Origin of the sequence: Ferruginivarius sediminum, assembly GCF_003344765.1 — a bacterium.
Lineage (GTDB): Bacteria > Pseudomonadota > Alphaproteobacteria > Kiloniellales > Rhodovibrionaceae > Ferruginivarius > Ferruginivarius sediminum.
The window spans coordinates 171,652-227,204 of sequence record NZ_QPMH01000005.1 but is presented as its reverse complement, the minus strand read 5'-3'; the positions used below and the strand labels follow the sequence as shown (position 1 = coordinate 227,204).

57 protein-coding genes and 1 other RNA gene (2 of these 58 only partly in view) are annotated in these 55,553 nt (G+C 65.8%); 34 read left to right on the top strand and 24 right to left on the bottom strand.

Features of this window, described 5'->3' with window-relative positions; translation table 11 throughout:
* Nucleotides 1-1,325 carry the 3' portion of a thioredoxin-like domain-containing protein gene (locus DRB17_RS07935; protein WP_114581658.1) on the top strand. Its footprint begins 160 nt before the window's first position, so the window shows 1,325 of its 1,485 coding nt (coding positions 161-1,485); its start codon lies off the left edge, out of view; it ends in the stop codon at nt 1,323-1,325.
* Between the two features lie 7 nt (nt 1,326-1,332).
* On the opposite strand, the gene DRB17_RS07930 is transcribed toward DRB17_RS07935, so the two are convergent.
* The 3 genes from DRB17_RS07930 to DRB17_RS07920 form a co-directional block, all read right to left on the bottom strand.
* Nucleotides 1,333-2,169, bottom strand: a complete 837-nt coding sequence (locus DRB17_RS07930) for an ABC transporter permease (protein ID WP_206607814.1) — start codon at nt 2,167-2,169, stop codon at nt 1,333-1,335.
* A 14-nt stretch (nt 2,170-2,183) separates the two neighbouring features.
* A complete protein-coding gene (locus DRB17_RS07925) occupies nt 2,184-3,440 on the bottom strand; it encodes an ABC transporter permease (RefSeq protein WP_114581698.1) in 1,257 nt (418 codons plus the stop codon).
* Nucleotides 3,441-3,530: 90 nt separating this feature from the next.
* Nucleotides 3,531-4,580, bottom strand: a complete 1,050-nt coding sequence (locus DRB17_RS07920) for an ABC transporter substrate-binding protein (protein ID WP_114581657.1) — start codon at nt 4,578-4,580, stop codon at nt 3,531-3,533.
* Nucleotides 4,581-4,808: 228 nt separating this feature from the next.
* Here DRB17_RS07920 and DRB17_RS07915 point away from each other — a divergent pair, with 228 nt between their 5' ends.
* The 7 genes from DRB17_RS07915 to DRB17_RS07885 all read left to right on the top strand — a co-directional run bounded on the left by DRB17_RS07915 (nt 4,809) and on the right by DRB17_RS07885 (nt 13,144).
* Complete coding sequence (locus DRB17_RS07915) at nt 4,809-6,197, top strand: aspartate aminotransferase family protein (protein ID WP_114581656.1); 1,389 nt, start codon at nt 4,809-4,811, stop codon at nt 6,195-6,197.
* Nucleotides 6,198-6,355: 158 nt separating this feature from the next.
* Nucleotides 6,356-7,567: a 5-aminolevulinate synthase gene (gene hemA, locus DRB17_RS07910; protein WP_114581655.1), complete on the top strand. Its 1,212-nt coding sequence runs from the start codon at nt 6,356-6,358 to the stop codon at nt 7,565-7,567.
* A gap of 257 nt (nt 7,568-7,824) precedes the next feature.
* Nucleotides 7,825-8,913 carry an ABC transporter ATP-binding protein gene (locus tag DRB17_RS07905; RefSeq protein ID WP_114581654.1) on the top strand — a complete coding sequence of 363 codons (1,089 nt, stop codon included), beginning with the start codon at nt 7,825-7,827 and terminating at the stop codon, nt 8,911-8,913.
* A 136-nt stretch (nt 8,914-9,049) separates the two neighbouring features.
* The gene (locus DRB17_RS07900) at nt 9,050-10,153 is read left to right on the top strand and encodes an extracellular solute-binding protein (RefSeq protein WP_114581653.1); all 1,104 of its coding nucleotides are present in this window, start codon (nt 9,050-9,052) and stop codon (nt 10,151-10,153) included.
* 112 nt (nt 10,154-10,265) lie between these two features.
* Nucleotides 10,266-11,525: an ABC transporter permease gene (locus tag DRB17_RS07895; RefSeq protein ID WP_241503775.1), complete on the top strand. Its 1,260-nt coding sequence runs from the start codon at nt 10,266-10,268 to the stop codon at nt 11,523-11,525.
* Nucleotides 11,526-11,532: 7 nt separating this feature from the next.
* Nucleotides 11,533-12,387: an ABC transporter permease gene (locus DRB17_RS07890; protein ID WP_114581652.1), complete on the top strand. Its 855-nt coding sequence runs from the start codon at nt 11,533-11,535 to the stop codon at nt 12,385-12,387.
* 214 nt (nt 12,388-12,601) lie between these two features.
* Nucleotides 12,602-13,144 carry a hypothetical protein gene (locus DRB17_RS07885; protein WP_114581651.1) on the top strand — a complete coding sequence of 181 codons (543 nt, stop codon included), beginning with the start codon at nt 12,602-12,604 and terminating at the stop codon, nt 13,142-13,144.
* 49 nt (nt 13,145-13,193) lie between these two features.
* Here DRB17_RS07885 and DRB17_RS07880 read toward each other — a convergent pair whose 3' ends face one another.
* The 6 genes from DRB17_RS07880 to pdxH all read right to left on the bottom strand — a co-directional run bounded on the left by DRB17_RS07880 (nt 13,194) and on the right by pdxH (nt 17,455).
* On the bottom strand, nt 13,194-13,592 hold the full coding sequence (locus DRB17_RS07880; protein ID WP_147274842.1) for a CBS domain-containing protein: 399 nt from the start codon (nt 13,590-13,592) through the stop codon (nt 13,194-13,196).
* 103 nt (nt 13,593-13,695) lie between these two features.
* Nucleotides 13,696-14,439 (bottom strand): SDR family NAD(P)-dependent oxidoreductase, encoded by a 744-nt coding sequence (locus DRB17_RS07875; protein ID WP_114581649.1) that lies wholly within the window; start codon nt 14,437-14,439, stop codon nt 13,696-13,698.
* Nucleotides 14,440-14,499: 60 nt separating this feature from the next.
* On the bottom strand, nt 14,500-14,799 hold the full coding sequence (locus tag DRB17_RS07870; RefSeq protein ID WP_114581648.1) for a hypothetical protein: 300 nt from the start codon (nt 14,797-14,799) through the stop codon (nt 14,500-14,502).
* Between the two features lie 50 nt (nt 14,800-14,849).
* Nucleotides 14,850-15,716 (bottom strand): universal stress protein, encoded by an 867-nt coding sequence (locus tag DRB17_RS07865; protein ID WP_114581647.1) that lies wholly within the window; start codon nt 15,714-15,716, stop codon nt 14,850-14,852.
* A 138-nt stretch (nt 15,717-15,854) separates the two neighbouring features.
* The gene (locus DRB17_RS07860; protein ID WP_241503774.1) at nt 15,855-16,790 is read right to left on the bottom strand and encodes a cation diffusion facilitator family transporter; all 936 of its coding nucleotides are present in this window, start codon (nt 16,788-16,790) and stop codon (nt 15,855-15,857) included.
* Between the two features lie 38 nt (nt 16,791-16,828).
* Entirely contained in the window at nt 16,829-17,455 is a 627-nt protein-coding gene (pdxH, locus tag DRB17_RS07855; RefSeq protein ID WP_338322692.1) for a pyridoxamine 5'-phosphate oxidase, read from the bottom strand.
* 119 nt (nt 17,456-17,574) lie between these two features.
* Here pdxH and DRB17_RS07850 point away from each other — a divergent pair, with 119 nt between their 5' ends.
* From DRB17_RS07850 to DRB17_RS07840, 3 genes are all read left to right on the top strand, one after another.
* Nucleotides 17,575-18,051, top strand: coding sequence for an RT0821/Lpp0805 family surface protein (locus DRB17_RS07850; protein WP_114581644.1), 477 nt, complete (start codon nt 17,575-17,577; stop codon nt 18,049-18,051).
* Nucleotides 18,052-18,152: 101 nt separating this feature from the next.
* Nucleotides 18,153-19,121 (top strand): DnaJ C-terminal domain-containing protein, encoded by a 969-nt coding sequence (locus DRB17_RS07845; RefSeq protein ID WP_114581643.1) that lies wholly within the window; start codon nt 18,153-18,155, stop codon nt 19,119-19,121.
* A 51-nt stretch (nt 19,122-19,172) separates the two neighbouring features.
* Nucleotides 19,173-19,523: a chaperone modulator CbpM gene (locus DRB17_RS07840; protein WP_114581642.1), complete on the top strand. Its 351-nt coding sequence runs from the start codon at nt 19,173-19,175 to the stop codon at nt 19,521-19,523.
* Nucleotides 19,524-19,530: 7 nt separating this feature from the next.
* Here DRB17_RS07840 and DRB17_RS07835 read toward each other — a convergent pair whose 3' ends face one another.
* The gene (locus DRB17_RS07835) at nt 19,531-20,820 is read right to left on the bottom strand and encodes a YihY family inner membrane protein (protein WP_147274841.1); all 1,290 of its coding nucleotides are present in this window, start codon (nt 20,818-20,820) and stop codon (nt 19,531-19,533) included.
* Nucleotides 20,821-20,973: 153 nt separating this feature from the next.
* Here DRB17_RS07835 and fabI point away from each other — a divergent pair, with 153 nt between their 5' ends.
* The 3 genes from fabI (at nt 20,974) to DRB17_RS07820 (ending at nt 23,435) form a co-directional block, all read left to right on the top strand.
* A complete protein-coding gene (fabI, locus tag DRB17_RS07830) occupies nt 20,974-21,819 on the top strand; it encodes an enoyl-ACP reductase FabI (protein WP_114581640.1) in 846 nt (281 codons plus the stop codon).
* A 42-nt stretch (nt 21,820-21,861) separates the two neighbouring features.
* Entirely contained in the window at nt 21,862-22,956 is a 1,095-nt protein-coding gene (aroC, locus tag DRB17_RS07825; RefSeq protein WP_114581639.1) for a chorismate synthase, read from the top strand.
* An 89-nt stretch (nt 22,957-23,045) separates the two neighbouring features.
* A complete protein-coding gene (locus DRB17_RS07820; protein ID WP_114581638.1) occupies nt 23,046-23,435 on the top strand; it encodes a cupin domain-containing protein in 390 nt (129 codons plus the stop codon).
* A gap of 103 nt (nt 23,436-23,538) precedes the next feature.
* Here the strand turns inward: DRB17_RS07820 and rlmD are convergent, their stop codons facing one another.
* Entirely contained in the window at nt 23,539-24,846 is a 1,308-nt protein-coding gene (rlmD, locus tag DRB17_RS07815) for a 23S rRNA (uracil(1939)-C(5))-methyltransferase RlmD (RefSeq protein ID WP_114581637.1), read from the bottom strand.
* A gap of 140 nt (nt 24,847-24,986) precedes the next feature.
* On the opposite strand from rlmD, the gene DRB17_RS07810 reads away from it, so the two are divergent.
* A complete protein-coding gene (locus tag DRB17_RS07810) occupies nt 24,987-25,574 on the top strand; it encodes a peroxidase-related enzyme (protein WP_114581636.1) in 588 nt (195 codons plus the stop codon).
* Between the two features lie 19 nt (nt 25,575-25,593).
* Nucleotides 25,594-27,408 (top strand): signal peptide peptidase SppA, encoded by a 1,815-nt coding sequence (gene sppA / locus DRB17_RS07805; protein ID WP_114581635.1) that lies wholly within the window; start codon nt 25,594-25,596, stop codon nt 27,406-27,408.
* Nucleotides 27,409-27,428: 20 nt separating this feature from the next.
* Here the strand turns inward: sppA and apbC are convergent, their stop codons facing one another.
* Nucleotides 27,429-28,598, bottom strand: coding sequence for an iron-sulfur cluster carrier protein ApbC (apbC, locus tag DRB17_RS07800; RefSeq protein WP_114581634.1), 1,170 nt, complete (start codon nt 28,596-28,598; stop codon nt 27,429-27,431).
* Between the two features lie 163 nt (nt 28,599-28,761).
* Between apbC and hflK the strand changes: the two genes are divergently transcribed.
* The 4 genes from hflK (at nt 28,762) to DRB17_RS07780 (ending at nt 32,937) form a co-directional block, all read left to right on the top strand.
* Nucleotides 28,762-29,943 carry an FtsH protease activity modulator HflK gene (hflK, locus tag DRB17_RS07795; protein WP_114581633.1) on the top strand — a complete coding sequence of 394 codons (1,182 nt, stop codon included), beginning with the start codon at nt 28,762-28,764 and terminating at the stop codon, nt 29,941-29,943.
* An 18-nt stretch (nt 29,944-29,961) separates the two neighbouring features.
* Nucleotides 29,962-30,963 carry a protease modulator HflC gene (gene hflC, locus DRB17_RS07790; RefSeq protein WP_114581632.1) on the top strand — a complete coding sequence of 334 codons (1,002 nt, stop codon included), beginning with the start codon at nt 29,962-29,964 and terminating at the stop codon, nt 30,961-30,963.
* A 93-nt stretch (nt 30,964-31,056) separates the two neighbouring features.
* The gene (locus DRB17_RS07785; RefSeq protein WP_114581631.1) at nt 31,057-31,257 is read left to right on the top strand and encodes a DUF2065 domain-containing protein; all 201 of its coding nucleotides are present in this window, start codon (nt 31,057-31,059) and stop codon (nt 31,255-31,257) included.
* A 189-nt stretch (nt 31,258-31,446) separates the two neighbouring features.
* Nucleotides 31,447-32,937: a DegQ family serine endoprotease gene (locus DRB17_RS07780; RefSeq protein ID WP_241503773.1), complete on the top strand. Its 1,491-nt coding sequence runs from the start codon at nt 31,447-31,449 to the stop codon at nt 32,935-32,937.
* A gap of 158 nt (nt 32,938-33,095) precedes the next feature.
* Here DRB17_RS07780 and DRB17_RS07775 read toward each other — a convergent pair whose 3' ends face one another.
* Both DRB17_RS07775 and DRB17_RS07770 read right to left on the bottom strand, forming a co-directional pair.
* On the bottom strand, nt 33,096-33,614 hold the full coding sequence (locus tag DRB17_RS07775; RefSeq protein WP_114581630.1) for a dihydrofolate reductase: 519 nt from the start codon (nt 33,612-33,614) through the stop codon (nt 33,096-33,098).
* Entirely contained in the window at nt 33,611-34,384 is a 774-nt protein-coding gene (locus DRB17_RS07770; protein ID WP_206607817.1) for a thymidylate synthase, read from the bottom strand. The genes DRB17_RS07775 and DRB17_RS07770 overlap by 4 nt, the downstream gene beginning before the upstream one ends.
* 170 nt (nt 34,385-34,554) lie before the next feature.
* Between DRB17_RS07770 and ssrA the strand changes: the two genes are divergently transcribed.
* The 3 genes from ssrA (at nt 34,555) to DRB17_RS07755 (ending at nt 36,072) form a co-directional block, all read left to right on the top strand.
* Nucleotides 34,555-34,945, top strand: a transfer-messenger RNA (tmRNA) gene (gene ssrA / locus DRB17_RS07765).
* Between the two features lie 69 nt (nt 34,946-35,014).
* On the top strand, nt 35,015-35,527 hold the full coding sequence (locus tag DRB17_RS07760) for an SspB family protein (protein WP_114581629.1): 513 nt from the start codon (nt 35,015-35,017) through the stop codon (nt 35,525-35,527).
* Between the two features lie 50 nt (nt 35,528-35,577).
* Nucleotides 35,578-36,072, top strand: a complete 495-nt coding sequence (locus DRB17_RS07755; protein ID WP_114581628.1) for a mismatch-specific DNA-glycosylase — start codon at nt 35,578-35,580, stop codon at nt 36,070-36,072.
* 3 nt (nt 36,073-36,075) lie between these two features.
* On the opposite strand, the gene DRB17_RS07750 is transcribed toward DRB17_RS07755, so the two are convergent.
* The gene (locus tag DRB17_RS07750) at nt 36,076-36,297 is read right to left on the bottom strand and encodes a hypothetical protein (RefSeq protein ID WP_114581627.1); all 222 of its coding nucleotides are present in this window, start codon (nt 36,295-36,297) and stop codon (nt 36,076-36,078) included.
* Nucleotides 36,298-36,393: 96 nt separating this feature from the next.
* Between DRB17_RS07750 and DRB17_RS07745 the strand changes: the two genes are divergently transcribed.
* From DRB17_RS07745 to DRB17_RS07735, 3 genes are all read left to right on the top strand, one after another.
* A complete protein-coding gene (locus DRB17_RS07745) occupies nt 36,394-37,035 on the top strand; it encodes an alpha/beta family hydrolase (RefSeq protein WP_114581626.1) in 642 nt (213 codons plus the stop codon).
* Between the two features lie 95 nt (nt 37,036-37,130).
* Nucleotides 37,131-38,552, top strand: a complete 1,422-nt coding sequence (fumC, locus tag DRB17_RS07740) for a class II fumarate hydratase (RefSeq protein WP_114581625.1) — start codon at nt 37,131-37,133, stop codon at nt 38,550-38,552.
* Nucleotides 38,553-38,566: 14 nt separating this feature from the next.
* The gene (locus DRB17_RS07735; RefSeq protein WP_114581624.1) at nt 38,567-38,830 is read left to right on the top strand and encodes a ribbon-helix-helix domain-containing protein; all 264 of its coding nucleotides are present in this window, start codon (nt 38,567-38,569) and stop codon (nt 38,828-38,830) included.
* A gap of 82 nt (nt 38,831-38,912) precedes the next feature.
* On the opposite strand, the gene DRB17_RS07730 is transcribed toward DRB17_RS07735, so the two are convergent.
* Nucleotides 38,913-42,365: an AsmA family protein gene (locus tag DRB17_RS07730; RefSeq protein ID WP_114581623.1), complete on the bottom strand. Its 3,453-nt coding sequence runs from the start codon at nt 42,363-42,365 to the stop codon at nt 38,913-38,915.
* A 166-nt stretch (nt 42,366-42,531) separates the two neighbouring features.
* Between DRB17_RS07730 and DRB17_RS20200 the strand changes: the two genes are divergently transcribed.
* Entirely contained in the window at nt 42,532-42,705 is a 174-nt protein-coding gene (locus DRB17_RS20200) for a hypothetical protein (protein WP_153242368.1), read from the top strand.
* 209 nt (nt 42,706-42,914) lie between these two features.
* On the opposite strand, the gene DRB17_RS07725 is transcribed toward DRB17_RS20200, so the two are convergent.
* Nucleotides 42,915-43,898 carry a TRAP transporter substrate-binding protein gene (locus DRB17_RS07725; RefSeq protein WP_114581622.1) on the bottom strand — a complete coding sequence of 328 codons (984 nt, stop codon included), beginning with the start codon at nt 43,896-43,898 and terminating at the stop codon, nt 42,915-42,917.
* A 196-nt stretch (nt 43,899-44,094) separates the two neighbouring features.
* Here DRB17_RS07725 and DRB17_RS07720 point away from each other — a divergent pair, with 196 nt between their 5' ends.
* Nucleotides 44,095-44,826 (top strand): sulfite exporter TauE/SafE family protein, encoded by a 732-nt coding sequence (locus DRB17_RS07720; protein ID WP_114581621.1) that lies wholly within the window; start codon nt 44,095-44,097, stop codon nt 44,824-44,826.
* A gap of 90 nt (nt 44,827-44,916) precedes the next feature.
* Nucleotides 44,917-45,402, top strand: a complete 486-nt coding sequence (locus DRB17_RS07715; protein WP_114581620.1) for a PAS domain-containing protein — start codon at nt 44,917-44,919, stop codon at nt 45,400-45,402.
* Nucleotides 45,403-45,565: 163 nt separating this feature from the next.
* Here DRB17_RS07715 and ahpD read toward each other — a convergent pair whose 3' ends face one another.
* Both ahpD and DRB17_RS07705 read right to left on the bottom strand, forming a co-directional pair.
* Entirely contained in the window at nt 45,566-46,120 is a 555-nt protein-coding gene (gene ahpD, locus DRB17_RS07710; protein ID WP_114581619.1) for an alkylhydroperoxidase, AhpD family, read from the bottom strand.
* Between the two features lie 81 nt (nt 46,121-46,201).
* Complete coding sequence (locus DRB17_RS07705; protein WP_114581618.1) at nt 46,202-46,741, bottom strand: peroxiredoxin; 540 nt, start codon at nt 46,739-46,741, stop codon at nt 46,202-46,204.
* A 302-nt stretch (nt 46,742-47,043) separates the two neighbouring features.
* On the opposite strand from DRB17_RS07705, the gene DRB17_RS07700 reads away from it, so the two are divergent.
* Together DRB17_RS07700 and arsC are read left to right on the top strand one after the other, a co-directional pair.
* Nucleotides 47,044-47,979, top strand: a complete 936-nt coding sequence (locus tag DRB17_RS07700) for a DMT family transporter (RefSeq protein WP_114581617.1) — start codon at nt 47,044-47,046, stop codon at nt 47,977-47,979.
* A 100-nt stretch (nt 47,980-48,079) separates the two neighbouring features.
* On the top strand, nt 48,080-48,424 hold the full coding sequence (gene arsC / locus DRB17_RS07695; RefSeq protein ID WP_114581616.1) for an arsenate reductase (glutaredoxin): 345 nt from the start codon (nt 48,080-48,082) through the stop codon (nt 48,422-48,424).
* Nucleotides 48,425-48,469: 45 nt separating this feature from the next.
* On the opposite strand, the gene DRB17_RS07690 is transcribed toward arsC, so the two are convergent.
* A complete protein-coding gene (locus tag DRB17_RS07690; protein ID WP_161958739.1) occupies nt 48,470-49,099 on the bottom strand; it encodes a Crp/Fnr family transcriptional regulator in 630 nt (209 codons plus the stop codon).
* A 291-nt stretch (nt 49,100-49,390) separates the two neighbouring features.
* Between DRB17_RS07690 and DRB17_RS07685 the strand changes: the two genes are divergently transcribed.
* The gene (locus tag DRB17_RS07685) at nt 49,391-49,822 is read left to right on the top strand and encodes a hypothetical protein (protein ID WP_147274839.1); all 432 of its coding nucleotides are present in this window, start codon (nt 49,391-49,393) and stop codon (nt 49,820-49,822) included.
* Between the two features lie 100 nt (nt 49,823-49,922).
* Entirely contained in the window at nt 49,923-50,690 is a 768-nt protein-coding gene (locus DRB17_RS07680; RefSeq protein ID WP_161958738.1) for an SDR family NAD(P)-dependent oxidoreductase, read from the top strand.
* A 21-nt stretch (nt 50,691-50,711) separates the two neighbouring features.
* Here DRB17_RS07680 and DRB17_RS07675 read toward each other — a convergent pair whose 3' ends face one another.
* Entirely contained in the window at nt 50,712-51,344 is a 633-nt protein-coding gene (locus DRB17_RS07675) for a class I SAM-dependent DNA methyltransferase (protein ID WP_114581612.1), read from the bottom strand.
* 127 nt (nt 51,345-51,471) lie between these two features.
* Here DRB17_RS07675 and bmt point away from each other — a divergent pair, with 127 nt between their 5' ends.
* The gene (bmt, locus tag DRB17_RS07670; protein ID WP_114581611.1) at nt 51,472-52,557 is read left to right on the top strand and encodes a betaine--homocysteine S-methyltransferase; all 1,086 of its coding nucleotides are present in this window, start codon (nt 51,472-51,474) and stop codon (nt 52,555-52,557) included.
* Nucleotides 52,558-52,574: 17 nt separating this feature from the next.
* On the opposite strand, the gene mnmA is transcribed toward bmt, so the two are convergent.
* The 3 genes from mnmA to DRB17_RS07655 all read right to left on the bottom strand — a co-directional run.
* The gene (gene mnmA / locus DRB17_RS07665; protein WP_114581610.1) at nt 52,575-53,708 is read right to left on the bottom strand and encodes a tRNA 2-thiouridine(34) synthase MnmA; all 1,134 of its coding nucleotides are present in this window, start codon (nt 53,706-53,708) and stop codon (nt 52,575-52,577) included.
* 42 nt (nt 53,709-53,750) lie between these two features.
* Nucleotides 53,751-55,136: an alpha/beta hydrolase gene (locus DRB17_RS07660; protein ID WP_114581609.1), complete on the bottom strand. Its 1,386-nt coding sequence runs from the start codon at nt 55,134-55,136 to the stop codon at nt 53,751-53,753.
* Nucleotides 55,137-55,263: 127 nt separating this feature from the next.
* A protein-coding gene (locus DRB17_RS07655; protein WP_193725730.1) for a DUF4197 domain-containing protein crosses the window boundary here: on the bottom strand, nt 55,264-55,553 show its end. 457 nt of this gene lie beyond the right edge of the window; the window shows 290 of its 747 coding nt (coding positions 458-747); the start codon falls outside the window, past its right edge; it ends in the stop codon at nt 55,264-55,266.

The window sequence follows — 55,553 nt, the reverse complement described above, 5'->3', positions numbered from 1 at the left end:
GCATGCACGTCCTGCCGGCTTTGAAGAAGGTCGAGGCGGCGTATCCCGACGAGGTGGCGGTGATCGGCGTCCACTCGCCCAAGTTCGCCGCCGAGCAGCGGCCGGAGAACCTGAAGGCGGCGATTGCCCGCTATGGCGTCGAGCATCCGGTGGTGAACGACATCAGTTTCCAGCTTTGGCGGGAATATGCCGTACGCGCCTGGCCGACGCTGGTGTTCATCGGACCCGAGGGCCACGTGCTGGGCCAGATGGCCGGGGAACCCGACAGCGAGCGGCTGCTGACCGCCGTGTCCGAGCTGGTCGAGCGCTGGGACACGCAGGGCGTGCTGCACCCGTGCCCCATGGATATCTCGCCCGAGCGTGACTTCGGCGGAGAGTTCGCCTTTCCAGGCAAGATCAAGCCGGTACCGGGCGACGACAGATTCTGGGCCCTGGCCGACGCCGGGCACCATCAGATCGTGCTGCTGGATGACGACGGCGAAGAGGTCGTCCGATTCGGCAGCGGCCAGCCCGGCTTTGCCGACGGGCCGGCCGAGACGGCGCAGTTCAATGCACCGCAAGGCCTGATCGCCGACGAGGAAACGATCTACGTCGCCGACACAGGCAACCATGCGGTGCGCCGCATCGACCTCTCCAGCGGCACCGTCGCGACACTGGCCGGCACCGGCGAGCGCGGCATGGTGGTGCACGAGGAGGAGCCGGCGCTCGCCGCCGCCCTCGCCTCGCCCTGGGATCTGGAACTGGACGGCGGCGTGCTTTATATCGCCAACGCCGGCACGCATCAGATCCTCGAACTCGACATCGATGCCCGCGAGCTCCGCCCGCTGGCGGGCAACGGCGGCGAGGAGATCATCGACGGCCCGGGCCACGATGCCCAACTTGCCCAGCCAAGCGGCCTGGCGCTCGACCGGGATTCCAACGCGCTCTACTTTGCCGACAGCGAAACCTCGTCCGTGCGGGCCGTGACCCTTTCCGACCGCGCCGTGCACACTCTCGTCGGGGAAGGCCTGTTCGAGTTCGGCGCGGAGAACGGCCCCTTCGAGTTGGCCCGCATGCAGCACCCGCTGGGCATCGCGGTCACAACGGGCGAGGTGCTGGTCGCCGACAGCTACAACCACAAGGCCCGCGTCCTCGACCTCGCCGCCCGCCGGGTCCGCGATCTGGACGACGGCTTCGAGTGCATGGACGACCTTTGCCTGCCGCCCGCCGAGCCGGCCGGCATCTGGGCCGACGGGCCGGACCGCGTGCTGCTGGTGGACACCAACAACCACCGGGTGCTCGAATATCTGCTGACCGAACGCACTTACCGCACCTGGGCGGGTTGAGGCAGGGCTATCCGTGGAGCCCCCGCAGCCGGTCGCTGCGCCGCTTCAGCAGGCCGATCGTCACCATCAGCGCCAGCGCCACCAGCACCAGCAACGTCGCCACTGCCAGGATGGCCGGTGAAATGTTCTCGCGGATGCCGTCGAACATCTGACGCGGCAGCGTGCGTTGCGCGGGGCCGGCCAGAAAGACGGTAACCACCACCTCGTCGAAAGAGATGGCGAAAGCGAAGATCGCGCCCGAGGCCACGCCCGGTGCGATCAGTGGCAACGTGATGCGGCGGAACACGCGAAGCGGCCCGGCGCCCAGGGACTGACCGGCGCGGATCAGGTTGGTATCGAAGCCCTCCAGCGTCGCCGTCACCGTGATGACGACGAAGGGAACCGCCAGCGCCGTATGTCCCAGGATCAGCCCCGGATACGAGGCGTTCAGGCCGATGCGGGCGAAGAAGAAGTAGACCCCCACCGCGGTGATCACCAACGGCACGATCATCGGACTGATCAGGAAGGCATTGACGGCCGAACGCCCCGGCAGGTTCCCCTTCGCCAGCCCGAGCGCCGCCAGCGTGCCCAGCGTCGTGGCGAGCACCGTGGCGCCGCTGCCCACGATCAGGCTGTTCTTCAACGCGAACATCCACGGCCGGGGCTCGAACACCTCGGCGTACCACTGCAGCGAGAAGCCCGGCAGCGGATAGGTGAGAAAGCTGCCCGAGGAGAACGAGATCGGCACGATGGCCAGGATCGGCGCCAGCAGGAAAATGCAGACCAGCGCCACGAACAGCCGCATCGCGTACCACCACAGACGGTAGACCGGCGGCGTGTGCGGCGGCGGACCGGGGATCCGCATGGTACCCGGGTTTCTCATGCCAATCGCGGCCGCCCCAGGCCCAGCATACGACTGAACACGGCGTAGAGCAGCAGGATCGCCGCCAGCAGGATCACACCGAGCGCCGATGCCATGCCCCAATTCAGCGTCTGGTTCGTGTAATAGGCGATGAAGTAGCTGACCATCTGATCGCGCGGGCTGCCGAGCAGCGCCGGGGTGATATAGAATCCGACGGATAGGATGAAGACCAGCAGGCACCCCGCCCCGACGCCGGACACGGTCTGCGGCAGATAGACCCGCCGGAACGCGGTGAAGGGCGTCGCCCCCAGCGAGGCCGCGGCCTGAACGTGGCTCGCCGGCACGCCACGCATCACGGCATAGATCGGCATCACCATGAACGGCAGCAGGATGTGGACCATCCCGACGTAAACGCCGAAGCGGTTGTAGATAAGCTGCACGGGATCGTCTATCGCCCCGATCCATTGCAGGGCTTGGTTCACCAGCCCCTCCTGCTGCAACAGGACGACCCAGGCCGAAGTGCGCACCAACAGCGACGTCCAGAACGGCAGCAGCACGAAGATCAGAAGCACGCCCCGCGTCGCCTTCCCACCGTTCACCATGAGATAGGCCAGCGGATAGCCCATCAGCAGCGACGCCGCCGTGATCACGAACGCCATCCACAACGTCCGCCCGAAGAGACCGCGGTAGATGGCCTGCTCCTTGGGCGCGGCCACGACGCCGCCATCGGACGTCATGCGCAGATCGAGCGCGGCCAGCAGATAGTGCAGCGTGTACGGCTGCGCCGTATCCTTGATCGCCTGCCAGTAGCGCGGCTCGGACCATGCCGGATCGATATCCAGGAACGTCCGCTTCCAGGATTCGGGCGCCTCACCGCGCGGCAGCTTGCGCGACGTGGCCATGATCATCGAGCGGAAGCCGGTGATCTCATAGTTCAGGCGCCGCGCCGGTTCGGCTAGGCGGCGGGCATAGAACGCCTCGTTCAGGTCCTGGCCCAGCGCGGCGAATGCAGGCTCGCCCGGCGTGCCATCGCCCTCCCAACCCTGGATCGCCTCCGTCGTGCGGGGCAGATGAGTGACGACCTCCGGGTTGTCGACGGCACGATGCAGCATCAGCACGATCGGCAGCGCGAATACGACCGCCAGGAACAGGAACAGCGGCCCGATCAGCCCGATCGCCCGCAGCCGCCGGCGCCGCTCGACGCGTTTCAGCGCCCGCTTCAGCGCGCGGCTTTCCTCGGCCAATCCGCCGGGTTGCACAACAGCCACAGTCATCGCGCGGCCCATGACATACACTCGCAAACGCAATGCGGGGAGCGGCGGCAAGTGCCGCTCCCCGTAAAGCTGCAGGTCACGGCACGCACCTTATTGCGCGATCCATGAGTTGAAGCGCTCGTCCAGGCTTTCCTCGCGGTCGATCCAGAACTCGGTATCGTTGCGCAGCGCGTTCTCAAGATTCTGCGGCGCCGTCGGCAGATCCGGCCGGACATCCTCCGGCACCTCCTCGATTGCGGCGACGTGCGTCGGGCCGTAGGGGATCGCCTTGGGCAGTCCCGCCTGGTTCTCCGGCTGGCTGGCATAGCGGATGAACTCGACCGCCTCGTCCATCTTCGGCGAGCCGCGCACGATGACCCAGGAATCGATAGCATAGACTTGGCCGTCCCAGGCGATCTTGAACGGCTGGCCCTCCTTCTGCGCGGCCGTGATCCGGCCGTTATAGGCCGAGGACATCACCACGTCGCCGGACGCCAGCCATTCCGGTGGCTGCGCGCCAGCCTCCCACCACTGCATGTGCGGCTTCAACTCGTCCAGCTTGTTGAACGCGCGGTCAACGCCTTCATCGGTGGCCAGGACCTCGTAAACCCGGTCAGCCGGCACGCCGTCGGCCATCAGCGCGATCTCCAGGTTGAACTTGGCCCCCTTGCGCAGGCCGCGTTTGCCCGGGAACTTCTCGACGTCCCAGAAATCCGCCCAGCCGGCCGGCGTGCCGTCGACGTTCTCGGTGTTGTACGCCAACGCCACGGCCCAGACGATGGTGCCCACGCCGCAGTCGGTGGCGGCGCCGTCGATGAAATTGCCGCGATCGCCCATCTTGTCCCAAGGGATGAACTCGAACAGGCCTTGCTGGCAGCCGCGTATCAGTTCCGGCGCCTCAACCTGCACGACATCCCAAGTGACGGTGCCGGTCTGGACCATCGAGCGGATCTTGGCAAGGCCGCCGTTATAGCTGTCCTCCAGCAGGCTGGTCCCTGTGGCCTCCTTGAAAGGTTCGAAGTAGACCTCTCGCTGGGCATCCTGGTAACTGCCGCCCCACGATACCACCGTGAGATCACGCGCCGTCGCTTGGCCGGCGAAGCCGAGCGCGGAGACAGCCAAGGCAGCCACCGCCGCGCGCCATCCGATCTGGTCGAACATCTCCCGTGTACCCCTGTCTTGTTTTCCGCCCGCGGGTCTTTCCACGAACAGCTTGACTCTATCGACGCGTTTTGCGCCGGACAACACAGCCGCGACGCGCATAAGCACGCGTGTAGCGCCACCCTGCACCGGCCTTGGCGAACACCCTTGGCCCCGAGCGCCTCGCGGCGTAGGCTCTGCACCGCAATAGTCTAAATGGACGAAAAGACGAGACCACGGAGAGATCGCATGGGCCAGCGGCCGAATTCACCGGCGGCACGGGATGTCGCCTATCACCTGCACCCCTATACCAACGCCCGCAAGCACGAGGCCGAGGGACCGCTGATCATCGAATCGGGGGACGGCGTCACCGTCACCGACGACAGCGGCAAGCGCTATATCGAGGGGCTGGCGGGGCTGTGGTGCACGTCGCTGGGCTTCGGCAACGAACGGCTCATCCGCGCTGCCGAGCAACAGATGCGCCGGCTGGCCTATTACCACTCCTTCGCGCACAAGGTACCGCCGCCGGTGATCGAGCTGTCGGAGAAGCTGATCGCCATGGCGCCCGGTAACATGGGCAAGGTGTTCTACGCCAACTCGGGCTCGGAGGCGAACGACACCGCGATCAAGCTGGTCTGGTACTACAACAACGCGCTGGGCCGGCCGGGGAAAAAGAAGATCATTTCCCGCCAGCGCGCATATCACGGCGTCACCATCGCCTCCGCGTCGCTGACCGGCCTGCCCTACAACCACGCCGACTTCGACCTGCCGATCGAGGGCATCCGCCATACCTCCTGCCCGCACTACTGGCGCGGCGCCCAGGACGGCGAGAGCGAGGAGGATTTCGCCACGCGCATGGCCGCCGACCTCGAACAACTGATCCTCGACGAAGGGCCGGAGACGGTTGCCGCATTCATCGGCGAGCCGGTGATGGGGGCCGGCGGGGTGATCACGCCGCCGCGGACCTACTGGCGGAAGGTGCAGGAGGTTCTGAAAAAGTATGACGTTCTGCTGATCGCGGACGAGGTGATCTGCGGATTCGGCCGGACCGGCGACATGTTCGGCTGCGAGACCTACGGCATCGAGCCCGACATGGTGACCGTCGCCAAGGCGCTCTCCAGTGCCTACCTGCCGATCTCGGCGGTGATGATGCGCGATGAGGTCTATCAGGCGATTGCCGACAACACGAAGAAGATCGGCACCCTGGGCCACGGCTTCACCTATTCCGGGCATCCGGTCAGCGCGGCGGTGGCGCTGGAAACGCTGAAGATCTACGACGAGATGGACATTGCCGCACGCGCCAGCGAACTGGCGCCGCGCCTGCAGAATGGGCTGCGTCGCTACGCGGACCATCCCCTCGTCGGCGAGGTGCGCGGCATCGGCATGATCGCCGCGGTCGAGCCCGTGGCGAACAAGGCGACGAGGGCGCCCTTCGACCCAGCCGGGAAGGTCGGCGCGCAACTGGACCAGCGCTGCCGGGCGCACGGCGTGATCCTGCGGAACCTGGGCGATACGCTGGCGGTGTGCCCGCCGCTCGTGATCGAGGAAGAGCAGGTGGATACCATCGTCGAGGTCATCGGCAAGGCGCTGGACGAGACCTGGGAATGGGTGCGGCAGGAAGGCCTCGCGGCGGCCTGAACGGCGGTGCCGGGAGAGGTGCGGGCGACCGGGGACGTGCACGCCTCGCGCGACGATTGGGCGCACCCTCATGCACATCCAGATGCCCGCATGCTACCTATTCGGTTGTAGCGCAGGTATGATGCGGGTGAGCGAGCAAGGCGGGGACGGACGACGCCATGAACTATGATCGGTTTTTCAAGGACGCGCTGGCGGAACTCAAGGCCGAGGGCCGCTATCGCGTCTTCGCGGACCTGGAGCGGCAGGTCGGCGCCTTTCCCCGCGCCCACCACTACGACGGTTCCGATGTCGGCGAGGTGGCGGTCTGGTGCTCGAACGACTACCTGGGGATGGGCCAGCATCCCACCGTCATCGCGGCAATGCAGGAAGTCCTGGGCAAGTGCGGCGCCGGTGCCGGCGGCACGCGGAACATCTCCGGCACCAACCACTATCACGTTCTGCTCGAGGGGGCGCTGGCCGACCTGCATGGCAAGGAAGCGGCGCTGCTGTTCACCTCCGGCTACGTGTCGAACATGGCGACGCTGTCCACCCTGGCCGCCCGGTTGCCGGATTGCGTCGTCTTCTCCGACGCGCAGAACCATGCCTCTATGATCGAGGGCATCCGTCATTCGCGCGCCGACAAGCGCATATTCCGGCACAACGATCCGGAAGACCTCGATCGCAAGCTATCCGAGGTGGATGGCGAGCGCGGCAAGATCGTGGCCTTCGAAAGCGTCTACTCGATGGATGGCGATATCGCGCCCATTGCCGAGCTTTGCGACGTCGCGGAACGCCACGGCGCGCTGACCTACCTGGATGAGGTGCATGCCGTCGGGCTCTACGGTCCCCGCGGCGCCGGAATCGCCGAACGCGACGGTCTGATGGGCCGGCTCGACGTCATCGAGGGCACGCTGGCGAAGGCCTATGGCTGTGTCGGCGGCTATATTACCGGCAAGCGCGAACTGGTCGATTTCGTCCGCTCCTATGCTTCCGGCTTCATCTTCACGACGGCGCTGCCGCCCCATGTCGCCGCCGGCGCGCTGGCCAGCGTCGAGCACCTGAAAGCCAGCGAGGCCGAGCGCGAGCGTCATCAGGAACGCGCGGCCACGGTGAAGCGGCGTCTCGCCGCCGCCGGCCTGCCAGTCATTCACTCCGAAAGCCATATCGTGCCGGTGATGGTCGGCGACGCGGCGCTGTGCAAACGTGCCTCGGACGAGCTTCTGGCGTGCCACGGCATTTATATCCAGCCAATCAACTATCCGACCGTGCCGCGCGGCAGCGAGCGGCTGCGAATCACGCCGAATCCGCACCATTCCGACGCGGATGTCGACCACCTGGTCGATGCGCTGGGCTCCGTCTGGGCGGAACTTGGAATCAAGCGCGCGGCGTGATGAATTGCCGGCGCCGATATATTCATTTCGAAATATTGCTGCGGCGCGGTAAGCCCGAATCATCAGGATTGGGGGCTAGAGGCTTATTGTACTTGAGAAAAATGACTCCCAATCGATCGCGAGATGTCGTAGCCTCCATGGCAACCGGCGACAGGGACCGGATGGCTGTGACAAGCCCCAACAGGCACCGCAGCCAACGACAAGAAACGGCTTCGTCCTGGCAGACGTGTGGACGCGTGGGACCGAGAAGGTAGGGGATGGCGCAGAACAATATTGTCGAATTCAATCACGTCCAGAAAAGCTATGATGGCGAAACTCTGGTCGTTAAGGATCTGAACCTCCATGTCGAGCGCGGCGAGTTTCTGACCCTTCTCGGGCCGTCCGGGTCGGGTAAGACGACGGTCCTGATGATGCTGGCCGGCTTCGAGGTTCCCACCCACGGCGAAATTCTCCTCAACGGCACGCCGATCAACAATGTCCCGCCGCACAAGCGGGGCATCGGCATGGTGTTCCAGAATTACGCCCTGTTCCCGCACATGACGGTGGCGGAAAATCTTCGCTTCCCGCTCGAGGTGCGTAAAATGAGCCGGGCGGACGCCGACAAAAAGGTGCAGCGGGCGCTGGACATGGTCCGCCTCGGCAACTTCGGCAACCGCCGTCCCGCGCAGTTGTCCGGCGGACAGCAGCAGCGTATCGCGGTTGCCCGGGCATTGGTTTTCGATCCCGAACTGGTCCTGATGGACGAGCCGCTGGGCGCGCTGGACAAGAACCTGCGCGAGGAGATGCAGTTCGAGATCAAGCACATCCACGAAAGCCTCGGGGTATCGGTGGTCTACGTCACCCACGACCAGTCCGAGGCCCTGACGATGTCCAACCGGATTGCGGTATTCGAGGAAGGTGTCATCCAGCAGCTTGCCGCGCCGGATCAGCTTTACGAGGAGCCGCGCAACGCCTTCGTCGCCTACTTCATCGGCGAGAACAACCGGCTCCGCGGCCGGGTGAAGAACGTCAACGGCACGAGTTGTACGGTCGAGCTGGAGAACCAGGGCGGCACGGTCGAGGCGCTCAACATCAATACCGGCGGACAGGGCAGCGACACGACGCTTTCCCTGCGTCCGGAGCGCGTCAGCGTGAACCCGGATGCCAACGCGGTACCGAACGTCTTCGACGCCCGCGTGGAAGAGCTCATTTACCTCGGCGATCACATCCGCACCCGCGTCAGCGTCTGCGGCAACGACGAATTCGTGATCAAGATTCCGAACGCCCAAGGGCACGCCACTATCAAGAAAGGCGAGAATGTCCGTATCGGCTGGGCGATGGAGGATTGCCGCGCGCTGGATGCCTGATATCGGGCGCCGGCAGTGGCATCGCCCGCACCGCAAAGCCGCGAGGAAGATCACGGGTCCCGGTGCGGGCCGTCTGAGAAGACCAAATCTTCGATGAGACCGGTTGTGACCGGTAACAAGAGCAGGGAGTGGCTAAATGAAGCACTGGCTTAAGGCAACGACGGCGGCGGTGGCTGGAACGGCTGCCCTCGGCCTCGCATCTGCGTCCGCGCAGGCGGAAACCCTGACCATTGTGTCCTGGGGCGGCGCCTACACGGCAAGCCAGCAGAAAGCGTACCACGATCCGTACATGGAGGCGAACCCGGACGTCGAAATCGTCAATGAAGACAAGTCCGCGAACGGTCTTGCCGGCGTCCGCGCCCAGGTGCAGGCGGGCAACGTGACCTGGGATATCGTGGACATGCTGGAGGGGCCGGCGCTGACGGCCTGCGCCGAGGGCATCATCGAGCCGATCAACCACGACGAGATCCTGGCCGACGCGCCGGACGGCACGCCGCCGAGCGAGGACTTCGTCGAGGGCTCGCTCAGCGAGTGCTTCATCCCGGAAATCGTCTACGCGACCCTCTTCGCGTACAACAAGGAAGCATTCCCGTCCGGCGACTATCCCAGCAAGGTTGCGGATGTCTGGGACACCGACACCTATCCGGGCAAGCGCAGCCTGCAGAAGATCCCGGCGGGCAACATGGAATGGGCGCTGATGGCCGACGGCGTGCCCGCGGGCGAGGTCTATGACGTCCTCGACACCGACGAGGGCATCGCCCGCGCGTTCAAGAAGCTGGGCGAGCTGAAGGGCAACACGGTCTGGTGGACCGAGGGCGCGCAGCCGCCGCAGCTTCTGGCCGACCAGGAAGTCTCGATCGCGACCGGCTACAACGGCCGCTTCTTCAATGCTCAGGTCGTCGAGAACCAGCCGTTCGAGCTGATGTGGGACGGCCAGTACTTCGAGCTGGACGGCTGGGTCATCCCGAAGGGCAAGCTGACCGACCGCGTCAAGGACTACCTGCACTTCGCGACCGACACGCAGCGTCTGGCCGATCAGGCGAAGTACATCTCCTACGGTCCGGCCCGGAAGTCCTCGGCACCGCTGGTTTCCACGCATGCCGAGGCCGGCATCGACATGAAGCCGCACATGCCGACCAACCCGAAGAACTTCGAGAACCCGATCAAGAAGAACGCCGCTTGGTGGGCCGACAACGGCGACGAGATGAGCGAGCGGTTCAACGCCTGGCTCGCACGCTAATCGCCGTAACCGGCATGCGGGACAGGGAATTCCCTGTCCCGCTTCCGCCGGATTTAAACGACCGACGCCCATTCGTTAATTCCCTTCACAGGACGATTTCCGCGAGGGTCCGATGGCTCAGGCCGAGTTAACCGCCAACGCGATGACCACGGCGGACGGCACGCCGCTCAAGGTGTCGTTGCGCAGGGCGATGCGCCGCAACAAGCTGATCGCCTTCGGCCTGACGGCGCCGCTGCTGCTGTTCATCCTCATCAGCTTTCTGATGCCGATCTTCGACATGGCCATGCGCAGCGTCGACAACGCCGCTGTCCCCGAGGCCATACCGCGCACGGTCCAGGCGCTGGAGGCCTGGGACGGCGAAGGTATGCCCCCGGATGCCGCGTTCGCGGCGATGGCGGCCGACCTGAAGGAAGGGCAAAAGACCCGCACCATCGGTCAGGCCGCGACGCGCCTGAACTATCAGGAAAGTGGCATGCGCTCGCTGATCATGAAATCGGCGCGGCGCATCGGGCAATACGAAGCCCCTTGGAAGGCGGCGCTTATCGACATCGATGACGACTGGGAGGACCCGGCCGTCTGGAAACTGATCAAACGCCAGAGCGGCGCTTTCACGGCCGCCTATTACCTGAATGCCCTGGACTACACCTACAATGAAGAGGGCGAGGTCGTCGAACAGCCGGAATACCGGCAGATCTACCAGATGCTTTTCGTCCGCACGCTGTGGATGTCGGCGCTCATCACCGGGCTTTGCCTGCTGCTTGGCTTCCCCGTCAGCTATCTGCTGGCCACCCTTCCGGCGCGGCACTCCAACCTGTTGATGATCCTGGTGCTGCTGCCTTTCTGGACCTCGCTCCTGGTGCGCACGACAAGCTGGATCGTCATGCTGCAGACAGAGGGCGTCCTGAACGACATTCTGGTCTGGATCGGTTTGATATCCGACGACGGCCGGATGCAGATGATCTACAACAAAATCGGCACCATCGTGGCGATGACGCAGATCCTGCTGCCGTTCATGATCCTGCCGCTCTATTCCGTGATGCGGGGCATCTCGCCCAGCTACATGCGGGCCGCACGTTCGCTGGGCGCCAACCCGCTGGTGGCGTTCTGGCGGGTCTACGTGCCGCAGACGGTGCCCGGCATGGGCGCGGGCGGCATCCTCGTGTTCATCCTGGCGATCGGCTACTACATCACGCCGGCCCTTGTCGGCGGCCAGTCCGGTCAGTTGATCTCGAACTACATCGCCTATCACATGCAGCAATCCCTGAACTGGGGCCTTGCCGCGGCGATCGGGACCATACTGTTGGGCGGCGTGCTGGTGCTGTATCTGATCTACAACCGCATCGTCGGCATCGACAACATGAAGTTGGGTTGAGGGCACAATGAAGAAATTTCCGCCCTATGCAGGATTGCTGGAGCGCAGTTGGCACTACGTTTACCTGCTTATCTGCGCCTTCGTATTCCTCTACCTGATCACGCCGATCCTGCTGATCATACCGCTCAGCTTCAACGCGGAGCCGTACTTCACCTTTACGAAAGGCATGCTGGCGCTTGATGCCGACGCCTATTCGACGCGCTGGTACACGGACTTCTTCACCTCGGATAGCTGGATCCACTCGATCAAGAACAGCTTCATCATCGCCATCGCCTCGACGTTCATCGCCACCGCGCTGGGCACGGTCGCGGCGCTGGGGCTGTCACGCTCATACATGCCGGGGCGGACGCTGATCATGTCGATACTGATCAGCCCGATGATCGTGCCGCTGATCATCTCCGGCGCGGCGATGTTCTTCTTCTACTCGAACATCAACCTGGCACAGACCTTCCCCGGCGTGATCCTGGCGCACACGGCGCTTGGCACTCCGTTCGTGGTGATCACGGTCACGGCCACGCTGGTCGGCTTCGATCAGCAGCTCGTGCGCGCCTCCCAGTCGCTGGGCGCAACACCGATGCGGACGTTCTTCAAGATCATCATGCCGCTGATTGCGCCCGGCGTAATCTCGGGCGCGCTGTTCGCGTTTATCACCTCGTTCGACGAGGTTGTGATCGTGCTGTTCCTGTCGGGCTACGAGCAGCGCACCATCCCGCTGGAGATGTGGTCGGGCATTCGCGAGCAGATCAGCCCGACTATCCTGGCGGTGGCGACGCTGCTGGTCACCATCTCTATCCTGCTGCTGACGTCGCTGGAGATGCTGCGCCGGCGGAATGAAAAGCTGCGTGGTATGTCCCCGGGCTGATCCAGCGGCTTAAAGCCCGGTGTTGTTGCGCGGGCGCGGCTTCCACAACGAATGGAAGCCGCGCCCGCTTCGTGTGAACTCCCCGCCCCCTGCCCTGCCTCGAATCCGTGAGAGGTGAACCGAAGGCCTCTTGCCGGCGTAAACTGGACAGGGCAGGCCGGCATGAATACCTTTATGAAAGGCGTCGCCTCCGCGACAGGAGCCTGGGAGAGTTATGTACCGCGACAACACGCTGATCCCGACGGAAGCGATCCGCCTGGCCGCGCTCGGCGCCCTGGCAACGCGCGACATGCATTATGGCGAACTGGCCGAGGACGTGCGCCATTTCACCCAGCGCATCGTCGGCCCCTCCCTGGACCTGGTCGGCACGCCCCTGGAGCTTTTGATTGTCGAAGGCCTGATCGAACCGGTCGACGGCAAGGGGATGGAAGACAACGCCCGCCTGCGCATTACCGAGGCCGGCCATGCGGAGATGGTTCGACTGATGACATCCTCGGTGCGCGCGCCGATCAACGATATCAACAAGCTGATCATCGCGCTTAAGATGCGCTTCCTGCACCTGCTGAACGCCGAGGACCGGCAGGAGCAGGTCGACATCCTGGTGGAAATGATCGAGCGCGAGCTTGCCCGCCTCACCGATCTGCGCGCCAGCGATTCCGGTGATCGCGGTCACTTCTTCGACTGGCTGGACCAGGACATCGCCGCCACCCGCGAGCGTCTCGCATGGTTCAAGGACCTGCAGAACCGCGTCGCGTGACGTCCTCGGCCGAGGCGGCTCCGGTCGAGCGACGGCACCCCGAATCCCTCTAGTCCCATCCCTGCTTCAGGCAGTGCTCGCGCAGGATATCAACCGCGCTGACCATGCCGGCCAGCATTCCGTGCACGGCAACGGGCAGATGCCGGATCTTCCGCCGCTTCATCTCCGCCATGGCAGTGTGAACGTCGTCGGTTGGCGCGCAGGTATAGACCTTGTGGACCGTCACCTCGTCGACGCGGCGTCCGAGAAATTCTGCGCCATATCGGGATATCCCGCGCACGAGGTCACGTTCGCTCAGAATACCGTCGATACTGCGTCCGTCGCGGGAAACCACGACCGCGCCAATCCCGCGCTTCGCCAGCGTGGCGACAGCCGCCTGCACCGTGGCTCCAGGGCGCACGGTGACCACGTCCCGGCCCTTGCGCTCAAGGATATCGCTGACCTGCATGTTCGTGTCCGTCGAATCGTGAACGATCACTGACTTGCACGATCATGCATTTACATCATTAATAACTTATCACCCGAAATCCGCCGGCGGGACCAGGAAGCCGTCAGAACAAGTGCTGCCCACCCGTAACGAAGACCTCTGTGCCGGTGACATAGCCGAAGTCCGGGCTGCAAAGTTGATAGACGGCACCCGCGACCTCCTCGGGCGTGCCCATACGGTGCATCGGAATCCGTGGAATCAACGTCTCGTATTCCGGACCGACCATCGAGGTCTCGATCTCGCCCGGCGCGACGGCGTTCACCCGCACGCCAACCTCGGCGAACTCGACCGCCAACTCGCGGGTCAGCGCCGATAGCGCCGCCTTCGAAGTGGAATAGGCGGAGCCCGCGAAGGGATGGATCGCGTGTCCCGCGATGGAGGTGATATTGACGATGCTGCCCTTGCCCTTGCGCAGCGGCACCGCGAAGCCGCGTGCCAGGGCCAGCGGCGCGAAGAAGTTGAGTTCGAACACCCGACGCCACTCGCCCATGTCGCCGTTGAGGCAGCCCAGGCGCTCCTTGAACGGCGTCTTGGGCGACACCGCGGCGTTGTTCACCAGCGCATGAACCGGCCCGCCGTCCAGCACCTCGTTCGCCCTGGATATGAAGTGCTGCAGACTGTCGCGGTCGCCGAGATCGGCGGTGATGTGATGTGTCCAGTTCGGATCGCGCTGGCATTCCACCGGCACGTCTTCGCGCGAACAGGTGACGATTCGCCACCCTTCCTGCGAGAAACGGCGCACGGCGGCGTGACCGATGCCTCGGCTGGCACCGGTCAGGACAACTGTCTTCTTCACCTGATCGCTCATGACGGTAGCGAGTTTAGCTTACGCACGGCGCGGCGAAAGGGGTGAAATACCGCGGTCGGCCTATGAGGCGTTACCCGTCGTTTCGGTGTCGCCGCGCGTCAGGTTCTCCGGATGCGTGCGGATGAAGTGCTTCAGCACCTCGCGCAGCTTCATCTCCTTCTCGTAGTTCTCGTGCCGCCGGGCCTCCATGATGTCATCGAGGATGATCCGCCGCAGCATCGGGATGCCCTCGGGCGAGTGGCACAGATAATAGCCGTACTCGGCCGCACAGATCGCCGGAATATGCTCGTGCTCGGCAATCGCCTCGATTTCTTCTTCGGTGAGTTCGGACAGCTCCAGCACGTCCTCGTAAGTCAGCATCGGGCCACCTCCAATTCGCGCCGTGTCGCCCGCGCCCCCAATGGAAAACGTCAGTGCGCCAGTAACAGCGGCATGCTGGCCGAGCGCAACACCGTGCTCGTGACCCCGCCAAGGATAAGCTGGCGCAGCCGGCTGTGCGCGTAGGCGCCCATAACCAGCATGTCCGCGCCGGCCGATGCCGCTTCCTCCAGGATCGCCTGCCCGGCTTCCCGTCCGCCGGCCTTGACGTGCCGGCCGGCCGCGCGGACGCCGTGATAGCCGAGATAACCCACGATATCGCCCGGGTCGGCCTCGGTATGGCCCTCGTCCACGGTGATGACGGTGGCCTGCTCGGCCCGCTCCAGCAGCGGCATCGCCCCGGCCAGCGCATGCACGCCGGGCACCGTCGCCCGCCAGGCCACCGCGATGTGCTTGCCAAGGGCGCCGGGCGCGCGCTGCGGCGCCACGAGGATCGGCCGGCCGCTTTCCATGATCGCCGTCTCCAGCGTCGGCGTCGCCGGCGGTTCGCCCTCGCCATGGCGGCGGCTCAACACCAGGAGATCGAACAGCATCCCACGCTGCGCGACGAGTTCGTGCTCCCGGCCCCGCTCTGTGCGGAAGGTCGCGGCAAAACCAGGTGGCACTTCCCCACCGGCCTCGATGGCGGGGACGCCGCCGTGCTGCACGAGCTGGTCGTAAAGCTGCCGCGCCCGTCCGGCGCGCTTGCTGCTTTCCTTCTCGACCGTCTCGACGATCTCCTCGATCATCGTCGCGGTCATTCCGTCCGCCGCCAGCGGAACCGCGTACTGCGGATCGAGTTCGACATGGTACACCTCGACGCACGCGCCCAGGTCGCGCCCGACCGTCAGCGCGGTCTGCAGCGTCGCCTCGCTGTCGTCGCCACCATCGATGTGACAGAGAATCCGTTTGATGGTCATCCTCGCGCCTCCCTACCCGGCAACCGGTGTGGGCAGTTTCCACTGGTGCCAAAAAGCTGCATTGACCCGTATCAAGCGATTAGACCGCTTGCGGCGCATCAGGTCAAAAGCGCAGCCGGATATGCAAGTTCGCCGCCGTCAACGGATCGGCGTGCTGTCGTCGTCCACGCCGTAGGGATCCTGATGGACGATGACCTCGGCATCGGGAAAGGCGTTACGCAGCTCGATCTCCACGGTGTCTGCGACGACGTTCGCCTGATAGAGCATCATTCGTCCGTCCATTTCCAGGTGAAGCTGAATGAAGCTCTGCGGCCCGGCCGCGCGCGTGCGCAGGTCGTGTATGCCGATCACCTGCGGGTGCTGGCGCACAATGTCGACGATGCGCTGACGTTCCGACTCCGGAAGTTCCCGGTCCATCAGCATGTCCATCGCACCGCCGGCAATTCGCGTTGCCGTGAACAGGATGTAACCGGAAATGAGGATGGCGAAGACGGGATCGACCCATGTCCACCTCAGTTCCCACCAGAGCACCAGCGCCACGATCACGGCCGCGTTGACCAGAATGTCGCCGACGTAGTGGAGCCGGTCGGATTGGATCGCAAGCGACCCCGTGCGCCGCACGACCGAGCGCTGATAGGTCACGAGCGCCAGCGTCGCCAGGATGGAGACGAGCATGACCGCGATGCCGATGCCGGTTTCCTGGACCGGACGTGGCGCGATGAAGCGCTGCCCCGCCGATATTACGAGAAACAATGCCGAACCGGCGATGAACGCGGACTGTCCCAACGCGGCCAGAGGCTCCAGCTTGCCGTGGCCGAAGCGATGCTCCCGGTCCGGCGGGACAAGGGCCTGGCGAACGGCCAGCATGTTGACGACCGACGCGGCCGCGTCCAGTAGCGAGTCGACCAGCGTCGAAAGCAGGCTGACCGAATCGGTAACCAGCCACGCCCCCGTCTTGACCACGATCAGGGTGCCCGCGGTCGCCACGGAGGCATAGGTCGCCCGCCGCATGAGCCGCGCGGCCCGGGCTCCGTTCACACGCTGCGCGCTGTCGTTTCCGCTGCTAACGCTCAAATCCGACCCTTCGGCTATCCGCAGGCTGCCACCGCATATCAGGGGTACAACCACTGCGTCACCCAGCCATCGCCCTGGCGCAGGTAAAGCAGACGGTCATGCAGCCGGAAGCGGCCGGACTGCCAGAACTCGATGCGCGTGGGAGCGATGCGGAAGCCGGACCAGTGCTCCGGCCTGGGCACGCGCCCGACGTGGAACTTGGCGCCGTACCGGGCGACGCGCTTCTCCAGTTCGTAGCGCGACTCCAGCGGCCGCGACTGCTTGCTGGCCCAGGCGCCGATCTGGCTGCCCCGTGCGCGGGAGTGGAAATAGGTGTCGGCTTCCTCCGTCGTAACCGGCTGCGTGTGCCCCTCGACCCGGACCTGGCGTTCCAGCGACTTCCAGTGCATCACGAAGGCCGCCTTGGGGTGGTTCGTGAGTTGCGTACCCTTCCGGCTTTCCAGGTTGGTATAAAATACGAACCCCTTCTCATCGAAGTCCTTGAGAAGCACCATACGCACCGATGGCATGCCGTCCTCGCCAACTGTCGCAAGCGCGATGGCATTCGGATCGTTCGGCTCGCTGGCTTCGGCTTCCTTGTACCACTCGCGCAGCAGGTCCACGGGGTTCTCAGGCGGTTTGTCGGCAAACATCGGGCCTCTCGTTGCGGCTTGCGTTCGCTGCACGCGTTCGACTTTTGATTAGGTGCAATTTTGCATCTTTTTCTTTAGGGTATCGTTCGCTCAGGGGCAAGACCGGTAACGGACGGGCTCCCAACGCACTCACATGCGAGAGGTAGGAGACCATGAAGCTGAAGTCCATTCTTGCCGCCGTGATCGTGGCGGCCTTTGCCACTGCCTGTGCGCGCGGCGACGAGCCGGGGCCGAAGCAGACCATCGGCACGCTGGGCGGCGCGGTCCTGGGCGGTCTGCTGGGTTCGGAAATCGGCAGCGGCTCGGGCCGGCTGTGGGCCACCGGCGCCGGCGCGGTGCTTGGCGCGCTGGCCGGCTCGGAGGTCGGCAAGTCGCTGGACCGCGCCGACCAGCTCTACATGAGCCAGACCACCCAGGCGGCGCTGGAGCACACCAAGACCGGTACCACCTCCACCTGGAACAATCCCGACAGTGGCCACAGCGGCACGGTGACGCCGATCGACACCTACCAGCGCTCCGACGGAATCTATTGCCGTGAGTTCCAGCAGACGGTCATCGTCGCCGGGGAGGAGCAGCAGGCCTATGGCACGGCCTGCCGGCAGCCGGACGGGACTTGGAAAGTTCAATAACCCTGATTAATTGAAAGTAGCGATCGACCGGGGCGCCGTCGCCCGCGACGGCGCCCCGTCTTGCCCGAACGAACGACAGCAACGCGAGTAATAATGGCCCGATGAAGGACCTCTACGCCGTACTGGGCGTCAGCCGACAGGCCAGTCAGGACGACATCAAGAAGGCCTATCGCAAGCTGGCTAAGACCTATCACCCGGACCTGAATCCGGGGAACAAGGACGCCGAACAGAAGTTCAAGGAGATTTCCCAGGCCTACGACATCCTGGCCGACGCCGACAAGCGGAAGCGCTACGATGCCGGCGAGATCGACGCGACCGGCCAGGAGCAGGCGCCGCGCGGCGGCTTCTACCGCAGCTACAACGCCGGCGGCCGCGGCTCGAAGTACAGCAACTTCGATTTCGGCGAGGAATTCAGCGCCGAGGATATTTTCGCCGACCTTTTCGGCGGCGGCTTCGGCGGGTTCCGCGGCGGTGGCGGCCCCGGCGGCGCCGGTGCGGGCGCACGCACCCGTTCGTACCGCACGCAGGCCCGCGGCGGCGACGTCAACTACTCGATTCGGGTCGGCTTCGTCGAGGCGGCGACGGGCGCGCGCAAGCGCATCCGGCTTGCCGACGGCAACACCGTGGACATCACCATCCCGGCGGGCTGCGAGGACGGCCAGGCCTTGCGCCTGAAGGGCAAGGGCAAGCCGGGATTGGGCGGAGGTCCCGCGGGCGATGCCTATGTCAAGATCAAGGTGGAGCCGCACCCCTTCTTCCGGCGCGAGGGTAACGACATCCACCTGGATCTGCCGATCAACCTACAGGAGGCCGTCGAGGGCGGCACCGTCACCGTGCCCACCGTCAACGGGCCGGTGTCGATGAAGATTCCGGCGGGCTCCAACACCGGCAAGACGATGCGCCTGCGCGGGCGCGGCATCGCGCCAAAGGATGGCGGGACCAAGGGCGACCAGTTCGTGCACCTGAAAGTCGTGCTGCCGGAAGAGCAGGACGAGGAGCTGAAGTCATTTGCGCGCAAGTGGGGCAGGAAGCACCCCTACAACCCGCGTGAAAAGGCGGGCATGACGTAAAGGCGGGCATGACGTAACGCAGGCATTCCCGGTGGAAGAAAGGCAGCCGCCATGGCGAAGACACTGGTCGAGGTCGTTAACGCCACCGAAGTCAGCGAAGGCGAGATCGTCACCTGGGTCGAGCAACGTTGGGTCCTGCCGGTCGAGGACGAAGGGCGCTGGTTGTTCGACGAGGCCGATGTCGCCCGCATCTCGCTGATCGACGAGTTGCGCAGCGACATGGCGGTGAACGACGAGGCCGTGCCCATCGTCCTGCGCCTGCTGGACCAGCTTTACAGCCTGCGCCAGGCGATGGCGGAAATACAGGAGGCCATTCAGGGCCTGCCGGAAGAACACCGGCGCAATCTGGAAACCCGACTGCAGGAGGTTATCGGAGCGCACGGCGACAAAACCGGCGAGTAACCGGCCCTCACTTCCCCTTGCGCAGCAAGACCTCCAGCGTTTGCCGCCGTTCGCGACTCGATTCCTCGGCCAGTTCCCGCACCGCCCCGGCGGCCACCGGCGGCCACCCCTCTCCCGGCTCCAGCGACAGGCCGAGCGTGTCGAGCAAATCGCCCAAGGTTGCGGTGTTCAGGTCGCGGCCGATCACCCAGCGACCGTTCTGGGTTCGCGCGATGAAGCCTTGCTGGCGGAGCGGCTTCAACACGGCGTCGATTTCCGCCGGTGTCGCCGGCAAGCCGCGCGTCATCTCCTGCCGCTTCATCTGCTGGCCCGTCTGCATCGCGGCGCGCAGCCGGGCGAGAACAGCCAGCGCAAGTGCCAGACGGCCGCCGGCCGGGCTGGTCGCTCGACCGCGCGCCTGCGCCGCCCGCCACTCCGGCAGCGCCGCGGTGACCTCGGCCCCCAGCAGCACCACGCTCCACGAAAGGTAGAGCCACACCAGGAAGATCGGCACGGTCGAGATTGCGCCGTAAACTGCTTCGTACGAGGGAAAATGCGTGAGATAAAGGCCGAAGGCGTATTTCAGCCCCTCGAACAGCAGCGCCGAAACGGTGCCGCCGACCAGGACGTGACCAAGGCTTATGCGGCGGTTCGGCACAACGTAGAAGATCAACGCAAATCCGGCGGCCGAGAGCGCGAGCGAGATGAGCCAGGAGATCCTCAGCCAGCTTGCCACCTCCTCGACGCCGGACAGTTTCACGGCCGCGAAGACAAAGCTGGAAAGCGAGATAGACGACCCCAGCAACAGCGGCCCCAATGTCAGCAGTGCCCAGTACACCAGCATACGGGTCGCAAGCGGGCGCCCCTCGCTGACCCGCCAGATGGTATTGAACGAGCCGCTGATGTTGTTCAGCAGCAACAGCGCCGTCACCGCAAGACCGACGATACCGGGCCCGGTCAGCTTGCTGGCGTTGGCGACGAAGCCCTTGATACGCTCGGCAATGGCGGCACTGGCGTCGGGCAGGAAGCTCTGGAATACCATGTCCAGAACCTGTCGCTCGACCCCCTCGAACGCCGGAAAGGCCGAAAGGATCGCCAGCGCGATGGCGAGCAGTGGGACCATGGCCAGCAGCGAGGCGTAGCTGAGCCCGGCGGCAAGACGCATACCACCGTCATCGAGAAAGCGCGCGCCGGCATAAGCCAGAAAGCGCAACACCCGCTCGCCCTTGGTAACGTAACGCAGCCATGCCAACAGCCGCCGCAGCGCCCGTTCGGTGCCGTATCCGCTCATCTGCCGGACAAGTTGCGCGAATGTCATGACCCGATTATAGGGGCTGTCGAAACGATCGCGAATCAATGCATTATGCCGACTCTGTCATGCATGGCATGCGTTTGATCGCGTCGATCATTCGTGTAGGATGCCGCGACTTTCGTAAGGGCGCGTGCGGCTTAAACCATTCGCGGGGAAGGAATGTCCGAAAATCTGTCGCTGATGCAGGGCAAGCGCGGCTTGGTCATGGGTGTGGCGAACGACCGGTCGATTGCCTGGGGCATCGCCAAACAGGTGCATGCCCAGGGCGGCAGCCTCGGCTTCACGTACCAGGGTGACGCGCTGCTGAAGCGCGTGCGCCCGCTGGCCGAGCAGGTCGAGGCCGAGATCCTGGAGTCCTGCGACGTCGGCGACGACGATTCCATTCAGGCAGTGTTCGACAAGGTGAAAGAGGTGTGGGGCGGCCTGGACTTCGTCGTTCACGCCATCGCCTATGCCGACCGGAACGAGTTGAAGGACAAATACGTCCATACCAGCCGCGAGGGCTTCCTGCGCAGTATGGACATCTCCTGCTACTCCTTCACCGCCGTGGCGCAGAAGGCGCTGCCGCTGATGCGCCCCGGCGGCAGTCTGCTGACACTCAGCTATTTCGGGGCCGAGCGGGTGATGCCGCACTACAACGTCATGGGCGTCGCCAAGGCGGCGCTGGAGGCCTCGGTGCGCTACCTCGCCGCCGACCTCGGCGACGACGGCGTGCGGGTGAACGCGATCTCGGCGGGGCCGATCCGCACCCTGGCGGCCAGCGGCATCGGCGATTTCCGCTATATCCTGAAGTGGAACGAGCTTAACTCGCCCCTGCGCCGCAACGTCACCATCGACCAGGTGGGCAGCTCGGCCGTATACTTGTTGAGCGACCTCGGTTCCGCCGTGACGGGCGAGGTTCACCACGTCGATTCGGGCTACCACACGGTGGGCATGATGGCGGTCGATGCGGCCCCCCAGCTTGCCGACTTGCTGGAAAGCCTGAAGCGCGAGCCTTCCCCCTGATCCGGCGCGGCGAGCGCTCCCGCCCCTACCCGGTAACGGACCATGCCCGGTAACAGCTTCGGCGACGTCTTCACGTTCACGACCTGGGGCGAGAGCCACGGCCCCGCCATCGGCTGCGTCGTCGATGGCGTGCCGCCGCGCGTGCCGCTCTATGAAAGCGACATCCAGCAATACCTGGATCGCCGCCGGCCGGGGCAGTCGCGCTACACCACGCAGCGCCGCGAGTCGGACCGCGTGCAGATCGTCTCCGGCGTGTTCGAGGGGTTGACCACTGGCACGCCCATCGCGCTCGTCATTGAGAACGAGGACCAGCGCTCCAAGGACTACTCGGAAATTTCCGGCAAGTTCCGCCCCGGGCACGCCGATTATACCTACTGGGCCAAGTACAGCATCCGCGACTATCGAGGCGGCGGACGCTCCAGCGCGCGGGAAACCGCGATGCGTGTGGCCGCCGGCGCGGTGGCGCGCAAGGTGCTGGCCCACATCCTGGGCGAAGCGCCGCGCATCCGGGGCGCCTTGGTGCAACTTGGCCCGCACGGCATCGACCGGGATGCGTGGGACTGGTCAGAGGTGGACGTCAACCCCTTCTTCTGCCCCGACGCCGAGGCGGCGGGCCGCTGGGCCGACTTCCTGGACGACGTGCGAAAGCGCGGCAGTTCAGCCGGCGCTGTCGTCGAGGTGCAGGCCGAGGGTATCCCCGCCGGACTTGGCGAGCCGGTTTATGACCGCCTGGACGCCGACCTCGCCAAGGCGCTGATGAGCATCAACGCCGTCAAGGGCGTGGAGATCGGCAATGGCTTCGCCGCCGCTGCCACCTCGGGGGAGGACAACGCCGACCAGATGCGGATGGAGGGCGACACGCCCCATTTCCTGTCCAACAACAACGGCGGCGTGCTGGGCGGCATCACGACAGGACAGCCGGTCGTCGCGCGCTTCGCGGTAAAGCCAACCTCCTCCATCCTCATCCCGCGCCGGACCGTCACGACCGAGGGCGAGGAAGCGGAGGTCGTCACCAAGGGCCGCCACGACCCCTGCGTCGGCATCCGCGCCGTGCCCGTGGGCGAGGCGATGCTGGCCATTGTCCTGGCCGACCATTTGCTGCGCCACCGCGCGCAGACGGGGGCATTCGGCGGATAGAGGCGCGCCGAGCACAACGCCCCCCCGCATTCGCCTGAAATCTGCTATGCTGTAGCCTGCTTTCGCTTTCCCTTCGGAGGCCACGCGCCATGTGGAGGGTCCTTTTCGCCGCCGCCATAGCCTGCATCGCGGCACCCGCGACCGCCGCCGAAGCGACGTTCCATCCCGGCCGCTTCGCCGCACCGCCCACGGCCCCGGACATCGGCCGCACCTGGCTGGCGGACGGCTATAGCTGCGTCACCACCAACCTCACCGCCGGCTACGACGTCACCCGCACCAACATCATCGCCGAACGAATCGCCGTCGTCCGCGGCGGCCTCGACGTTACCGTCGGTCGCAAGACGCACACGCTGACCCCCGGCGACGCGTTCCACCTGCCGATTGGGACAAAGCGCCGGCAGACGACAGCGAACAGGCCCATGAGCGTGATCGCGTTCGGCTATGGCCCATACGACACGCCGAAGAACCGCTGCAGGTGAGGGGGTTAGTACCGTGTGGGAAACGACCAAGATACTGAAACCGACAAGAGAACCACCTTCTCGCCGGGCGGCGTAACCCTCGGTTTCGCGGCTCGTCGCAGCTCTACCGCCGGAACCGCGCGGCCAGTTCCACATGGCCCGACCAGGGGAACTGGTCGATCGGCCATACCTCGGCGAGGGTGTAGCCGCCGTCGACCAGCGTGCGGGCGTCGCGGGCGAAGGTGTGGGGGTTGCACGAGACGGCGGCCACGACCGGCACCTTCGAGTCGGCAAGTGCCTCGGCAAGCTCCTTAGCGCCGACGCGCGGCGGGTCGAAGACCGCGGCGGCGAAGGCGTCGAGTTCTTCCGGCGTCGGCGGGTCATTGGCGAGGTCGCGGGTCTCCGCCGTCATGCGCCCGGCGAGATCGTTCTTTCGCGCCGCCTGCCACAACGCGGCAATAGCGGTTTCCGCCCCTTCCACCGCATGCACCGGGCCGCGCCGGGACAGCGGAAACGCGAAGGTGCCGCAGCCAGCGAAGTAATCGGCGACCGACCCCTCGACGCCCGCAAGCCAGCCGGAGACAGTCGCGACCAGCGCCGCCTCCCCGGCCGCGGTCGGCTGCACGAAGGCGCCGGGTGGCGGTTCCACCGATACCTCGCCGAAGGTCAGCAGCGGCGGACGGCGCATTGCCACGGGTTCGGCTTCCGCCACCGCCCCCTCGGGTCCGGCGGGCGCCCAGGCGATGCGGGCCAGGTCCTCGCTCTCCGCCAGCCCGGCCAGCGCCTGCCGCGCCGTCAGGCCCAGCGGCTGGCGCGTCTGGAGAAGCAGGTCGATGCCGCTTTCGCTCTCCAGCAACGCTACCTCGGCCGTCTCGCGTTCGTCCAAGATCTCGGCCATCGCCGCGCGCAGCGGGTCCAGCAGCGCGACCAACGGAGGGGTCAGGATCCGGCATTCCTCGATATTCTCGATGCGGTGGCTTTCCCGCCCGTGGAAGCCGAGGCGCACCCGCTTCCCCTCGCGCACCGCGGCCAGGGCGGCGCGCCGGCGGGTGCCCTCGCCCACCTCGACCGTCTCCGCGACCGGCGGCTCGTCGAAACCGCGCCGGTTCAGCGCCTGCACCACCTGATCGTGCTTCCAGCGGCGATAGGCTTCCGCGTCCAGATGCTGCACCGTGCAGCCGCCGCAGGGGCCGAAGTGCGGGCACGGCGCCTCCACCCGCTCCGGGGCGGCGTCCAGGACCTCCAGCACCTCGGCCTTGTAGCCGCCGGCGCGCTGTCCCGTCAGTCGCACGCGCACCGTCTCGCCCGGCAGCGCGAAGGGCACGAACACGGGCTTGCCTTCGTAGGCCGCAATGCCGTCCCCGCGCCCGCCCAGGGCGTCTATCGTCACCTCGACCTGCCGGCCGCCGCCGCGCCTTGCCTTGCGGCGCATGGCATCTCCTTTCCGCCGCCGCGATGGCGGTCCTTGATTTCCCGCGCGGTTTAGCCCGCCGGCCGTGTCACTGCAACGCCTCTGGTCACGGCGGGCACAAGCGGGTACCCCTTGAGGGCGCGAGCCACGGAGAAAGCCTCATGCCCCAGCCCGATCACGTCATGACCCTGCCCGTCCCCGACGCCGCCGAGCTCGAAGGGGACCTGCAGGCCTATTTCGACAAGTGCCAGGAGAAGCTCGGCCTGGTGCCCAACGTCCTGCGCGCCTATTCGCTGCGGCCCGACAAGCTGCGCGCCTTTATCCAGATGTACAACGACCTGATGCTCGGCGACTCGGGACTCAGCAAGCTGGAGCGGGAGATGATCGCCGTCGTCGTCTCAAGCGCCAACCGCTGCTACTACTGCCTGGTGGCGCACGGACAGGCGGTGCGGCAACTTTCCGGCGACCCGGAGCTGGGCGAAATGCTGGTGATGGACCACCGCGTCGCCGACCTGCCCGCGCGCCAGCGGGCGATCCTGGAGTTCGCCTGGAAGCTGACCCTGAGGCCGCACGATGTCGGCGAGGCCGACCGGCAGGCCCTGTTCGACGTTGGGTTCAGCGCCGAGGACTTTTTCGACGTCGTTTCCGTCGTCGGGTTCTTCAATCTGTCGAACCGCGTTGCCAAGGCCACCGACATGATGCCGAACCGCGACTACCACGCGATGAACCGCACGCCCGGCGACGGGTAAGTCGACGGAGAGCCAAGCGATGCGCCTGATCCTGTTCCTCCTGAAATGCATTGTCGGGTTCCTTGCCAGCGTCGGCCTCATCGTGCTGCTGCTGGGCGTCGCTGCCGGCGTGTTCTGGCAGCGCGTGGAAGAGTTCCGCGAACCCGCGCCGGAAATCCCGGAAACCACCGTTCTGAGCCTGGACCTCTCCTCGGGAGTCGTGGAGCGCCAGTCGGACAACCCGCTCGCCCGCGCCAGGGCCGGCGGCGCGGTGGTGCTGCACGACGCCGTCGATGCCCTGGACGCCGCCGCGGCGGATAGGCGGGTCAAGGGACTTGCAGTGCGCCTGGGTCGGGGCAGCATCGGCTTCGCGCAGGCGCAGGAGCTGCACCAGGCGGTCAGCAGGTTCCGCGAGTCGGGAAAGCCGGCTTACGCCTTCGCGGAGACGCTGAACGGCATGGGCGCCGGCGCCACGCTGCACGGCTATCTGACCAGCGCCTTCGACGAGGTCTGGATGCAGCCGTCCGGCGACTGGAGCGTGGCCGGTTTCAAGCTGGAAAGCCCGTTCCTGCGGGGTCTTTTGGATGAGCTTGGCATCCAGCCCCGCCTGGAGCAGCGGGAGGAATACAAGGGCCTGAAGAACCAGTTCACCGACCGCGAACTGCCGGAGCCGCAGCGCCGCAATCTGCAGCGACTGCTGGACTCCTGGCTGGCGCAAGTGGTGGACGGCCTGTCCGAGGGCCGTGACCTGGAAGCCGCGAAGGTTCGGCAACTGATCGACAGTGCGCCATTGTCGGCGGAGGATGCCAGGGACGCGGGACTGATCGACCGGCTGGACTACCGCGACGCTTTCGAAGCGGCACTGCGCGAGGCTGCCGGCCCGGATGCGGAGAATCTGGACTTGCGCGACTACGCCGCCCAGCGCCTTGGCAACCTCGACGAGGATGCGCCTCGGGTCGCGGTGATCCATGGCGAGGGCGCGGTGTCACTGGCCGAGAGCGAGAACAATCCGATCTTTGGCGATGTCGTGATGGGCAGCGATACCATCGCCCCGGCGATCCGCGAGGCGCTGGAAGACGACACGGTCGAGGCCATCATCTTCCGCATCGACAGCCCCGGCGGCAGCTACGTCGCCTCCGACACGATCTGGAAAGCGGTGCGGGACGCGCGGGAGGCGGAGAAGCCGATCGTGGTCTCGATGGGCAACATCGCCGCCTCGGGCGGCTACTTCGTCGCCGCGCCGGCAAACCGCATCGTGGCGCAGCCGGGGACGCTCACCGGCTCCATCGGCGTCGTCAGCGGCAAGTTCGTCTTCGAGGGCCTGTGGGACAAGCTGGAGGTCAACTTCGACGGCGTGCAGGCCGGCAAGCAGGCCGATTTCTGGAGCCCCAACAGCGATTTCAGCGACGCCCAGTGGCAGCGGCTCCAGGAATTGCTGGACGAGACCTACGCCGACTTCACCGGCAAGGTCGCCGAGGGCCGCGGCCTGAGTCCCACGCAGGTTCGGGAGGCGGCCCAGGGCAAGGTGTGGAGCGGCGCCGATGCCAGGGAAATGGGCCTTGTCGACGAACTGGGCGGCTTCCGCCATGCCGTGGCGGTGGCGAAGAGCCTCGCCGGCATCGACGAGGCAACGCGCGTCCGGCTGCAACCCTTCCCGGCACCGGAGGACCCGCTACGCAAGTTCCTGAGCCAGGCGCTGAAAGGCCGTGTGGACAGCCCGGCGGCACGCACCCTGGGCCGGATTGTCCAGACCCTGCAGCCGCTGGTGGACGCGCTCACCCTGCTGGAAGGCACGTCCGGCGAGCAGCGGCTGCGGGCTTCGCATCTGGTTGAGGAGACAGCGCGGCCTCATTGATTCCCGGGCCGCGAAGCCGCCTAGTTCATGACGATGCGCGGGGCCTCGCGGCGCTCGCTCGGGCTGGTGCCGGTAATCTTGTGCCAGACATGCTCGGCGATGCGCAGGTAGGCCTTGGCGTGGTCGCTGTCGGGGTGGGAAATCACGACCGGCTGGCCGCCGTCGGACGTCTCGCGGATGACCATGTCCAGCGGGATCTCACCCAGCAGTTCGGTGCCCAGCTTCTCGGCCTCGCGCCGACCGCCGCCGGCGGAGAAGATGTCGGAGCGCTCGCCGCAATGCGGGCAGAGGAAGTAGCTCATGTTCTCGACGATGCCAAAGACCGGCACGTCCACCTTGCGGAACATGTTCAGCCCCTTCTTGGCATCGAGCAGCGCGATGTCCTGCGGCGTGGTGATAATGACCGAGCCCGAAAGCGGCACCTGCTGGGCCAACGTCAACTGCGCGTCGCCGGTGCCCGGCGGCATGTCCACGACAAGCATGTCCAGCTCGCCCCATTCCACGTCGCGCAGCATCTGCTGGATGGCCGACTGCACCATCGGGCCGCGCCAGATCATCGGCGTGTCCTCGGCCACCAGGAAGCCCATCGACATCACCTTGACGCCGAAGTTCTCCAGCGGGCGCAGGCGCTTGCCGTCCGGCGACTCGGGCCGGCCGGTGACACCCATCATGCGCGGCTGCGAAGGCCCGTAGATATCGGCGTCCAGAATGCCGGTTTTCAGCCCCTGCCGCGCGAAGGCCAGAGCCAGGTTGGTGGCCGTCGTAGATTTGCCGACTCCGCCCTTGCCGCTGGCTACCGCGATGATGGCCTTCACGCCCGGCACGGCGATCTGCTGCCCGCCGCCGGAAGACTGCCCACGGCGCTGCTGCTGCTGGCCGCCATCGGGCCGCTGCGTCGATTGGCCATCCGACTGCTGCGCCGTCTGGCCACCGGCCGCTTCCTGATGGGCGGTCAGCACCGCAGTCACCGAGGATACCCCACTCAGCTTCAGGACTGTTTGCTCGGCCTCCTTGCGCAGCGGTTCCATCTCCTGGCCCTTGCGCGGATCGACCTCGATCGCGAATCCAACATTGCCCTCCTTGACCACAAGGCCGGAGACCATGCCGAGGCTGACGATGTCCTTCCCGCTTTCCGGCTCGCGTACACCCGCCAGGGCTTCGCGGATTTCTTCTTCGGTAACGCGACTCATGCTTGAATTCCCCACATTTGGCCCGATATCCCGCTCTACTGTTTCACTGGCGGGCACAACACGTTAAGTGTGTGTCAGCATATGGTCGTCGACCCTTGAACGATAAAGGCTGATCGCGACCGTTCATCATGTCCACACACGACTGAGTGGAGAGCTTCGGAAAATGCCTTGGCAATCGCAAGGAGGCGGCCCCTGGGGCGGCGGCTCTGGTGGCGGCGGTGGCGGCGGCCCCTGGGGCGGCCGCGGCTCCGGCGGACGTGGCGGCGGTGGTGGGGGCGGAGGCCCCTTCGGCGGCGGCCAGCGCCCGCCCGACTTCGAGGATGTTATTCGCAAGGGTCAGGAGCGCGTCAAGAACTTGTTCCCGGGCGGGGGCATGGGCGGACGCGGCATTGTGCTCGCCGTCGTCGTTGTCCTGGCGATCTGGATGTTGAGCGGCTTCTACCGGGTACAGACCGACCAGCAGGGCGTGGTGCTGCGTTTCGGCGAATGGGTGGCGACGACCCAGCCTGGCCTGAACTGGCACATCCCCTATCCCATCGAGACGGTGATGACGCCGGCGGTCGAGAAGATCAACCAGATCGACATCGGCTTCCGGCAGGTGGGCGGCGGTCAGCGCGGCGTCGACGCGGAAAGCCTGATGTTGACCGGCGACCAGAACATCATCGACATTGATTTCTCGGTGCAATGGAAGATCGCCGATGCCGGCAAGTATCTCTTCAACATCCGCGAACCGAACGGAACGGTGAAGATCGCCGCCGAAAGCGCCATGCGTGAGATCATCGGCCGTACGGACATCCAGCCGGCATTGACCGAGGCCCGCGCCGAGATCGAGACAAAGACAAAGGACTTGCTGCAGGGAATCCTGGACAACTACGGAGCCGGCATCCTGATCACCGGCGTTCGGCTGCAGAACGTGCAGCCGCCGCAGGAAGTGGTCGACGCGTTCAACGACGTGCAGCGCGCCCTGCAGGACCGGGACCGTCTGCGCAACGAGGCGCAGTCCTACCGCAACGACATCCTGCCACGTGCCCGCGGTGAGGCGCAGAAGATGATCCAGGGGGCGGAAGCCTACCGCGAGCGGCTCGTCAACGAGGCGGAAGGCGAGGCCGAGCGCTTCACCAAGGTGCTCGAGGCTTACAATTCGAATCCGGACGTCACCAAGAAACGGATGTACCTGGAGACCATGCAGAAGGTGTACTCGCGCACAAACAAGGTGCTGATGGACGGTACCGCTTCAGGCGCGATCCCGTACCTTCCGCTCGACGAACTGCGCAAGCCGCGCGGCGGCGCGGCGTCCGGCAGCAACGGCTCCACCGGCGGCAATTCCGCCGCCAGCAGCCGCTAGGCCCCGGAGGTAACGATCATGAACCGCAAACTCCCTCTTATCATCGGCGTCGCGGTGGTCGTCCTGGGCATCGTGGGGTCCAGCGCGCTGTTCACTGTGCCGCAGACCCAGCAGGCCATCGTCATGCAGTTCGGCGAACCCAAACGGGTCATCCCCGAGCCGGGGCTGAACGTGAAGCTACCCTTCGTCCAGAACGTGCTGTACTACGAAAAGCGCGTGCTGGACCTCGACCCGCCGGTCGAGCGCGTGCTGCTGGCCGACCAGAAGCCCCTGAACGTCGACAGCTTCGCCCGGTATCGCATCACCGATCCGCTGAGGTTCTATCAGCGCGTGCGATTCGAGAGCAATCTGCGTGACCGTTTGGGTTCGATCATCAACTCGAACCTGCGCAGTGTGCTGGGTAACGTGAACCTGGCCAGCATTCTCTCGGACGAGCGCGCGGACATCATGAACCGCATCCAGACCCAGGTGAATCGGGAGGCCCAGAACTTCGGCATCGACATCGTGGACGTACGTATCGGACGCACCGACCTGCCGCAGGAAGTTTCGCAGGCGGTGTACTCCCGCATGCGTTCGGAACGTGAGCGGGAGGCCGCCGAGTTCCGCGCACAGGGTCAGGAGGAGGCCCAGCGGATCCGCGCCACGGCGGACCGAGAGGCCACGGTCATCCGGGCCGAGGCCCAGCGCGAGGCCGAAATCATCAGCGGTACCGGCGAGGCCGCACGAACCACCACCCTCAACCAGGCTTTCGGCCAGGATGAGGATTTCTTCCGGTTCTACCGCTCGATGCAGGCATACGAAGGCTCGATCAACCAAGGCGACACCGACAACAGCTATATCGTGCTGTCGACCGACCGGAACGAGTTCTTCCGCATGCTGGGCCGGGGGGCGATCACGGAGGAACTGAGCGACGCCATTGAATCGTCTCCCTCCGGCGGGGGCCAGGCCGCAAGCCAGCCGGCCGATGGCACCGGATCGAATTCCGCAGGAACGGCAGCCGAAGCCGCGCCGGCCGATTAACGCCCTTATGGTTGCCGGACGCCGCCCTTCCGTGGGGCGGCGCCCGGTCGCCTCTTGCCTCGACCGTGTTATTCGGGCTATGCGGCCCGCACCATGCCCGATCTGGCCCTCAACGATTTCCTGACCGCGATCGCCCTCGTCCTCGTCTTCGAAGGCTTGTCACTGGCCGCCTTTCCCGGTGCGCTGCACCGCGCACTGGAGCAGTTGCGCGCCTTGCCGAACGAGGCCTTGCGCTGGGGCGGATTGCTGATGGCGCTGCTCGGCCTGTTCTTTCTCTACCTGTTGCGCGGTTGAGCGACGAAATCCACACGCATCGGGGGCGCTGCGCCCTAAAATCGTCACACTCGGGCCGCTTCTTCGAACCGTCCGACGTTGACGGAACGGCCGGGCATGCCACATTTGAGGTCGATCGCTTCGCGGTGCCGCGGATCGTGATCCGCCCCACCACCCGCGACGCCTCATCAGCGGAACGGAGATCCTACGTTGACCCAGACGACAATCGTTTCCACTCAGCCGACCGGCGCAGGCGAAAAGTCGATCGCGCGCCGCCTGGCGGGCCGGGTGCTGGCAGCAGCCCTGGTGGTGACGCTGATGGTACCGGCCGCGGTGCAGGCCGAGGACCGTCCCGACAGCTTTGCCGACCTCGCTGACAAGCTGCTTCCGACCGTCGTAAACGTCTCCACCACGCAGAAGGTGGAAGAAGATGAGGCCCGCCGAGAGTTCGAGGAATTCTTCCGCGACTTCTTCGAGCGCCGCGAGGGCGAGGAACCGCGCCGGCCACGCCGGGCTCCCTCGTCGCTCGGCTCCGGCTTCATCATCGACAAGACCGGCTACATAGTGACAAACAACCACGTGATCGCCGACGCGGACGAGATCAACGTTCGTCTACAAGACGATACCACCCTGAAGGCGGAGATCGTCGGCCGTGACGACAAGACCGACCTCGCTCTCCTCAAGGTGGATACCGACCGCGACCTGCCAGCCGCCGAGTGGGGCGATTCGCGCAAGACCCGGATCGGCGACTGGGTTCTGGCTATCGGCAACCCCTTCGGCCTCGGCGGCACGGTGACGGCCGGTATCGTCTCGGCCCGCTCGCGCGATATCAACGCCGGCCCTTACGACGATTTCCTGCAGACCGACGCCTCGATCAACCGGGGCAACTCGGGCGGCCCGATGTTCAACACCGACGGCCAGGTGATCGGTGTTAACACGGCCATCTTCTCGCCCTCCGGCGGGTCGATCGGCATCGGCTTCGCCATCCCCTCGTCGATTGCCAAGAACGTCATTGATCAGCTTCGCGAGTACGGCGACGTGCGCCGCGCCTGGCTTGGCGTGCGCATCCAGACGGTGACGCCGGAGCTGGCGGAAGGTCTTCGTCTCGACGAGGCAACGGGTGCGCTGGTCGCCTCGGTCTCCGACGGCAGCCCGGCGGGCGAGGCCGGCATCAAACAGGGCGACGTGATTCTCGAATTCGACGGCCGCGACGTCGAGGAGATGCGGCGCCTGCCGCGCATGGTGGCGGAAACCCGCATCGGCAAGGCGGTCGATGTCGTCATCTGGCGCAAGGGCGAGCGTAAGACCGTCCAGGTCACGCTTGGCAAGCTGGATGAAGAAGCTATCGCCAGCTTGGGTCCCGAGGGGGAAACCCAGGAAGGCTCCGGCGGCGAGATGAAGCTGGATTCCCTTGGCCTCGCACTCGCCCCGCTGAGCGAGGAGGCGCGCGAAAACTACAACCTTGATGAGCGCGCCCAGGGCGTGGTCATCACCGGCGTACGAGGCGGCGGCACGGCTGCCGAGAAGGGCCTCAACCCTGGTGATGTCATCGTCGAGGTCGACCAGGAAGAAGTCTCCGCCCCGCAGGATGTGGCCCGCAAGGTCGAGCAGGCGGAGAAGGAGGGCTATCGCGTCGTGACGCTGCTGGTGTACAGCCAGGGCGACTTCCGCTGGGTCGCCGTGCGCATCGCCAAGGGCTGACGCGCCTTCCGCGCATACCCGGCGCATCCCGGACTGACAAGCGGCGGCCCTTGGGGCCGCCGCTTTTATAACCACTGTTGCACGTAAACACGCGCTATTCCTCTCGAGCTACACCTATTTGTCGTCGCGCATGGCGCAAAGAGGGAGTCCAGGACCCGCTAAGCCGCCCCGGCCGACCGTCGCTCCAAAAGAATGAAGCTATAGGCGTGGGGGTTGCACTCATCTGCTGCATGGCTCTCGCGCCAGCGTTCCCGCCATTCGTCCGGATCGACGCTCGGCAGGAAAGTGTCCGCCGCAACCGTTGCATGAACGCGCGTGAGATAGATCCGCTCGGCCCGGGCCAGCGCCTCGCGAAAGATTTCGGCGCCGCCGATCACCATGACCTCTTCCCCGCCCGGCTCGCGGGCGGCAAACGACAGGGCCTCTTCCAGGGAGCCCGCTTTCAGGCAGCCCGTCATTGGCCGGTAATCGGGATTGCGGCTGATCACGATGTTGGTGCGCCCGGGCAGCGCGCGGCCAATGGATTCGTGCGTCCGCCGCCCCATAACGAGGGGATGACCGGCCGTCACACGCTTGAAGAACTTCAGGTCGTTCGGCAGGCGCCAGGGCAAGCCGCCGTCCAGGCCAATCCCACCCTGCTCGTCGGCGGCCACGACAAGGGTGACGCGCGGCGTCAAACCGCGATCGGCGCCTTGATCGCCGGGTGAGCGCGATAGTCCTCGATGCGGATATCGTCAAAGGTGAAGGCGAAGATGTCCCGGACCTGCGGGTTTAGGCTCAGCCGCGGCGGGGGGAACGGTGTCCTTTGAAGCTGCGTGCGGGCTTGCTCCAGGTGATTAAGGTAGAGGTGCGCGTCGCCCAGCGTATGGACGAATTCGCCGGGCGTATATCCCGTCACTTGCGCGATCATGGCCGTCAGAAGCGCATAGGACGCGATGTTGAAGGGCACGCCCAGGAAAATATCCGCGCTGCGCTGGTAAAGCTGGCAGGACAGCCGGCCATTGGCGACGTAGAACTGGAACAGCGCATGGCACGGCGGCAAGGCCATGCGGTCGAGTTCGCCGACGTTCCACGCGGAAACCACCAGGCGGCGGCTGTTCGGGTTGCGCCGTATTTCGTCCACGACCCAGCGGATCTGATCGATCTCGCGCCCGTCCGGCGACGGCCAGGACCGCCACTGTCGGCCATAGATGGGACCGAGGTCACCATTCGCGTCCGCCCATTCGTCCCAGATCGTCACGCCGTGCTCGTGCAGGTAGGTCAGGTTCGTATCGCCGGCCAGGAACCACAACAGCTCGTGGACGATAGAGCGCAGGTGGAGCTTCTTTGTCGTCAGCAGCGGAAAGCCCCGGCCGAGGTCGAAGCGCATCTGCCGGCCGAAGACACTTTGCGTGCCCTCGCCCGTGCGGTCCTCCTTCCGCACACCGCTTTCCAGCACCTCACGCATCAGGTCCAGATACGGCTGCTCCAGGGCCGGGATATCCCGCGTGCTCTCCGCCGCACCGGTCGCGGATGGCAATCGGACCTCCTTCGAATGCCGAGTCGTCGTTGCCGCAGTGTCCACGGTATGCTGGAGAGAGTCGAGCGTGCCGCCAATCCGCCACGATCGATGCGAAGCGGGTTCAAACCCGTACCGAATGTGCCTATATTAGCCGTGTCGGGTAGCACCCGACTATGGCGATAAACGGTGCATCCACTAGGCGTAGCGGACCCGGGGGCAGTACCCGGCGCCTCCACCAACACGCCGGAGATGCCCGGACGCGCGCAAGGCGCGGCGTCCGGCCACTCCGGCACCCTATGGGGGCGAACCAGGATCGACGCGCGTTGAAAGGTGTACTTTTCGCCCGGCATGGTACCGCCGTTATCGGGCCTTTTCAGAAGTGCGAACGACAATCGCGCTCCGGTTGCTGCGGCTGCGTAATAGCGCCAAGGCGATCGACTAGAATCCCCGGTCGGTAGAGCCCGGCCGGGTGGGGTCCGGGGCTACCTAGCAACAGAAAGCCCCACTTTCATTCGGGGGCGGCATGGGCTTAAATGTGCGCCCATCGAATCCAGCGCGGCAGGTGAAGGGGACGGTATGGCGGACGTCGGCGACGACCTCCAATATGATGTCATGGTCGAGAACGCGTTGCGCGGCGTAGTCCGGCAGGCGCTTGCTCAGGTATCCGAGCGGGGGCTTCCCGGTGATCACCACTTCTACATCACCTTCCGTAGCGACCACCCGGATGTCCAGATGCCCGAGCATCTGCGCGAGCGCTATCCGCGCGAGATGACCATCGTGCTGCAGTATCAGTTCTGGGATCTGGAAGTCGGGGAAGAGGGCTTTGCCGCGACGCTCAGCTTCAACAACCGGTCCGAGCGATTGCAAGTGCCCTTTGACGCGGTGATTGCTTTTGCCGACCCCTCGGTGCGATTCGGGCTGCAGTTCGACGCGGGCGAGGAGGACGCAAGCGGCGAGAGCGACGCCGACGCCCCGGCGCAGACGGTGGAGCAGCAGAACGAGGTCGGCGCACAGGACCAGCCGGCACCGAAGGAACCGGGCGACGAGAACAACGTCGTCACGCTGGACCAGTTCAGGAAGAAGCAGTAGGCGCTCGCGCCCACGGAACCGTCCGGACCGCCGGGCCGCTCATCGCCGGCATGACTATTCTCCCCGACGTCCTGACACACGATCTCGCCATCGTCTTCTGCGGCAGTGCCGCGGGGCACGTGTCCGCGGCGCGGGGTGCCTACTACGCGGGTCCCGGCAACCGATTCTGGCCGACGCTGGCGGAGGTTGGGCTGACGCCGCGGCAACTTGCACCCGAGGAGTTCCGCCTGCTTCCCGCCTTCGGCCTGGGGCTGACGGACCTCTGCCAGTCGGCAAGCGGCCCCGACGCCGCACTACCCCGCACGGGCGATGACCCGGACGCGCTCGACGCCAAGATCCGCCGATACCGCCCGCGTTGTCTGGCTTTCGTCGGAAAGCGGCCGGCGAAGGTCGCGCTGGGCCGCAAGGCCATCGTTACGGGCGCCCTGCCGGATACCCCCTACGATGGAACGCGAATATTCGTCCTGCCCTCGCCATCCGGAGCAGCGCGGCGATACTGGGACATCGAGCCGTGGCGAGTGCTGGCCCGGCAGGCTGGGCGCTGAGATTCAGCGGCTGTCGGCTTTCTTCCCGGCACTGGCCATTGCAGCCGGATCCCACTTGCTGATGCGCTTTTTCCGCGGCTTGCTTTGCAAACCCAGGCTCTGCGGCCCTTTCTCCCGGACAAGATCGGAGAATTCCTGAAAGCGGCGGGCAAGTTCGCGCTTTTCCTCGTCCGTCAGGTCCTCGTTGGATTTGCGCGACAAGTCGCGTTCGCGAATATCGTCCATGACGGGTCCTTCGCTTTGTCGTCCCATGCGAAATGACGACCGTCCATCAAGCTGACCTTGCCGGGTTAATATTTTCTTGGCAAACACGGTTGTGCGATGAGCGAGACACCCGAAATCCTGTTCGACGGCCCGGCCCACGCCGAACGCACCGTCGCAATGGCGCACGGCGCGGGCGTGGGCATGGACAGCCCCTTCATGCAGGCCTTCGCCGAGGGCCTGGCCGGCCACGGCATCCGGGTTGCCCGCTTCGAGTTCCCTTACATGGCCCAACGCCGCCAGGACGGGAAGAAGCGGCCGCCGAATCCGGAAGCGAAGCTGAAGGCCTACTGGCGGGTGGTGATCGAGGCGCTGGGCGGGCCGGACGGCCTCGTTATCGGTGGGAAATCGATGGGCGGCCGGATGGCAAGCATGATCGCCGCTGACCTGGAAGCCGAGGCGACGCCTGTCGGCGGCCTGGTTTGCCTGGGCTACCCATTTCATCCACCGGGAAAGCCGGACCGCTTGCGGGTCGCGCACCTGCAAACGCTTGTGACCCCGGCGCTGATCGTCCAGGGCACGCGCGACCCCTTCGGTACGCCGGATGAAGTCGCCGGCTACGGACTCCCGGAGAGCATCGCGGTCCACTGGGCGGAGGACGGCGACCATGACCTGAAGCCGCGCAAGTCCAGCGGGCGAAGCGCCGAAGAGAACCAGGCCGAGGCCATCGCCGCCGTCGCCCGCTTTGTCGAGGCTCTGTAGCGTCAGAACGACCGAAGGGTGTCTTCACCCTCACTATCCGGCCCGTCACGTGGTACAACGCCGGCAATTCCGTTCAGGCACACAAGAGGTCAAGGATGAGCGAACAGGCCAGCAAGGGCGCGGGCACGCGCGTGGAAAGCGATTCCATCGGCGAGATCGAGGTCCCGGCGGACGCCTACTGGGGGGCACAGACCCAACGCTCGCTACAGAACTTCCGCATCGGCGGGGAGCGCATGCCCACGCCGGTTGTCCGGGCGCTGGGCATCCAGAAGCTGGCGGCGGCGCGCGCCAACATGAAGCTGGGCGTGCTGGAGTCCGACATCGGCGATGCGATCTGCAAGGCCGCGCAGGAGGTGGTCGACGGCGCGCTGGACGATCATTTCCCGTTGGTGGTCTGGCAGACCGGCTCCGGCACGCAGTCGAACATGAACGCGAACGAGGTCATCGCCGGACGCGCCAACGAAATGCTGTCCGGCAAGCGTGGCGGCAAGTCGCCGGTGCACCCGAACGATCACTGCAACATGGGCCAGTCCTCGAACGACACCTTCCCCACCGTCATGCACATCGCCGCCGTGCTGCTGCTGGCCGGGGAAACGGTGCCCAAGCTGCGTGCCCTGCAGGGGGAGTTCGAGACAAAGGCAGCGGCATTCGAGTCGATCATCAAGATTGGCCGCACCCACCTGATGGACGCCACGCCGCTGACCCTCGGCCAGGAGTTCTCGGCCTATGCCAAGCAACTTGAGTACGGCGTCGAGCGCATCGAGGCGGCGCTGCCGCGCCTGCGCCAGCTTGCCCAGGGCGGCACCGCGGTCGGCACTGGTCTGAACTCGACCGACGGCTTCGCGGAGACCTTCGCCGACGAAGTATCCGCCATCACCGGCGAGATGTTCGTCACGGCGGAAAACAAGTTCGAGGCGCTGGCGGCACACGACGCCGTCGTGGAGGCGTCGGGCGCGCTGAACGTGGTCGCGACCTCGCTGATGAAGATCGCCAACGACATCCGGCTCATGGGCTCCGGCCCGCGCTGCGGCTTCGGCGAGTTGCTGCTGCCCGCGAACGAGCCGGGCTCCTCGATCATGCCGGGCAAGGTGAACCCAACCCAGTGCGAGGCTGTCACGATGGTCTGCGCGCAGGTGATGGGCAACCACACGACCGCCACGGTTGCCGGCTCCAACGGCCATTTCGAGCTGAACGTCTTCAAGCCGGTGATGATCTACAGCCTGCTGCAGTCGGCCAAGCTGATCGGCGACGCGGCCGAGAGCTTTAACACCAACTGCGTCGCCGGTATCGAGGCCAACGAACAGCGCATCAACCAGCTCATGCGCGATTCGCTGATGCTGGTGACGGCGCTCAACCCGCACATCGGCTACGACAACGCCGCCAAGGTGGCCAAGAAGGCCTATGCCGAGAACACGACCCTGAAGGAAGCCGCCGTCGAGCTTGGCCTCCTGACCGAGGCGCAGTTCGAGGAATGGGTGCGGCCCGAAGAGATGCTGGGCCCGCGCAAGCGTCAGTAGGCGAAGGCGCTGTTATGCGGCCGGGCGGCAACGACGGCGATGGTGACCGTGATCCAACACGGCTGCGCAAGCACTCGGTCACCATCGCCGGCCACCGCACCAGCCTCAGCCTGGAAGAGGCGTTCTGGAGAGAACTCCGAGCCTTCGCCGCCGAGCGCGGCCAGTCGATCAACGCCCTGATCGCCGAGATCGACGCCGCGCGTCGCGGCAACCTGTCCGGCGCGGTACGGGTATGGGTGCTGGAACGGCTACGCGAGCGTGCCAGGGATAAGCGCTGAAGAGCGACGCCGGCGGTGCGAACAAGCCGGCATCGTTGCGTAGCCGGCATGGCGCCACCGCTGGTGCGAGGTGCAGGCGACGCTACTCCGCCTTCTTCGGCAGGCTTTTCAGGAGGCCGCGGATGATGTCCTCCGCCGAAGGTTTCTTCACCGCCGGCTTCTCCTCGGGCCTCGCCGTTGCCTCCCCAGGCGTGTCCTCCTGGGCCTGCTCAAGCTGGCGATCCGAGGCTTTCGGTTTCTCTTCTGACGGCGCCTGGGCCGGCGTTTCGCTTGATTCTACCTGTGGCTCGGCGGCTGGCTCCTGTTGGGCTTCCGCCTCGGCGGGCTCCCCCGGCTCGCGGACGCGGAAGGGGCCGCCCTTGATGGTCGGATTCGGGCGATCCAGCGGTCCGCGCAGCAACGTCGTCATGTAGGGCGCATCAGGCGCGTCACTTTCCCGAATCAGGTCGATGCGGGCGTCCATGCGCCAGTTCGGCAGATCCGCCTGCCCTTGCAGCACCGCGCTCGCCCCCTGCCCCGTCAGCGTGGTGTCGCGGGTGTGCACGATGCCGTCCTCGATGTCGAAGGTGCCGGAAAGCTGCGCGGGGCGATCCGCGAAGGCGTCGAGTATACTGGTCGTGGTTTCCGCAACCCCGCCCAATTCCTTGACCTTCTCGCCCAGCATATTGAGCAGCATGTTGGTCGCCCGGTCCTCCGCTCGCGCTTCGACCGTCAACTTGCCCGACAGCTTGCCCTCGCCGTTCAGGGACTTCACGACAGCACGCTCGCTGCGACCCTCGGCGTTCAGCCGGGCGCTCAATGTCATCGGGCCGCTGATTCGCTCGAAGTCGAAGCCGCGTGAAAGCAACAGGCTGCTGTCGATCTTGTTGGCGTTGATATCGAACCCCGCCGTCAGACCATCATTCGTATCCGCCGTGCCGATGACCGCCACCGTGCCGCCGAGAAGAGTGCCGGTAAGCGTTTCCACATCCAGCACGCCCTTGTCGAGCACCGCGTCGAAGACAGCGCCCTCCAGGCGCATCCCGTCGTCCAGGATCACCGCCTTCGAACGAAGCGTCAGCTCGCCGTCATAGTCCCGCAGGCGCCCAAGTTCGAGCGGCGTGTCGGACCAGCGTCCCGAGCCCGCGCTCCGGCCCGCCGCGCCATCTCCGCCGCGGCCATCCGGGGCGGGCGCAGTGGAACCACCTAGCACGCCGAGCGCCTGTAGCGGCAGTTCACCGGTTTCCAGATTCGCTCGGATCATCGGACGCGGTCCCGTCAGGTCGGCGTCCAGCGCGCCACTCAACTCGACCGGCCCGATCCGGCCAGAGAATTCCTGCGCCCTTGGCTGCGTCACGTTGCCCGACAGCTTCCCTTCAAGGTCGAGCCCGCCAAGGCCCTGACGCAACTTGGGGGCGTCGGGAATGCGCCCGACAAGGCCGCGCAGGTTGGCATGTTTCAACGCAACGTCGAGGTTGAAGCCAAGCGGGCCAGGCAGCGGCCGTATATCGCCCTTCGCCGTGGCCGCGCCGCCCAGCCCCTCAAGCTCCAGGTCCACCGACAGCTTCTCGAAACCGCCACCAACCACGCCGGTCAGCGCCATCGGCCCCAGGCCTTCGGGGACCGGCTCCCGCGCGTTGAAGAGACCGGCGAGGCGTCGCGGGTCCTCGGTCGCCACATCCACGGTGGCGTCGATACGTGGGTTCAGGTCCGAGAGGCCGGTAACCATACCCGCCAGCGTCAGGCTGCTGCTGGCGACACGGCCGATGTGGGCCTTCCGCACCGTCAAATCGCCCTGCTGCAGCGTTGCGTCGAAGCGCACATCCCGCAGGCTTTCGCCCGCATAGGTCACCGTGCCGGCGCGCAGATCGAGGTTCGCATCCAGGCCGCCGAGCGTGGCCGCAATCGCCGCGCCCAACGGTCCCCCAGCCTGCCCGCCGCCGCCCTCGCCTGCACCGCCATTGTCCGCCCGGTCGCGCGGCAGATAGGCGTCCAGGTTCAGCTTGTCGACGCTGAGCCCCACACCAATACCGGGACGGCGGCGCAAGGCCACCGCGATGCCGCCGCTGACCTTCATCGCATCGACATCGAGGTCCAGGCTTGTGATCGTGAGCTGCCGTCCAGTGCCCTTCACGTCAGCCAGCAGGTTCATGCGGCGCAATCGTCCGGCCGGGATCCCTTCCACATCGATGTCGAACCAGTCGAAGATGGCCCGCAGATTATCGGAAGCAGCTTCCACCCGGCCATCGAAGACGGCGCCGCGCGGCCCCTCGTCCAGCGTCCCGAACAGCGCCAGATCGCTACCGCCCGGCAACAGGGCCATCGCCTGATTGAGCGTGACCGAGCCGTCCGCCAGAACGGCGTTCAACCGCCCCTGGCGCACGACCTGCCCACGATAGATCAGGGCGTCGACACGCAGGTCCAGCTCGGCGCGCAGGTCCGCTGGCAGCGCGAATGCCGGGCTCTCTCCTTCCGTGGCCGCCCTGCCGTCGCCATCCGTCGAGGGGGCGCCACTCTTCGCCGCCCCGTCCATCGCGAGAAGGCGATCCAGGTTCACCTGCTGCACGCGTAGCTTGGACCTCAAATCGAGAGGCTTGCCAAAGGCAAAGCTGACGGCGCCGTCAGCTGAGACCTCGCCAAGCCGGACGTCCAGTTCCTCGATGTCCAACTTCTCGCGGTCCGCTTTCAACTGCCCGGAAACCTCGAACCGCTGCGCTAGCTGCGGCGCCGTGTTATCGCCCAGACGCAGCCGTTTCAGGAGCCCGCGAAGGTCGTCGCCGCGCAGTTCCGCCTTGCCACGCAGCGCGGACCCGCCATCGGCATCGACTATGGCGGCACCGGTAAGCTCCGCCTCTGCCGTGGAGTCGACGACGCCGAGCGACAGCTTGTAGGGCGTTGTCCCCTCGCGCTTCACGCGGCCGATATTGGCCTTGAAGCGAAGCGGGACGCCGCGAACGGTCATTCTGCCCTTGGCGTCGAACGGCCCCTGTAGCGAGTTGGCGGCGATTTCCGCGTCGATGCCGCTCACGGTTTCCTCGATACCGGCCGCCGCGTCGCGATAACGAACCGTCCCATCAGCGATACGAAAGCTGTCGAGGCTGACCTGCGCGATGAAGCCGCCGCCACCACCGCCATCGGCGCCATCCGCCGAATCGCCGCCCTTCGCCGAATCCGCGAATTGCCAATTGGCGGTGCCGTCGGGCAGCACCTCGACCAGGATGTCCGGCTCCAGCAGGGTGATCTGCTCAACCTCGACCCTGCCCTGTAGCAGCGGGGCCAGCCGCACCTTGACGCGAAGCGCACGCACGCTCGCCATGGCGGGGTCGCTGCCACCTGCAACGTTGGCAAGGCGCACACCACTGGCCGAAAATGCCGGGCTTGGCAGAATGGAAAGGCTGACATCGCCTTGGATCGCGACATCGCGGCCGGTTGCCCGCTCGACCCGCGCCGCTATTTCCGACCTGTAGGCGTTCCAGTCGATCAGACCGGGGCCAAGCAGCACCGCCGCCACGAGCAGGACGACAAGGGCGAGAAGGGCGTAGAGCAGCTTTTTCAAAGGCGAACCTTCGTTCCGGCTGGTGTCGGCAACTGGTCCGGCCCGCGGGCCGTTGCGCGGAAGACCGTTTGCGCTAAGCTAATGAATGTTGCCGCAAACGGCAAACGAACCGGCAATCCAGACGAACGTTTGCATGGACGGGCGAGCGACAAGCGAGAAATAGGCGATGGGCGAAGTCATCGATCTGGAGAAACACCGCCAAAAGGTGGCCCGCCGGAAGGCCCGGCGCGACGGGGCCGAGCGCAAGGAGCGCAAGACCGGCCCGACCTCCGATTCGGCCAACTCGGCGGGTAAGGGCGGGCCGGGCGAGCGCGACCCGGAGAAGACGCCGAAGAAATAGGCCCCGCGGGCAGCCCCCATCTTTCGGCCGCGAGCGTTCCGGGCGCGGCCTCCTTCGCCTTTTACCCGCTATCCGGCGTCGATTGCCGCATGCCCGAAATCGCCATTCGCCCTAACGGGCTTCCGGCCGAACGGATACCGGCGGATGGCACGCCATCCGCCGGTGAATAGCAGGGCATGACAGCCTGCGAACAGGCGCCGGAGACGACGCTATTCAGCGCGATAGCGCTTCAGGATTTCGCTACCGGCCTCGCCGGCCTTCTCCTGCCATTCCGAAGCCATCTTCGCGCCGATCTCCTGAAAGCCCTGCTGCAGCGTTTCCGACGGCTCGCGGTGAACGGTCATGCCGTTCTCTTCCAGCTTGTCCATCTGCTGGCGCGTTTCCTTCATGGACATCTTCCAGCCACGGTCCATGGCTTTCTCCGCCGCCTTCAGGACGGCGTTCCGTACCGACTCGTCAAGCCCCTCAAACGCGCGGGCATTCACCACGACGATGTTCTTCGGCAGCCACGCCTGCAGATGGTAGAAATGGTTGACGAAGTCCCAAGCCTTCGAGTTCACCCCTGTCGACGGCGAGGTCATCATGCCGTCGACGCGCCCTGTAGCGAAGGCCTGCGGAATATCCGGCACTTCGACCTGGGTGGGCACCATGCCGGCGAGCTGGGCCAGACGCTCCGTCGCGGTGTTATAGGCGCGGAAGGAGATTCCCTTCAGGTCGTCCATGCTCTCGATCGGCTCTTTCGTGTAAAGGCCCTGTGGCGGCCACGGCACCGTGAACAGGACTTTCAGATCCTCCGCCGCCAGAAGGTCCCGCACGGTCGGCTTCGAGGCCTGCCACAGCTTCATTGCCTGATCGTAGTCGGTGGCCAGGAACGGAACCGAGTCCACCTGGAAGACCGCGTTCTCGTTGGCCAGCCGGCTCAACAGGAACTCGCCGATCGGCGCCAGCCGGCTGCGCACCGCGTTCTTGATTTCCGGATGCTTGAACAGCGACCCGGCCGGATGAACCGTAATCTCCAGTTCGCCGTCCGTCATATCCGCAACATCCTCGGCGAACGCCATGATGTTCTGCGTATGGAAGTTCGGCTGCGGATAGGGGGTGGGCATGTCCCAGCTTGCCGCCTGGACCTGCCCGCCAGCCGCGATGGCGCCCGCCAGCGCCGCAACGGCCACAAGCCTTGCAACTGCTCTCATCGTGAATCCCTCCCTGTCTCGGCGTTTTTCGCTCTTGTCGGTGCGCCTGCGGTCTCATTGACGGCGGTCCGCAGCGCGGCCGAGTCGCAGCTTAACGCAACATGGGTGCCGATGACACTCGCCTCGAAAGCCCGTGAAAGGCAGCTATGCACGAGCTTCGCTTCCGGGGCATACGCCCCCGTGCTAGACGGCCGGCATGGATATGACCCTGGACTGGCAGTTCGCCGTTGCCGCGGCCGTCACGGCATTCGCCGGCATCGTGCGCGGCTTCGCCGGCTTCGGCTCGTCGATGCTGCTGGCGCCGTCGCTGTCGGCGCTCTACACGCCCGCCGTGGCGATCCCGATGCTGGGCATCATGGAACTGGGCGTCGCCGTGCAGCTTCTGCCAAAGGCCGTCGGCGCGGCGAAGTGGCGAACCGTCGGCATACTCGCCGCCGCGGCGGCGCTTGGCATTCCGCTGGGCGCCTACGCGCTGCGCACGGTTCCGGCCGAGATCATGCGGTGGACCATCTCCGCCGCGATCATTGCCGCGATATGCCTGATCGCGCTGGGCGCGGGGCGCAAGGGCGAGGCGCGGCTGCCAGGCACCTTGAGCGCGGGCGCGCTGTCGGGCCTGTCCGCCGGCGCGACCGGCATGGGCGGCCCGCCCATCGTCCTGTACTACCTTGCCGGACAGGACCCCGCCGCGGAGATCCGGGCCAGCCTGATCTGCTTCTTCATGCTGACGAGCATCATGCAGCTGGCCGCCTACGCCGCGAACGGCCTGCTGACGGTCGACAACGGATTGCGCGGCCTCGTCATGCTGCCCGTCTTCATCGTCGGCGCCTTCGCCGGCAGTCACCTTTTCGGCCAGACCCACGACCGGACGTACCGCCGGATTGCCCTCGCATTGGTGGCAATCGTCGCCGTTGTCAGCATTCTGGTGTAATAGGGATTCCAGGAACGTTAGGGGCATGTTAATTTAGGATTGTTGAACTGGAATCGGTTTTCGCGTTGAGGGTGTCGAGGGGGGACGCGGATGGACGACCGGACTGCGCCGAGCTTTGCCTGCAAGCGTCAGTCGCTTGCACTGGATTATTGGCAGCGCAAGTGCACGAACGGCCGCATTCCCTACTACAAGGCTTTCGACCCGATCGACGTGCCGCAACTGCTTCCCCACCTCGTCGTGCTCGACGTGCTGCGCTATCCGCTCGACTTCCGCTATCGGCTGATCGGCGATGAAATCCGTACGCACATGGGCCGCAACGTCGTCGGCCTGTGCATGCGGGAGGCTGGAATCCACATGGAAGACAGCGACATCTTCCGCCATGTACGCGAAGTGGCGGACAGCGGAGAGCCGCGCTTCTATTCCATGGATTGCGTCGGCTCTGACCGTTCCCGCGGTTGTCAGCAGGGGCTGACACTGCCTTTCACCGACCATGGCGAGCACGTCGACAAGATCATCGAGGTGCTGAGCTTCCAGTGGCACGGCTCCGCGATTCCCGACGAGCGCGCGACGGCTTGAATGCGCGCGAGGGGGGCCGTCGATTCATCGGGCTTCCGGACATTCTTCGTCACGGTCGCCGGCAGCTTCGCGGCGCTCGGACTATGAGGCACGTCGAAACGAGAACGGGCCGGCCCCCAGATTAAGGACCGGCCCGATCTTTCGCGGAGAGGACGAACGCTGTTCAGGCCGCGGCCCGGGTTTCCCCTTCGCCCAGGCTCTCCTCTGCCTCAAGCGTAACTGCGATTGCATGAACGACGGAGGCGATACGCACGGTCGCCTGAACCATCTCCTTGCTGGCGCCGCCCTTGAGAACCTGCTGCTCGTGCGAGTCGACGCACTTGCGGCAGGCGTTGATGACCGACACGGCCAGCGAGTACAGCTCGAAGTCGAGACGATCGACGCCGGGCTGCGCGATGGCATTCATGCGCAGGTTGGCCGGCATCTTCGCGTATTCCTCGTTCGAGGTGAGCGAGAGGAAGCGGTAGTAGACGTTGTTCATGGCCATGACGGCGGCGGCCGTCTTGGCGGCGTTCAGCGCGTTACCGGAAAGCTTCCGCCGGGCCTCCGCCTCGATGGCGGTGGTCACTTTGGGGTTGCGCGAGGCGATGGCGCTGGCAAGCGCCGCGCCCCAGACCTGCTGCTCGCTGAGGCCCGGCGCGCGCAGGACGTTGCCGAGGTTCAGCTTCAAGTCCTTGGCATAGCCGGGCAGCGCGCTCTTCAGGTTGTCGATCGACATGATGGCGGTCTCCCTCGATTGAGGCGAACGGATGGAAGGCGGCCGGGCAGCGGCCCTTGCCCTGCCCGGCCCACGCAAGGCTTACGCCGCTTCCAGCGTGTCCTCGCCCTTCTGCCAGTTGCAGGGGCACAGCTCGTCGGTCTGCAGCGCGTCGAGGATGCGGACAATCTCATGCGGGTTGCGGCCCACGCTGAGGTCGTTCACCGACACATGGCGGACGATGCCATCCGGATCGACGATGAAGGTCGCGCGCAGGCACACGCCCTCGGCGTCGTCAAGGATACCCAGCTCCTGGGAAAGCTCGCGCTTGATGTCGGACAGCATCGGGAACGGCAGGTCGCGCAGATCCTCGTGGCTGCGGCGCCAGTTCAGGTGCACGAACTCGCTGTCGGTGCTCATGCCCAGCACCTGCGCGTCGCGGTCCTGGAACTCCTCGTTCAGTCGGCCGAACTCGGCGATCTCCGTCGGGCAGACGAAGGTGAAGTCCTTCGGCCAGGCGAAAACGACCAGCCACTTGCCCTTGTAGGTATCGTTGGCGATATCGGCGAAACCGTCGTTGATGTCGTTCGACACGGCGGCCTTCAGGTTGAACTGCGGAAAAGGCTTACCGACCGTCAGCATGCGGAATGCTCCTTCAAGATTCTGGTGTCTGTCCCGTGGATCCCCCGGGGCGTGTCTCATGCTTTGAATTAGAGTAATTCTAATTCGCAGCTACTCGATAAATAGGGTGGTGCCGCACGGGCCGTCAAGAGGGTTTTGTGCAGCACAGCACATTTACGTGTGGCAACCGCACAAGCACTGCGGCGCACGGCACCCGCCATTCCCGCGATGCAGGGCAGCAATTCAAAGGCGCAGGTGGCCTTGGCCGCTACGCCCTCCTATCGTGTGCTTGTCTCGCTTAGACCGGAGCGACTGCCGTGAGCATGCCCAACGCGCCCAGCACCACTGCTCGCCGATCCCAGGTGGAGGTCGGCATGTTGCTGATGGCGGCGGCGATGCTGGCGGTTCCCGGCAACGATGCCATCGCCAAGCTGCTGTCCGCCAGCCTGGCGCCCGGCATGGTGGCCTGGGGCCGCTTCGTGTTCCAGACCACGATGCTGCTGCCCGTCGCGGTCGTCACGCGGCGGCGGCTGGGCGGACAGAGGCTGGGGCTGCATGCCGCGCGCGGCCTTCTTCTGGCCGGTGCGATCCTGACGATCTTCTGGGCATTGAAGTATCTGCCGATCGCCAATGCCATCGCGATCTTCTTCGTGGAGCCGCTGATCCTGACGCTGATGTCGGCCGCGCTGCTGGGCGAGCCCATCGGCTGGCGCCGCATTTCCGCCGTCGGCGTCGGGCTCTTGGGCGCCATGATCGTCATCCGGCCAAGCTGGGAGGCCTTCGGCTGGGCGGCCATCCTGCCGCTGGGCACGGCATTCTGCTTCGCCGGCTACCTGACGCTGACCCGCCACATGGCCGGGGAGGACGATCCGGTCGTGATGCAGGTCTGGACCGGCGTGTTCTCCACCATCATTCTCACCGTCGCCCTGCTGGCCGGCAGCGCCGTGGGAATTCCCGTGCTGACGGCGACCTGGCCAAGCGCCGGGCAATGGGCCGGTCTTGTGGTGCTGGGCAGCCTTGCCGGCACCACCCATGTCGTGCTGGCGCTTGCGTTCCGGCGGGCGCCGGCGGGAGTGCTGGCGCCGTTCCAGTACCTGGAGATCATCAGCGCGACACTGCTGGGTTATCTGATCTTCGGCGACTTTCCCGATGCGCTGACATTCCTCGGCACCGGCATCATTATCGCCTCTGGCCTCTACGTCTTCCATCGCGAGCGCACGCTGGCCCGGCGCGCGCCGGCTCTTTCGGACCAGCCATGACGCTTCGGACAGTCAAGGCATCGGCGCCCCTGGGCAAGCGGGTTGAACGGTTGTAAAAGACGCCTCCGGGACGTGGGCGAAGCAATCACCTGGAGGCGTCATGCGCATTACGATGTACCATAACCCCCGCTGCTCGAAATCGCGGGAGGCGCTGCAGCTTCTGCAGGACAGGGGCGTTTCCCCGCAAATCGTCGAGTACCTGAAGACCCCACCCGACGCCGCCGCGCTGCGCGACATCCTGGCGCGTCTCGGCCTTCGCCCTCGCGACCTGATGCGCACGAAGGAATCCGTCTACAAGGAACTCGCTCTGGCCGAGGTGGAGGAAGACGACGCCCTGATCCGGGCAATGGTCGAGAACCCCATCCTGATCGAGCGGCCCATTGTGGTAAGCGGCGACAAGGCCGCTCTCGGACGCCCGCCCGAGAAGGTGCTGGACGTGGTCTAGCGCGGGAGGACGCAGCTCGGAAAGCGGTGGGCTTATGTCCGGTTGCTAGAGCAAGGGCTTCGGCGACAGGAAGCGCTCGTGGAAGTGGCAGGTTTCCGTCAGTCTGTTGCGGTCCAGGATATAAAGCCGGCCGTGCGAGACTCGGGCCAGGCCATCGCGACTCATCTGCGCTAGAAGCCGGTTCACGGTTTCGGGACTTAGGGAGAGGACGTCCGCAACGTCGATCTGACGCAATGGGAACTCGCACACGCCGTTGCCGGCGGCATCGCGCCGCTCCATGCGCGAGTAGGTCTCGAGAAGGAAAAACCCCAGCCGCTCGAACGCGGTTCGCCGCCCGATGTTGGTGAGGTGCTCGTTCATCGCACTCTGCTCGTGCGCCAGCATCCAGCTCAGTTGCCAGCCATAGGTGGGCTGGCTCTGGAAAAGCTGCATCACGCTCTCTTGTTTGAACACGCAGAGCGACACCTCGGTCACGGTTTCGGCCGTGTGGTCGAGTTCGCTCGTCATGTCCGGCTGCACGCCAAATGTATCGCCTGGCAGCAGCACGTTCAGGATCTGCCGCTTACCGTTCTCCAGCAGCTTGAAGCGCAGGGCCCAGCCGTCGAACAGCGTGAAGACCAGTGACGGCGGGTCCCTCTCGGCATACACCGTGGTATCCGGTGGAAGGCGGCGCACACCCAAACGCGCCCCTTCGATCTCCGTGACTGCGCCCTTTGTCGCTTCCTTGAAATGATCCAGCGCCCGCAATGGACAGGAAGCGCAATGCGTGGGCGGTGAAGCAATCAGCCTACGCGGGTCGGTCCAGTCCACGTCACGCAATGGTAAGGCTTCTTCCAAGCACCGAGACTCTCCGCATCAATGCCGGCACCGCGCGCATTTGCTCTATATCATGCCCCCGATTGCCGTGGGTCAAAGGCAACTCGCACATGAACGGTATACTAATATAACCGCTTAATGAACACCGGAGTGGCGATGTTTCCGTCAAAGCATCGGAACAATATTGAGCTTTCCGCCAACGAAGTTCGGCTGCTGCGGGGCGTGCTCAACGGGCGCTCGATACCCCAGATTGCCGATTGCCTGAACGTGCCGCCCGAGGAGGTCGAGGCGCGGTTGCAGGCGCTTCTCCACACCAAGATACACTCGGGCAACCTTGAAAGGGCGGCGCCGCCCACCGGCGTGGAAACGGGCGCGCTACCCCGGGAGGAGACGGAGGACAAGCCGGGGATAGCTGAGTTCGCAGTTGAGGTGGACGGCGAGATCGTCGCATGGCTGACTCCATGCGATGGCGGTTTCATCTTCAGGTCGGCGGATTCGCGGACCATGCCGCTCGACCGCCTGAAATTCGTCGAGGCCGACGGCGCGCAGCGCGCAGCGCGCCGCCTGATAAGGGGCGGCTAGGCCAAGATTCCCCCGTGAAGGGCTTCCGCTCCCCTTTCCGATAGGCAATGGTTCGCTCCAGAACTGTCGGATCGTAACGCAAATGCGGGGGAACATCCTCATGCGCCTCAAGGACAAGGTCGCCTTCGTCACCGGCGGGGCCAGCGGTATCGGACGGGCGGTATGCGAGCGCTTCGCCGCCGAAGGCGCGGCGGTTGCCATCGCCGACATCGACGACCGGAAAGCGATCCAGGTGTCCGACTTGCTGGGACTGCGCAAGGCGCGGGCGATGGCGGTCGGCGTGGACGTGCGCGATGAAGAGGCTGTGGAGGCGGCCTTCGATGCGGCGGAGGCGTCGCTTGGCCCCATCGACATCCTGGTGAATTCGGCCGCCGTACCGCAGGTGGTGAAGTTCCTCGACCTCTCCGTCGCCGAATTCCGCCGGCTGATCGACACCAACCTGACGGGCACCTTCATTCCCGCCCACGAAGCGGCCAAGCGGATGGCGGCTCGTGGAAAGGGGCGTATCGTCAACCTGGGCTCCATCACCGGCCAGCGTGCGATCACCGGGCGCGGTGCCTATTCGGTGGCCAAGGGCGGCGTGCATCAGTTGACCCGCTTGATGGCAACGGAACTGGGCGACTATGGGGTGACAGTGAACGCCGTCGCGCCGGGCCCGGTGGACACGCCGCTTGCCCAGGCGATGCATGATGAGGCGACACGGCGCGCCTGGACCGGGCATCTGGCGGTTAAACGTTATGCTACGGTGGAAGAAATCGCCGCCGCCGTGCTGCACCTCGCCAGCGACGAGGCGGCGAGCACGACGGGGACGATCCTGAACGTCGACAGCGGCTTCAACGCCGTCGGCATGCTGCTGGACCTCGACTGATCCAGCAGGACCAGATCCGGGTTAGAGAACGCGATACGCAAAGGCGCGGCCCAGCGGCGCGTCCTTCTCCTTGGGCAGCGCGGCGAACTGCGGCGTCACCTCCAGAAGGCGCCAGCGGCCCTCGCGCTCCAGCCCCTCCTGCTTCGCCTTGAAGCCGGCCTCGTAAACCGGATTGGTGACGGTGAAAACCAGCGTGCCGCCGGGGCGCGTGACGCGCAGCAGCTCATCCAGCGACTCGGGGCCGGCATGCCCCGGCGTGAAGACGCCGACGGCCAGGGCACCCGCGTAGTGGCCATCCGGCATGTCGAGCGGATCGCCAAGCGCGCCCTGATAGAGCTTTCCGTAAACGCCCTTGGAATCGGCTACCTTCAGCATGCTTTCCGACAGGTCCAGCGCGTCCAGCCGGTCATAGCCGAGCAGGCTGAGAAGCTGGCCCATGATGCCGGTGCCGGCACCAGCGTCGAGCAGCGGCCCGTCGCCGGCAGGGATATGGCGGGCGGCCAGGGCCGCGCAGATGGAGGGGCTGATGTAGCCGAACGCCTGGACATCGGCCTCGTAGTCGCTGGCCCAGGTGTCGTAGCCCTTGCCAACCTCTTCCGTCGAGCCCGCCTCGTAGACGGCGCGAAGGCGTTGTTCCCGTGTCGTCTCGGTCAAATCGTTCCTCCTGGGTTGTTGACAGCCAATCTGGCTCTTTTGCTCGTTGGGCGCGCGCGCTAGTCTTGTGTGACGGCAACGTGAGAATTACATTGCCGACCGGCATTTACACGCAATAGGTGCGGCCGTGACCGATCTGCTGTCCCGCCTGCTGGCCGAGCGCCCGTGGCTGCTTGCCGACGGCGCCACTGGCACGAACCTCTTCGCCCTTGGCCTTGGCCATGGGGATTCGCCGGAACTCTGGAACGCCGATCACCCGGACAAGGTGCGCGCGCATTACCGCAGCTTCCTGGAAGCCGGGTCCGACATCATCCTCACAAATACGTTCGGAGGCAACCGTGAGCGGCTAAAGCTGCACGGCGGACAGGATCGCGTCTACGAACTCAACAAGGCGGCCGCCGAACTGGCGCGCGCTGAGGTTGGCAGGCTCGACCGGCCGGCGGTGGTGGCTGGGTCGATGGGCCCCACTGGCTCACTGTTCCAGCCGCTGGGCGAGCTTTCGTTCGAGGATGGCAAGGACGCCTTCGCCGAGCAGGCGGCGGGCCTGAAGGACGGCGGCGTCGACGTGCTCTGGATCGAGACGATCTCGGCGGTGGACGAATTGAAGGCGGCCGTCGCGGGGGCGGGAACCGCAGGCTTGCCGGTGGCCTGCACGCTGTCGTTCGATACCAACGGCCGCACGATGATGGGTGTGACACCGGACCAGCTTGCCCAAATCGTCCACGGGTTGGAGCCCCGGCCCATTGCTTATGGCGGGAACTGCGGCGTGGGCGCGTCGGAACTGGTGGTGGCGCTGCACAACATGGCCAAGGGCGCGGAGCCGGGCGATGTGCTGATCGCCAAAAGCAACTGCGGCATTCCGGAATGGCGCGGCGACCAGATTGTTTACACGGGGACGCCCGAGTTGATGGCGGACTACGCCTGTATTGCCGTCGATTGCGGTGCGCGCATCATCGGCGGCTGCTGCGGCACCACGCCGGAACATATCCGCGCCATGCGTGCCGCCCTGGAAGCGCACACGAAGGGCGAAGCGCCCAGCGTGGAGGAGATCGTCGCCCGCCTCGGCCAGATCTCGACAGGTGCCGAGCAGCAATCGCAAAACACCGGCCTGTCCGACCTGCCGGAAAGCGAATCGGCAAGTGCCGGCGGCCGGCGGCGCCGTAGCCGGCGCAGGGCCAGTGCTGGCCCAGAAGACGATACGCCGAAGTTCTGACCGGATAACCTGGAGTCTCAGGCGGCCTTGGCAGCCTCGGAAAGGCTGGCCGAATCGATCCAGCCGCCGCCCAGCACGCGCGCGCCGTCGTAGAACACCGCCGCCTGTCCCGGCGAGATGCCGTTCTGCGCGGTGTCCAGCACGATGGTGCCGGTGCCACCTTCGCCCGCGTAGACGGTTGCCGGCTGCGGCATCATCGCCGAGCGCAGCTTCACGCTTACCGGCACGCCCTGCCCGTCCACCGGTGCGGGGTAGAGCCAGTTGACCTCGCGCAGGTGGACGACGTCACGGGCCAGCGCGCGCTGCGGGCCGACGACGACGCGCCGCGCCTCGGGCTCCAGGCGCACGACGTACATCGGCTCGTCGAAGCCGCCGACGTTCAGGCCGCGGCGCTGGCCGATGGTGAAGTGGATGATGCCCTCGTGCCGGCCCACGACGTTGCCGGACATGTCGACGATTTCGCCTGGCTCGATGCTGCCGGGGCGCAGCTTCTTCACCACCTCGGCATAGGAACCCTGCGGGACAAAGCAGATATCCTGGCTGTCTGGCTTGTCCGCCACGGCCAAGCCCAACTCCTCGGCCAGGCGGCGCGTTTCCGTTTTCGGCCGTCCGCCCAGCGGAAAGCGCAGGAAGTCGAGCTGTTCCGGCGTGGTGGCGAAGAGGAAATAGCTCTGGTCCCGGCTGTCATCGACCGCGCGGTGCAGCTCCGGCCCCTGCGAACCGGCAACGCGCTGCACGTAGTGGCCGGTGGCAAGGCAGTCGGCGTCAAGCTCCCGCGCCGTTTCCAGCAGGTCGCGGAACTTCACCCGCTCGTTGCAGCGCACGCAGGGGATCGGCGTCTCCCCGGCCAGATAGCTGTCGGCGAAGTCGTCGATGACCGCCTGCCGGAAGCGGCTTTCATAGCCCAGGACATAGTGCGGCATGTCCAGGCGGTCGGCCACGCGCTTGGCGTCGTAGATATCCTGCCCGGCACAGCACGCGCCCTTCTTCGCCACGGCCTGCCCGTGGTCGTAAAGTTGCAGCGTGATGCCGACGACGTCATAGCCCTCGCGCTTCAAAAGCGCGGCCGCGACGGAGCTGTCGACGCCGCCGGACATGGCGACGACGACGCGCGTCTGCGAAGGATGCTTATCGAGGCCGAGGCTGTTCATGGCAGGCGGTATATAAGCAACCGCACGCCGCTGACAACAGGGCTATACCCCCGACGCATCGTTCAGGAGCGCCGCCATCCGCTGCACCGGCCGCTTATCCTGGTGCAGGCCGAGCGGTGTGGAGAAGTGGCCCCGGTTCACCACGAAAAGGCTGTCGCCGGGCACGCCCCAGCGCCGCGCCAGCGCCAGGCCGCCGGAATAAGGCGTCACGCTGTCGTGACTGCCCAGCAGCATGACGACCCGCTCCGCCGGCATCACCGGGTCGCCTTGCGGCTCCAGCAAGCCACGCCAGCGGGCCAGTTCCTCGTGCGTCCAGCCGCCGGCCCACAGGGCGTCCAGCAGGCCCAGCCCCTTCGGCAGCGCGCCCTCGAAACAGACTTCCAGCATGTCGCCGCTGGTGACGACCAGGAACATCACCTCGGGCTGCAACTCGCGCGGCCAGATGCGCGCGGCGGTGCCGACAAGCTGTGCCGTCAGCGCCCCCAGGCTCAACCCGCCGATGGCGACCGGCCCGCGGCTGGTCTGGCGCGCCCAGCGGATCAGGTGCATGATCTCCACGAGCCAGCCCTGCACCATGTCGATGTAGCCCTTGGGCGCGAAGGCCAGGGCCGGCTCGCCGCCGTGGTAGCCGGGCAGCATGCGCCGGCCGTGCCACGCCGCCTCGGGCCGCACCACCCGGATGCCGGCATCGCGGGCCAGTGCGTTCACGGGGTCCGACTGCGCGCGCCACATCTCCATCTCCATGCCGATGCCGTGGAGGTAGATCAGCGTCGGCGGATCCTTGCGCTCGCGCGGCGTATAGAGGCGGGCGCGCGCGGTGTCGCCCATCGGCGACGGCCACTCCAGCCAGCTGACGTCGCCGTAGCCGCCCTCGACGGGGTGCGATTGCCGGATATTCGGCTGCTCCGGCACCGGGAACGCTGCCTTCACGTTACGCAGGCGATGGCCGTGGGCGCTTTCCACGTCCTGCGGCGAGGTCACGTCGTAGGAGACGGGCGGCAGCTTGCGCGCCAGGCGCAGCGGGAAGACATAGGCGCGCACGGCCATCAGAGTCTGCGCCGCGCGCTCACGCTCCTCCTCGATCTGGGCCAGCTCGCCGGGGCCGGGGGCATGGGCGGCGAAGAACAGGTCTTCCCACCGTCTTGTGGTGTCCTGGTAGCGGGTCTCGGCACGCTGGGCGGCCTGCAGCAAGCGGTCGACGATGCCCCAGGGCAGGTCGCTCATCCCCAACTCCTCGACGAAGCGCTCGCGCGAACCGTCGGCCGCGCGCGCCGCCGCCCAGCCGCGCGAGATGGGGAAGAACCAGCGGGTGACCCAGCGGATGGTGACGCGATCGAACCACGGGCGCAGCAGGAACTGCCCCGGCCGCCCGCCCAGGAGCGGTATATCGACGGGCGGCGGAAGGCCGTCGCGCTTGCGCTTCGACATCGCGGCGTCTTGCGTCCTGCGGCTCGCCAAAACGGGCCTATTCGCTCAACCAGGTTGGTGAATGCCGACCACCGGCACGTTAGACCGCGCCGAACAAAAACGCCAGTTCAGCGAGCGCGCCACGGCGTCAGCTCCCGAAGACCTTCTTCAACAGGTCGGTGGTGCGCGCGGCTGGGTTCCCCCGGATGCGGGCCTCTTCCTTGCCCAGATAGTGGAAGATGCCGTCCAGCGCCTTGTCGAGGGTATAGTCGGTCAGGTTCGCCTTCGCGTCCGGCACGAAGGGAATCTGGTCGTACTGCCCCATCATGTCGTCGTAGGTCTGCACCGCACCGACCTGTGCAAGCTGGCTGTCGACGATGGGGCGCATCCGGCCCTTCAGCGGTTCCGACATGGTGCGGCGGAAATACTGCGTCGCCG

Bases quoted from the DNA above. Each gene is read 5' to 3' on its own strand.
- DRB17_RS07930 (WP_206607814.1), bottom strand. From the start codon at position 2,169: ATGCGGATCCCCGGTCCGCCGCCGCACACGCCGCCGGTCTACCGTCTG.
- DRB17_RS07925 (WP_114581698.1), bottom strand. From the start codon at position 3,440: ATGACTGTGGCTGTTGTGCAACCCGGCGGATTGGCCGAGGAAAGCCGC.
- DRB17_RS07920 (WP_114581657.1), bottom strand. From the start codon at position 4,580: ATGTTCGACCAGATCGGATGGCGCGCGGCGGTGGCTGCCTTGGCTGTC.
- DRB17_RS07915 (WP_114581656.1), top strand. From the start codon at position 4,809: ATGGGCCAGCGGCCGAATTCACCGGCGGCACGGGATGTCGCCTATCAC.
- hemA (WP_114581655.1), top strand. From the start codon at position 6,356: ATGAACTATGATCGGTTTTTCAAGGACGCGCTGGCGGAACTCAAGGCC.
- DRB17_RS07905 (WP_114581654.1), top strand. From the start codon at position 7,825: ATGGCGCAGAACAATATTGTCGAATTCAATCACGTCCAGAAAAGCTAT.
- DRB17_RS07900 (WP_114581653.1), top strand. From the start codon at position 9,050: ATGAAGCACTGGCTTAAGGCAACGACGGCGGCGGTGGCTGGAACGGCT.
- DRB17_RS07895 (WP_241503775.1), top strand. From the start codon at position 10,266: ATGGCTCAGGCCGAGTTAACCGCCAACGCGATGACCACGGCGGACGGC.
- DRB17_RS07890 (WP_114581652.1), top strand. From the start codon at position 11,533: ATGAAGAAATTTCCGCCCTATGCAGGATTGCTGGAGCGCAGTTGGCAC.
- DRB17_RS07885 (WP_114581651.1), top strand. From the start codon at position 12,602: ATGTACCGCGACAACACGCTGATCCCGACGGAAGCGATCCGCCTGGCC.
- DRB17_RS07880 (WP_147274842.1), bottom strand. From the start codon at position 13,592: ATGCAGGTCAGCGATATCCTTGAGCGCAAGGGCCGGGACGTGGTCACC.
- DRB17_RS07875 (WP_114581649.1), bottom strand. From the start codon at position 14,439: ATGAGCGATCAGGTGAAGAAGACAGTTGTCCTGACCGGTGCCAGCCGA.
- DRB17_RS07870 (WP_114581648.1), bottom strand. From the start codon at position 14,799: ATGCTGACTTACGAGGACGTGCTGGAGCTGTCCGAACTCACCGAAGAA.
- DRB17_RS07865 (WP_114581647.1), bottom strand. From the start codon at position 15,716: ATGACCATCAAACGGATTCTCTGTCACATCGATGGTGGCGACGACAGC.
- DRB17_RS07850 (WP_114581644.1), top strand. From the start codon at position 17,575: ATGAAGCTGAAGTCCATTCTTGCCGCCGTGATCGTGGCGGCCTTTGCC.
- DRB17_RS07845 (WP_114581643.1), top strand. From the start codon at position 18,153: ATGAAGGACCTCTACGCCGTACTGGGCGTCAGCCGACAGGCCAGTCAG.
- DRB17_RS07840 (WP_114581642.1), top strand. From the start codon at position 19,173: ATGGCGAAGACACTGGTCGAGGTCGTTAACGCCACCGAAGTCAGCGAA.
- DRB17_RS07835 (WP_147274841.1), bottom strand. From the start codon at position 20,820: ATGACATTCGCGCAACTTGTCCGGCAGATGAGCGGATACGGCACCGAA.
- fabI (WP_114581640.1), top strand. From the start codon at position 20,974: ATGTCCGAAAATCTGTCGCTGATGCAGGGCAAGCGCGGCTTGGTCATG.
- aroC (WP_114581639.1), top strand. From the start codon at position 21,862: ATGCCCGGTAACAGCTTCGGCGACGTCTTCACGTTCACGACCTGGGGC.
- DRB17_RS07820 (WP_114581638.1), top strand. From the start codon at position 23,046: ATGTGGAGGGTCCTTTTCGCCGCCGCCATAGCCTGCATCGCGGCACCC.
- rlmD (WP_114581637.1), bottom strand. From the start codon at position 24,846: ATGCGCCGCAAGGCAAGGCGCGGCGGCGGCCGGCAGGTCGAGGTGACG.
- DRB17_RS07810 (WP_114581636.1), top strand. From the start codon at position 24,987: ATGCCCCAGCCCGATCACGTCATGACCCTGCCCGTCCCCGACGCCGCC.
- sppA (WP_114581635.1), top strand. From the start codon at position 25,594: ATGCGCCTGATCCTGTTCCTCCTGAAATGCATTGTCGGGTTCCTTGCC.
- apbC (WP_114581634.1), bottom strand. From the start codon at position 28,598: ATGAGTCGCGTTACCGAAGAAGAAATCCGCGAAGCCCTGGCGGGTGTA.
- hflK (WP_114581633.1), top strand. From the start codon at position 28,762: ATGCCTTGGCAATCGCAAGGAGGCGGCCCCTGGGGCGGCGGCTCTGGT.
- hflC (WP_114581632.1), top strand. From the start codon at position 29,962: ATGAACCGCAAACTCCCTCTTATCATCGGCGTCGCGGTGGTCGTCCTG.
- DRB17_RS07785 (WP_114581631.1), top strand. From the start codon at position 31,057: ATGCCCGATCTGGCCCTCAACGATTTCCTGACCGCGATCGCCCTCGTC.
- DRB17_RS07770 (WP_206607817.1), bottom strand. From the start codon at position 34,384: ATGCGTGAGGTGCTGGAAAGCGGTGTGCGGAAGGAGGACCGCACGGGC.
- DRB17_RS07760 (WP_114581629.1), top strand. From the start codon at position 35,015: ATGGCGGACGTCGGCGACGACCTCCAATATGATGTCATGGTCGAGAAC.
- DRB17_RS07755 (WP_114581628.1), top strand. From the start codon at position 35,578: ATGACTATTCTCCCCGACGTCCTGACACACGATCTCGCCATCGTCTTC.
- DRB17_RS07750 (WP_114581627.1), bottom strand. From the start codon at position 36,297: ATGGACGATATTCGCGAACGCGACTTGTCGCGCAAATCCAACGAGGAC.
- DRB17_RS07745 (WP_114581626.1), top strand. From the start codon at position 36,394: ATGAGCGAGACACCCGAAATCCTGTTCGACGGCCCGGCCCACGCCGAA.
- fumC (WP_114581625.1), top strand. From the start codon at position 37,131: ATGAGCGAACAGGCCAGCAAGGGCGCGGGCACGCGCGTGGAAAGCGAT.
- DRB17_RS07735 (WP_114581624.1), top strand. From the start codon at position 38,567: ATGCGGCCGGGCGGCAACGACGGCGATGGTGACCGTGATCCAACACGG.
- DRB17_RS20200 (WP_153242368.1), top strand. From the start codon at position 42,532: ATGGGCGAAGTCATCGATCTGGAGAAACACCGCCAAAAGGTGGCCCGC.
- DRB17_RS07725 (WP_114581622.1), bottom strand. From the start codon at position 43,898: ATGAGAGCAGTTGCAAGGCTTGTGGCCGTTGCGGCGCTGGCGGGCGCC.
- DRB17_RS07720 (WP_114581621.1), top strand. From the start codon at position 44,095: ATGGATATGACCCTGGACTGGCAGTTCGCCGTTGCCGCGGCCGTCACG.
- DRB17_RS07715 (WP_114581620.1), top strand. From the start codon at position 44,917: ATGGACGACCGGACTGCGCCGAGCTTTGCCTGCAAGCGTCAGTCGCTT.
- ahpD (WP_114581619.1), bottom strand. From the start codon at position 46,120: ATGTCGATCGACAACCTGAAGAGCGCGCTGCCCGGCTATGCCAAGGAC.
- DRB17_RS07705 (WP_114581618.1), bottom strand. From the start codon at position 46,741: ATGCTGACGGTCGGTAAGCCTTTTCCGCAGTTCAACCTGAAGGCCGCC.
- DRB17_RS07700 (WP_114581617.1), top strand. From the start codon at position 47,044: ATGCCCAACGCGCCCAGCACCACTGCTCGCCGATCCCAGGTGGAGGTC.
- arsC (WP_114581616.1), top strand. From the start codon at position 48,080: ATGCGCATTACGATGTACCATAACCCCCGCTGCTCGAAATCGCGGGAG.
- DRB17_RS07680 (WP_161958738.1), top strand. From the start codon at position 49,923: ATGCGCCTCAAGGACAAGGTCGCCTTCGTCACCGGCGGGGCCAGCGGT.
- mnmA (WP_114581610.1), bottom strand. From the start codon at position 53,708: ATGAACAGCCTCGGCCTCGATAAGCATCCTTCGCAGACGCGCGTCGTC.
- DRB17_RS07660 (WP_114581609.1), bottom strand. From the start codon at position 55,136: ATGTCGAAGCGCAAGCGCGACGGCCTTCCGCCGCCCGTCGATATACCG.